This is a genomic window from Bifidobacterium sp. ESL1118 (assembly GCF_058505595.1).
Map to the genome: position 1 here is coordinate 402,190 of NZ_CP196371.1, position 57,671 is coordinate 459,860.

The 57,671-nt window shown below is 55.8% G+C and carries 42 protein-coding genes, 2 tRNA genes, 1 pseudogene and 1 riboswitch (2 of these 46 only partly in view); of the genes and pseudogenes, 41 read left to right on the forward strand and 4 right to left on the reverse strand.

The features are described from left to right. The 24 genes and pseudogenes from atpD to ACSYSS_RS01700 form a co-directional block, all read left to right on the forward strand. Positions 1-787: the 3' portion of a F0F1 ATP synthase subunit beta gene (atpD, locus tag ACSYSS_RS01585; protein ID WP_491703776.1), read on the forward strand. Its footprint begins 698 nt before the window's first position; only the last 787 of its 1,485 coding nucleotides appear in the window; the start codon falls outside the window, past its left edge; it ends in the stop codon at positions 785-787. A 1-nt stretch (position 788) separates the two neighbouring features. Then, the gene (locus ACSYSS_RS01590) at positions 789-1,067 is read left to right on the forward strand and encodes a F0F1 ATP synthase subunit epsilon (protein ID WP_491704317.1); all 279 of its coding nucleotides are present in this window, start codon (positions 789-791) and stop codon (positions 1,065-1,067) included. 134 nt (positions 1,068-1,201) lie between these two features. Continuing rightward, positions 1,202-2,266, forward strand: a complete 1,065-nt coding sequence (locus ACSYSS_RS01595; protein ID WP_491703777.1) for a LacI family DNA-binding transcriptional regulator — start codon at positions 1,202-1,204, stop codon at positions 2,264-2,266. Positions 2,267-2,606: 340 nt separating this feature from the next. Continuing rightward, a complete protein-coding gene (locus ACSYSS_RS01600; protein WP_491703778.1) occupies positions 2,607-3,935 on the forward strand; it encodes an MFS transporter in 1,329 nt (442 codons plus the stop codon). Positions 3,936-4,084: 149 nt separating this feature from the next. Continuing rightward, on the forward strand, positions 4,085-5,641 hold the full coding sequence (locus ACSYSS_RS01605) for a glycoside hydrolase family 32 protein (RefSeq protein WP_491703779.1): 1,557 nt from the start codon (positions 4,085-4,087) through the stop codon (positions 5,639-5,641). 142 nt (positions 5,642-5,783) lie between these two features. Then, complete coding sequence (locus ACSYSS_RS01610) at positions 5,784-6,680, forward strand: endonuclease (RefSeq protein WP_491703780.1); 897 nt, start codon at positions 5,784-5,786, stop codon at positions 6,678-6,680. 562 nt (positions 6,681-7,242) lie between these two features. Further along, on the forward strand, positions 7,243-7,842 hold the full coding sequence (locus ACSYSS_RS01615; RefSeq protein WP_491704318.1) for an amino acid ABC transporter permease: 600 nt from the start codon (positions 7,243-7,245) through the stop codon (positions 7,840-7,842). Next, positions 7,829-8,503 (forward strand): amino acid ABC transporter permease, encoded by a 675-nt coding sequence (locus ACSYSS_RS01620; RefSeq protein ID WP_491703781.1) that lies wholly within the window; start codon positions 7,829-7,831, stop codon positions 8,501-8,503. Before ACSYSS_RS01615 ends, ACSYSS_RS01620 begins: the two co-directional genes overlap by 14 nt. Beyond that, complete coding sequence (locus ACSYSS_RS01625) at positions 8,496-9,350, forward strand: amino acid ABC transporter ATP-binding protein (protein ID WP_491703782.1); 855 nt, start codon at positions 8,496-8,498, stop codon at positions 9,348-9,350. The genes ACSYSS_RS01620 and ACSYSS_RS01625 overlap by 8 nt, the downstream gene beginning before the upstream one ends. A gap of 162 nt (positions 9,351-9,512) precedes the next feature. Beyond that, positions 9,513-10,421, forward strand: coding sequence for a cysteine ABC transporter substrate-binding protein (locus ACSYSS_RS01630; protein WP_491704319.1), 909 nt, complete (start codon positions 9,513-9,515; stop codon positions 10,419-10,421). Positions 10,422-10,628: 207 nt separating this feature from the next. Continuing rightward, positions 10,629-11,621: an FKBP-type peptidyl-prolyl cis-trans isomerase gene (locus ACSYSS_RS01635; protein WP_491703783.1), complete on the forward strand. Its 993-nt coding sequence runs from the start codon at positions 10,629-10,631 to the stop codon at positions 11,619-11,621. Positions 11,622-11,955: 334 nt separating this feature from the next. Beyond that, the gene (locus tag ACSYSS_RS01640; RefSeq protein ID WP_491703784.1) at positions 11,956-12,774 is read left to right on the forward strand and encodes a fumarylacetoacetate hydrolase family protein; all 819 of its coding nucleotides are present in this window, start codon (positions 11,956-11,958) and stop codon (positions 12,772-12,774) included. Between the two features lies 1 nt (position 12,775). Next, a complete protein-coding gene (locus ACSYSS_RS01645) occupies positions 12,776-13,489 on the forward strand; it encodes a pyroglutamyl-peptidase I (RefSeq protein WP_491703785.1) in 714 nt (237 codons plus the stop codon). Positions 13,490-13,645: 156 nt separating this feature from the next. Continuing rightward, the gene (locus tag ACSYSS_RS01650) at positions 13,646-15,115 is read left to right on the forward strand and encodes a coiled-coil domain-containing protein (RefSeq protein WP_491703786.1); all 1,470 of its coding nucleotides are present in this window, start codon (positions 13,646-13,648) and stop codon (positions 15,113-15,115) included. Positions 15,116-15,276: 161 nt separating this feature from the next. Further along, positions 15,277-16,617 (forward strand): C1 family peptidase, encoded by a 1,341-nt coding sequence (locus ACSYSS_RS01655; protein ID WP_491703787.1) that lies wholly within the window; start codon positions 15,277-15,279, stop codon positions 16,615-16,617. A gap of 292 nt (positions 16,618-16,909) precedes the next feature. Next, on the forward strand, positions 16,910-18,040 hold the full coding sequence (locus ACSYSS_RS01660; protein ID WP_491704320.1) for a 3-deoxy-7-phosphoheptulonate synthase: 1,131 nt from the start codon (positions 16,910-16,912) through the stop codon (positions 18,038-18,040). Between the two features lie 236 nt (positions 18,041-18,276). Next, positions 18,277-19,398, forward strand: a complete 1,122-nt coding sequence (locus ACSYSS_RS01665) for a 3-deoxy-7-phosphoheptulonate synthase (RefSeq protein WP_491704321.1) — start codon at positions 18,277-18,279, stop codon at positions 19,396-19,398. 170 nt (positions 19,399-19,568) lie between these two features. Next, the gene (mtnN, locus tag ACSYSS_RS01670; RefSeq protein ID WP_491703788.1) at positions 19,569-20,258 is read left to right on the forward strand and encodes a 5'-methylthioadenosine/S-adenosylhomocysteine nucleosidase; all 690 of its coding nucleotides are present in this window, start codon (positions 19,569-19,571) and stop codon (positions 20,256-20,258) included. A 125-nt stretch (positions 20,259-20,383) separates the two neighbouring features. Continuing rightward, complete coding sequence (locus ACSYSS_RS01675; RefSeq protein WP_491704322.1) at positions 20,384-21,601, forward strand: phosphate ABC transporter substrate-binding protein PstS; 1,218 nt, start codon at positions 20,384-20,386, stop codon at positions 21,599-21,601. Next, positions 21,601-22,650: pseudogene (pstC, locus tag ACSYSS_RS01680) on the forward strand (phosphate ABC transporter permease subunit PstC); the annotation flags it as partial. The gene ACSYSS_RS01675 and the pseudogene pstC, both read left to right, overlap by 1 nt. Positions 22,651-22,809: 159 nt before the next feature. Continuing rightward, positions 22,810-23,850: a phosphate ABC transporter permease PstA gene (gene pstA, locus ACSYSS_RS01685; protein WP_491704323.1), complete on the forward strand. Its 1,041-nt coding sequence runs from the start codon at positions 22,810-22,812 to the stop codon at positions 23,848-23,850. Positions 23,851-23,857: 7 nt separating this feature from the next. Next, positions 23,858-24,637 carry a phosphate ABC transporter ATP-binding protein PstB gene (gene pstB / locus ACSYSS_RS01690; protein WP_491703789.1) on the forward strand — a complete coding sequence of 260 codons (780 nt, stop codon included), beginning with the start codon at positions 23,858-23,860 and terminating at the stop codon, positions 24,635-24,637. Positions 24,638-24,937: 300 nt separating this feature from the next. Next, positions 24,938-25,702, forward strand: coding sequence for a ribonuclease PH (rph, locus tag ACSYSS_RS01695; RefSeq protein WP_491703790.1), 765 nt, complete (start codon positions 24,938-24,940; stop codon positions 25,700-25,702). Positions 25,703-25,918: 216 nt separating this feature from the next. Continuing rightward, on the forward strand, positions 25,919-26,713 hold the full coding sequence (locus ACSYSS_RS01700; protein ID WP_491703791.1) for a non-canonical purine NTP pyrophosphatase: 795 nt from the start codon (positions 25,919-25,921) through the stop codon (positions 26,711-26,713). A 12-nt stretch (positions 26,714-26,725) separates the two neighbouring features. On the opposite strand, the gene ACSYSS_RS01705 is transcribed toward ACSYSS_RS01700, so the two are convergent. Continuing rightward, complete coding sequence (locus ACSYSS_RS01705; RefSeq protein ID WP_491703792.1) at positions 26,726-27,724, reverse strand: AEC family transporter; 999 nt, start codon at positions 27,722-27,724, stop codon at positions 26,726-26,728. Positions 27,725-27,930: 206 nt separating this feature from the next. Between ACSYSS_RS01705 and ACSYSS_RS01710 the strand changes: the two genes are divergently transcribed. Further along, positions 27,931-28,011, forward strand: a tRNA-Leu gene (locus tag ACSYSS_RS01710). 215 nt (positions 28,012-28,226) lie between these two features. Here the strand turns inward: ACSYSS_RS01710 and ACSYSS_RS01715 are convergent. Next, a tRNA-Thr gene (locus ACSYSS_RS01715) sits at positions 28,227-28,299 on the reverse strand. 263 nt (positions 28,300-28,562) lie between these two features. Here ACSYSS_RS01715 and ACSYSS_RS01720 point away from each other — a divergent pair. The 8 genes from ACSYSS_RS01720 to ACSYSS_RS01755 all read left to right on the forward strand — a co-directional run bounded on the left by ACSYSS_RS01720 (position 28,563) and on the right by ACSYSS_RS01755 (position 42,999). Beyond that, positions 28,563-29,765, forward strand: coding sequence for a mannose-1-phosphate guanylyltransferase (locus ACSYSS_RS01720; RefSeq protein ID WP_491703793.1), 1,203 nt, complete (start codon positions 28,563-28,565; stop codon positions 29,763-29,765). 311 nt (positions 29,766-30,076) lie between these two features. Next, entirely contained in the window at positions 30,077-31,771 is a 1,695-nt protein-coding gene (gene pgi, locus ACSYSS_RS01725) for a glucose-6-phosphate isomerase (RefSeq protein ID WP_491703794.1), read from the forward strand. A 359-nt stretch (positions 31,772-32,130) separates the two neighbouring features. Continuing rightward, positions 32,131-32,287, forward strand: a riboswitch (M-box (ykoK) riboswitch). A 446-nt stretch (positions 32,288-32,733) separates the two neighbouring features. After that, the gene (locus ACSYSS_RS01730) at positions 32,734-34,602 is read left to right on the forward strand and encodes an ABC transporter permease (protein WP_491704167.1); all 1,869 of its coding nucleotides are present in this window, start codon (positions 32,734-32,736) and stop codon (positions 34,600-34,602) included. A gap of 161 nt (positions 34,603-34,763) precedes the next feature. After that, the gene (locus ACSYSS_RS01735) at positions 34,764-36,419 is read left to right on the forward strand and encodes an ABC transporter ATP-binding protein (protein ID WP_491703795.1); all 1,656 of its coding nucleotides are present in this window, start codon (positions 34,764-34,766) and stop codon (positions 36,417-36,419) included. Between the two features lie 519 nt (positions 36,420-36,938). After that, positions 36,939-37,304, forward strand: a complete 366-nt coding sequence (gene rplS, locus ACSYSS_RS01740) for a 50S ribosomal protein L19 (protein WP_491703796.1) — start codon at positions 36,939-36,941, stop codon at positions 37,302-37,304. 146 nt (positions 37,305-37,450) lie between these two features. Continuing rightward, complete coding sequence (locus tag ACSYSS_RS01745) at positions 37,451-38,719, forward strand: glutamate-cysteine ligase family protein (RefSeq protein ID WP_491704168.1); 1,269 nt, start codon at positions 37,451-37,453, stop codon at positions 38,717-38,719. A gap of 250 nt (positions 38,720-38,969) precedes the next feature. Beyond that, the gene (locus tag ACSYSS_RS01750; protein ID WP_491704169.1) at positions 38,970-40,802 is read left to right on the forward strand and encodes an ABC transporter ATP-binding protein; all 1,833 of its coding nucleotides are present in this window, start codon (positions 38,970-38,972) and stop codon (positions 40,800-40,802) included. Positions 40,803-40,881: 79 nt separating this feature from the next. Then, on the forward strand, positions 40,882-42,999 hold the full coding sequence (locus tag ACSYSS_RS01755) for an ABC transporter ATP-binding protein (RefSeq protein ID WP_491703797.1): 2,118 nt from the start codon (positions 40,882-40,884) through the stop codon (positions 42,997-42,999). A 90-nt stretch (positions 43,000-43,089) separates the two neighbouring features. Here the strand turns inward: ACSYSS_RS01755 and ACSYSS_RS01760 are convergent, their stop codons facing one another. Further along, positions 43,090-43,461, reverse strand: coding sequence for a hypothetical protein (locus ACSYSS_RS01760; protein WP_491703798.1), 372 nt, complete (start codon positions 43,459-43,461; stop codon positions 43,090-43,092). 66 nt (positions 43,462-43,527) lie between these two features. On the opposite strand from ACSYSS_RS01760, the gene ACSYSS_RS01765 reads away from it, so the two are divergent. The 3 genes from ACSYSS_RS01765 (at position 43,528) to ACSYSS_RS01775 (ending at position 46,309) form a co-directional block, all read left to right on the forward strand. Then, positions 43,528-43,731, forward strand: coding sequence for a hypothetical protein (locus ACSYSS_RS01765; RefSeq protein WP_491703799.1), 204 nt, complete (start codon positions 43,528-43,530; stop codon positions 43,729-43,731). A gap of 709 nt (positions 43,732-44,440) precedes the next feature. After that, on the forward strand, positions 44,441-45,451 hold the full coding sequence (locus ACSYSS_RS01770) for a dihydroxyacetone kinase subunit DhaK (protein WP_491703800.1): 1,011 nt from the start codon (positions 44,441-44,443) through the stop codon (positions 45,449-45,451). A 234-nt stretch (positions 45,452-45,685) separates the two neighbouring features. Continuing rightward, on the forward strand, positions 45,686-46,309 hold the full coding sequence (locus ACSYSS_RS01775; protein WP_491703801.1) for a dihydroxyacetone kinase family protein: 624 nt from the start codon (positions 45,686-45,688) through the stop codon (positions 46,307-46,309). Positions 46,310-46,459: 150 nt separating this feature from the next. Here the strand turns inward: ACSYSS_RS01775 and ACSYSS_RS01780 are convergent, their stop codons facing one another. Then, complete coding sequence (locus ACSYSS_RS01780) at positions 46,460-46,699, reverse strand: metal-sensitive transcriptional regulator (protein ID WP_491704170.1); 240 nt, start codon at positions 46,697-46,699, stop codon at positions 46,460-46,462. Between the two features lie 433 nt (positions 46,700-47,132). Here ACSYSS_RS01780 and ACSYSS_RS01785 point away from each other — a divergent pair, with 433 nt between their 5' ends. The 5 genes from ACSYSS_RS01785 to ACSYSS_RS01805 form a co-directional block, all read left to right on the forward strand. Next, a complete protein-coding gene (locus ACSYSS_RS01785) occupies positions 47,133-47,522 on the forward strand; it encodes a cupredoxin domain-containing protein (RefSeq protein ID WP_491703802.1) in 390 nt (129 codons plus the stop codon). Between the two features lie 235 nt (positions 47,523-47,757). Continuing rightward, positions 47,758-50,478: an HAD-IC family P-type ATPase gene (locus ACSYSS_RS01790; protein WP_491703803.1), complete on the forward strand. Its 2,721-nt coding sequence runs from the start codon at positions 47,758-47,760 to the stop codon at positions 50,476-50,478. Between the two features lie 836 nt (positions 50,479-51,314). Continuing rightward, positions 51,315-53,315: an isopeptide-forming domain-containing fimbrial protein gene (locus ACSYSS_RS01795; protein ID WP_491703804.1), complete on the forward strand. Its 2,001-nt coding sequence runs from the start codon at positions 51,315-51,317 to the stop codon at positions 53,313-53,315. A gap of 212 nt (positions 53,316-53,527) precedes the next feature. After that, a complete protein-coding gene (locus ACSYSS_RS01800; protein WP_491703805.1) occupies positions 53,528-54,646 on the forward strand; it encodes a class C sortase in 1,119 nt (372 codons plus the stop codon). Positions 54,647-55,091: 445 nt separating this feature from the next. After that, a protein-coding gene (locus tag ACSYSS_RS01805; protein ID WP_491703806.1) for an InlB B-repeat-containing protein crosses the window boundary here: on the forward strand, positions 55,092-57,671 show its 5' portion. 1,131 nt of this gene lie beyond the right edge of the window; only the first 2,580 of its 3,711 coding nucleotides appear in the window; it begins with the start codon at positions 55,092-55,094; the stop codon falls past the right edge of the window.

Consider the following 57,671-nt stretch of genomic DNA (forward strand, 5'->3'; position numbering starts at 1 on the left):
CTTCGGGCAGATGGATGAACCGCCGGGAACCCGTCTTCGTGTGCCGCTGACGGCACTGACGATGGCCGAGTACTTCCGTGACGTGGAGAATCAGGATGTGTTGCTCTTCATCGACAACATCTTCCGCTTCACCCAGGCTGGTTCCGAGGTCTCCACGTTGCTGGGCCGTATGCCTTCGGCAGTGGGCTACCAGCCGAACCTGGCCGATGAGATGGGTGCCTTGCAGGAGCGCATCACATCCACGCGCGGCCACTCCATCACCTCCTTGCAGGCCGTGTATGTGCCGGCGGACGATTACACTGACCCTGCTCCCGCCACGACGTTCGCTCATTTGGACGCCACCACCGAGCTTTCTCGTGATATTGCGTCCCAAGGCATTTACCCGGCCGTCGATCCGCTATCCTCCACGTCACGAATCTTGGATCCGCGCTACGTGGGTCAGGATCATTACGAGGTTGCCAATCAAGTCAAGGCCATTTTGCAGCGTAACAAGGAGCTGCAGGACATCATCGCATTGATCGGCATCGACGAGCTCGGTGAGGAAGACAAGACCACCGTCAACCGTGCCCGCAAGATCGAGCAGTTCTTGGGCCAGAACTTCTACGTTGCGCAGAAGTTCACCGGCAGGCCAGGCTCCTACGTGCCGGCCGACGAGACCATCGAAGCCTTCAAGCGCATCTGTGAGGGCAAGTACGATGAGGTCCCCGAGCAGGCATTCAGCGGCATCGGCGGCATCGATGATCTGGAGCATAAGTGGCACGACATGCAGAAGGAATACGGTGAGTGACATGGCCGGATCCTCAATTCATGTCAACATTGTGTCAGCTGACCGCCCGCTATGGAGTGGCGAGGCCGCCAAGGTCACCGTTCCTGCCGCCGGTGGGCAGATGGGCATCATGCCCAACCATGAACCCATTCTTACGGTCATTGAGGATGGTCCGGTGTCGGCACTTGATATGGACGGGAAACGTCATACGTTTAATGTATCCGACGGTTTCATCTCGTTTGACTCCAACGTGTTGACCGTTGCGGCTCAGGAGGGCAAGGCTCCGGAATCGGCTGAGTGATACGGGGTCGAAGACCATTGCGCCAAGGCATCCACTGTTCAAGGTGGGTGCCTTTTGTCGTTTTGCAGCGAGGCCCCATGCCGTGGTGTCGTCTTGGGGCCATTCAATCGCGCATATCGACTATTCTCAGCAGTATGACTACCATCAGGGAAGTGGCAAAACGCGCAGGGACATCGGTGACTTCAGTGTCCCTCTCGCTCAATCATCACGAGGCGGGGCATGTCAAACCTGAAATCGCCCATAGAATTCGTCGGATAGCCCGGGAGATGGGCTATCGTCCCAATCCTCTTGCCAGCTCCCTTCGCACCAGCCGCACGAAGACCATTGGATTTGTCAGTGAGGAGATTGCCACTACACCCTATGCCGGTGAGATCGTACTGGGGGCGCAGGATGCGGCCAGTGAGCTGGGGTATATGCTTTTGTTGGTCAACACTGATGGCAAGGCCAGCGAACAGCAGGAAATCGATGCTCTGAAGCGATATGGTGTTGACGGATATCTGTACGCCAAGATGTACAACCGCGTCACCCAGCGGCCGTCATCCCTTCAAGGTGTGCCCACTGTCATCGTCGATGCCTCCGATGCCACTGGCGAGACGCCTAGCATTTCGCCCGATGAGGTGTCCATCGGCTATGATGCCACGACTCTACTCATCAAGGCCGGCTGTAAACGCATTGCGTATATCGGCTGCTCCGAGAATCTTCGGGCGGAGCCGCTCCGTGCGCAGGGCTATGAGCAGGCGTTGAGAGAGTACGGGCTGCCGGTGGACCCGAAGCTGCGTATTGCGGTCGGTAACAATGGACCGGCCCTTGAAGCTGTTTATCGGCTATTTCAAACCGCGCACCCCGATGCATGTTTCTGTTTCAACGATGCCAGAACGTGCTACGTGTATGCCTGTGCCATCAAACTGGGGCTGCACGTCGGAAGGTACATCTCGGTGGTTGGGGTCGACAACCACCGCGTTGTGGTGGAGACGCTTTCTCCGAAGCTGACCACGGTGGCGTTGCCCCATTATGAGATGGGGTACTGGGGCGCACGCAAGTTGGTCAGTCAGATTGAAGGCCGCGAGCCTGGTGTTCCCAGCAGCCTGGCCGGTCAGCAGAGCCTTCGAACGACGTTGCCCCCGCTCAATGGCTCAGCCGAAAGGACCTTGATTCACTGCAGGCTTATAGACAGGGAGTCTGTGCGTCAGGACTCCTGATTGAGGGTTGGATGTTCTGATGCCGTGTTGAGGTTTTCGTTGAGCGGTGTGTCTGCTGGCGTGCGGATTTGATGTTGTTCACGGTAAATTGTGTTATCTACATGGGTTCGTCGCAATGCATCTGAGCAAATAAGAGTGAGTTGATGAACAAACTAGAATAATATCGAATTATTGCATAATAATGGATGAAAATGCATGAATATCCGTGTTCGCCTTGACGAAAAACGTTTCCCGTTCTATATTGATACATGATGCAGCTCAGCGGTGAGGCAGTTTGCATCTGCAGCGGGGCAGTCCCCGCGGTCGGCGTGCAGCGGCGCCGAAACGAGAAAGGTGAATTATGGCAATCAACGCATCAAAAACGTACCGGAACCCCTCGTACCTCGAGAGTTCAACCGGTATCTTCATGTTCTTCTGTGCGTGGGGCATCTGGTGGTCTTTCTTCTCCCGATGGCTCACGGATCCTGTGCACGGTCTAGGTATGACCGGAGCTCAACAGGGCGAGATTTACTCTTTTAACTCTTTTGTAACGCTGTTTATCATGTTCTTCTATGGCGTTATTCAAGATAACCTTGGCATCAAGCGTCGTCTGGTCGTCGTGGTCTCCTGCATCGCAGCCTGCATCGGGCCCTTTGCGCAGTTCATCTATGGCCCGCTTCTTGCTGCCGGTGGCACCAAGCGTTTCGTAGGTATGCTGCTCGGCTCCGTCGTGCTTTCAGCAGGTTTTATGGCAGGCTGCTCGTTGTTCGAGGCGTTGACTGAACGCTACAGCCGTTTCTTCGGTTTTGAATATGGCCAGGCCCGCGCGTGGGGGTCCTTCGGCTACGCATGCGTGGCGCTTATCGCCGGTCCGCTGTTCAACATCAACATGTACATCAACTTCTGGCTTGGTTCTGCATTTGGTGTCGGCATGATTCTCATCTATGCGTTCTGGCGTCCAGCCGAGCAGAAGGAAGAGCTCAAGAAGGAGGCCGATCCCAACGCACCGCGGACCAACCCGACGGCCAAGGAAATGATTTCCGTGCTGGGCATGGGTTCCCTGTGGCTGCTGATCATCTTCATGTTCTTCACCAACACCTTCTACACCGTCTTCGACCAGCAGATGTTCCCCAACTACTTCACATCGTTGTTTGCCACTCCTGATCAGGGCAACCAATGGTACAGCATCCTCAACGCCACCGAGGTGTTCCTCGAATCAATCATGATGGGCGTGGTGCCTATCATCATGGATCACATCGGAGTTCGCAATTCATTGCTGCTTGGCGCTTTGGTCATGTGTGTGCGTATCGGGCTGTGTGGCGTGGCCACCAACCCGGTCATGATCTCCATCGTCAAGCTCTTCCACGCCATCGAGACGCCGTTGTTCAGCTTGCCGGCATTCCGCTACTTCACCCTGCATTTCAATACGAAACTTTCTGCGACCCTGTATATGGTCGGTTTCCAGATAGCCTCCACGCTGGGGCAGAGCTTCATGTCCGTTCCGTTGGGCAAGCTTCATGATCAGATCGGACCCCAGAAGACGTTCTTCGTCATCTCTGCCATCGTGCTGTGCGCTCTTATCTACGGCTTCTTCATCATCAAGAAGGACAACCAGCAGGTGGATGGCGATCCATTCATACGTGTCAAGGACCGTAAGAAGATCGATGCCGGTGCAGGTGCCGGTGACTAGTCTGACCAGATTTTCGGCTGAATCCCAGGCCGGTTTAGGGCCAGTGCCACTGTAAGTTGGCTCAAAAGAACGCAAACAGGCATGAATCCGTTCCTTTGGGCCAACTAATTAGCTAATATGATGGAATATCCACACAATTCACGAGAAAGATGTCAAAGATGAGTAATTCGAATCCCGTATACACTCCTATTCGCGACGAGGACGTTGAACTTGCCAAGGCTGAAGCCAGTGTTGAAGAGCTTGCATTGGAACGCAACGACAGATGGTACCCCAAGTTTCACATAGCCTCCAACGGCGGATGGATCAATGACCCCAACGGCCTGTGCTATTACAAGGGGCGTTGGCACGTCTACTACCAGCTTCATCCCTATGGCACCCAATGGGGTCCGATGCATTGGGGGCATGTCTCCAGCACCGACATGGTGACTTGGCGGCGCGACCCGATTGCCATGGCTCCTAGTCTTGAACAGGAAAAAGACGGCGTGTTCTCCGGTTCGGCTGTGATCGATGACGACGGCAAACTCAAGTTCTATTACACCGGGCACCGTTGGAACAACGGCAAGAACGATAAAGACGGACAGTGGCAGGTTCAGATGCTTGCCGAGGCGGAAGACGACGATGCCACCAAGCTCAACAAGCTGGGTATGGTTGTGGACTGCCCACGAGACAAGGTGGATTCGCACTTCCGTGATCCCAAAGTGTGGAAGCAAGACGGTGTGTGGACCATGATTCATGGTGTCTCAACAGCCGACCAAAAGGGTCAGATTTGGATTTACACCTCTGAAAACATGACTGATTGGACATTTTCGAACGTGTTGTATGAGAGCCCCGATCCGAATGTGTTCATGTTGGAGTGCCCCGACTTCTTCCCGCTCAAGGACAACAACGGCAACGAGAAGTGGGTTATCTGCTTCTCCGCACAGGGTGCGCGTCCCAACGGATATATGAACCGCAACAAGGACAATGCCGGCTACATGATCGGTACCTGGAAGCCTGGCGAGGCATTCAAGCCGGAGACTGAGTTCCGTCTTTGGGATTGTGGCGCCAACTATTATGCCCCGCAGTCCTTCGAGGTGGATGGCAGGCGCATCATGTACGGCTGGATGAGCCCGTTCGAGGGCAACGCACCGATGCAGTCCGACGGTTGGTGCGGCCAGATGACGTTGCCGCGCGAGGTGTTTCTTGGCGATGACGGGGACGTGCATACCGTTCCGGTGCCTGAGGTCGAACGGCTGCGCATCAACACCTTCGAGCATGTGCCTCGTACCATTGAGACCAATGAAGAGGCATTGGTGGATGAGGATAAGGAAGCCGCCGAAATCGAGCTTGACATCGATCTCAAACATTCCACCGCCGAACGTGCCGGGCTCAAGGTGCATGCCACGCCTGACGGATCGTACACCTACGTCGCTTTTGACGCCCAGGCAGGAACCGTGGTGATCGATCGTCAGGCAGCCGCCCGTGGCGATCGTGGGTATCGTGCAGCCCGTCTTTCGAAAGAGGAGCTGGATGCCGATGAGCTCAAGCTGAGAGTCTTCGTTGACCGTGGTTCCCTCGAAGTGTATGTCAATGACGGCCATTATGTGCTCAGTTCCTACAGCTATCCATCGGACGGTCCGCGTGCCATCAAGCTAACCAGTGAGTCCGGTGTGCTGTCGGTCAAACGACTGACCGTTCACGACATCAAGTCCATCGGCTTGGAGTGATGGTTCCGGCATCGCAGAATTGGCACTGCTGAAGCAGATCCTTCGAATGCGCGCAGTCCTAGGCAAAACTGCACCGTACGTAGTGCAGGTCTGCCTAGGACTGCGTTGTTATAGTGTTGGTGTCACGCTAGAGTATGTGTTTGTGCGAATTATTGTTGCGGATTGCAGTGCAGAGTATTCTGGCCGGCTCAATGCCTACCTACCGATGGCAAAGCGAGTGCTGCTGGTCAAGGCTGACAACAGTTTTCTTATATTTTCCGAGCTCGGCTCATACAAACCGCTGAACTGGATGGCAGCTCCCTGTACGATTCGTGAGATTGATGGCAAGAGCGCCGAAAATGGCGCAGACGTTGATGACGCCGGCGCAGTTGAAGAATCCGCTGGGCATTGTTCGGCTTCAACTGTGAGTAGTGATGAGAATCTTGGGGTTTCGGCAGACCAAGAAGACGCAGTCGGTAGCGCAGCCACTGTCGATGGCGTATCGGTTGGTGCATGGGCCGAGTCCGATGGCCTCAAGGATGATGCTTGCCAAGGCGAGGGCAATCAGCCTGCACAAACAGTGTTCCGGGTGGCGTCTGATAAATCAGATGATATTCTAGAAGTGACGGTTGCCAAGGTCTATTTTGATCAGACGTTTGATTTAGGCGAGGATCCAGGTCTTGTCAAGGACGGTGTGGAGGATCATCTTCAGCGCTACTTGGCTGAGCAGATCGAGCGCATAGGCAAGGGGGCCACGTTGGTTCGTCGTGAGTATCCGACTCCCGTGGGGCCGGTCGATATCATGGCCAAGGATGCATCGGGCCAGCATGTAGCCATCGAAATCAAACGGCACGGCGGCATTGACGGTGTGGAGCAGCTTACGCGGTACTGCAAGTTGCTCAATAGGGATCCGCTGGTGGCTCCGGTCCGAGGCATTTTCGCGGCCCAGACCATCACTCCCCAAGCCAAAGTGCTGGCACAATCGAGAGGTTTTGAATGCCTGATTTTGGATTATGGCGATATGAAAGGCACCGAAGACGGTGCTTTGCGTCTTTTCTAGGTGTACACCGGAAAATCGTACAGAGAAAGACAATATGGGGGCATTGCATTTTCCGCATTTCTGTTTTCAGTGTCCTAAAAAATCAATAAAAGTCCCCTCTCAGTGAAAATTGTATGGTGTTTGGCCGAATTGCTATTGCCCGTAATGCAAGAGTGTGTATACTGACGTCTATGATGACCACAGAATTTGCATTAGGCGCCCAAAGCGCACTGTTGCGTTGTTTGGTTTCTGCTTGTCGTTGCTGTCGTTGAATGCCAATCCATTGACAATGATAGTTGGGTATTCACTTTCGATATAGCAAGACCCCGTTTTATTCATGCAACCGCATGTATTCTGGGGGAACGGTTTGTGGCAGGTCGTTATTTCGCTCATTGCACCAACTTGCGGTTCCTGTGTTGGTCTTCGAGTGCTGTAAGTAGTTATGATGGCTTTCGCCATGGGTTCATGAGTGTGGTTTTGCAGATCAAGGACCGTGAACGATGACTGAAAAAGAGGGGAGGAGTGTGGTTTGAACTGGACGTTTATTAGCCAGAATGCGCATTTCTTCGTCAGTGCCGCGTATATGACGGTGTTCATCTCGTTCTTTGGCGTGGTCTTTTCCATATTGCTTGGCCTGGTATGCGCTTCAATTGAGCTTTCTCGCACACCTGTCCTCAATCCCATCGTTCAGGTCTATGTGGAGCTTTCTCGAAACACGCCGCTCTTGGTGCAGCTCTACTTTCTCTATTTTGGCCTGCCCAAGCTGGGTGTTACGTGGAGCGCCGAAACCTGCGCCATCGTGGGACTCACCTTCTTAGGCGGCTCCTACATGTCGGAGGCCATGCGTGCGGGCTTCCAGGCAGTGCCCACGGTGCAGCGTGAGAGTGCCAAGGTGTTGGGCCTGACGACGCTGCAGACGCTTACGCATGTGATACTGCCACAGGCTTTGAGCAGCGCCATTCCAGGTATTGTGGCCAACGTGATCTTCCTTGTCAAGGAGTCGTCGGTGGTTTCGGCCATTGCGCTCGCGGATGTGATGTACGTGACCAAGGACCTTATCGGCGTCTCGTATAACACCTATGAGTCGTTGCTGCTGCTGATCATCACCTATCTCGTCATTTTGTTGCCGATCTCCATTATCGGCACAGTGCTGGAGAGGAGGTTCGACTATGCAAGGCGTTGATATTCTCTTCCAGCCGGGTGTGTTCCCACGGCTGTTCCAAGGCTTGTGGGTCACGGTTTGGATTGCGGGTGTTTCGGTGGTTCTCTCCGTGCCGGTGGGCCTGTTGGTCGGTTGGCTGATGACGGTTCGTAGCCGTTTGGTGCGTGCCGTCATGCGCGTATATCTTGATTTCATCCGTATTATGCCTCAACTGGCGTTGCTGTTTATTGCGTTCTATGGATTTGCTCGTGCGTTCGACTGGAATCTCGATGCCACGGGTGCTTGCGTGCTGGTATTCGTATTGTGGGGCGGGGCCGAGCTGGGTGATTTGGTGCGTGGCGCCTTGGAATCCATACCGGTGGTGCAGAGTGAAACGGCGTATGTGCTAGGGCTGAGCTCTTGGCAAACCTTCACGCGCATCATCCTTCCGCAGGCGCTGCAGCGTATGCTTCCCGCGAGCGTCAACCTCGCCACGCGCATCATCAAGACCACGTCACTGGCGGCCTTGCTTGGTGTGGTCGAAGTCATCAAAGTTGGTCAGCAGATCATCGATGCGAACCGATTTGCATACCCACAGGCCACCTTGTGGATCTATGGGGTCATCTTCTTCATGTATTTCTTTATCTGCTGGCCACTTTCGTTGCTGGCACGCTATATGGAAAGGCGGTGGGCTCATGAGTGAGCAAGCGGATAGCCATGCGGTGATTGAGGTCAAACATCTTGTCAAACAGTATGAGGGCTCCGATGAGCCGGTGTTGAACGATATTTCCTTCGTCGTGCCCCATGGCAAGGTATTCGTTGTGCTTGGACCATCCGGTTCCGGCAAATCAACGTTGTTGCGTACCATTGCAGGTTTGGAGTCCATCCAAGGTGGCTCGATTGAACTTGATGGGAACACCATAGCGACCGGAACCCCTTTGAATGCCAGCCGGCACGGTGGGGGTAAGTCCTCGTCGCATCAGTCAGCAGGGTTGGCCGTTGGAGACTCCTCCCGTACAGCTCGATTGCGTTCAAGTATCGGAATGGTGTTTCAGAGCTATGACCTGTTTCCCAATAAAACCGTGCTTGGCAATATCACCATGGCTCCCGTTCTGGTGCAGAAACGCAGCAAGGCCGAAGCCAAGAAGGAGGCGTTGGAGTTGCTGGAGCGTGTGGGGCTGGCCGATCGCAAGGATGCCTGGCCCAGCGAACTTTCCGGCGGACAACGTCAACGTGTGGCGATTTGCCGGGCATTGATCATGCACCCACACATCATGCTGTTTGACGAAGTCACGGCGGCCCTTGATCCGGAAATGGTGCGTGAAGTGCTCCAAGTCATCCTTGAGCTTGCCGATCAAGGGCTCACCATGATGATTGTGACCCACGAAATGTCGTTTGCGCGTGCCATAGCGGACCATATCGTGCTGCTTGACAGCGGTGCTCTGGTCGAAGAGTCCGACGATCCCGAGGAGTTCTTCACGCACCCCTCTTCACAGCGTGCCCGACAATTCCTCAACACGCTCACCTACGAGCGTAAGCGGGATGCGTAATCGCATGATTTGGCTGGTTCAGCTTGCTGGTGCGGTTGTCTGAGCTGATGGTTCGCTCGATAGTCGATGCGATTCGATCAATAACTAGATTTCCCGGCAATTCCGGGGTGGTGCCTTCGGGCATTGTGTATGGATGAATATCAATCAATGAAAAGAGGGATGATGGCTGCAAAATTCGTAAGCCGTATCGTAAAGGCAACTGCGAGCATCGGGGCCGCTGCCGCGATGATGGTTTCAGTTGCGGCCTGTGGACCTTCGGGAAGTACACCGAGTGATGGCAATTCCGGAAACACTGCCTCTTCGGGTGCAGGCTCCTCAACGTCCGCTCGCTCGATTGTCGAAATCAAGAAGTCAGGAAAACTCAAGGTCGCTGTCTTCTCCGACAAGGCACCGTTTGGCTATACCGACAAGGACGGCAAGTATCAGGGCTACGATATTTACTTTGCGCAGCGTTTGGCGAAAGACCTTGGAGTGGAGCCGCAATACACGCCCGTTGATCCAGCCGCACGTGTGGACGTGCTTTCGAGCAACAAAGTCGACATCACGCTGGCCAATTTCACCGTCACGCCTGAGCGGGCACAGAAGGTCGATTTCGCCAAGCCCTATATGAAGGTGTATCTCGGCATTGTCTCTCCTGATTCCGCTCCGATTAAGAACGTGAGCGAGCTGAAGAGCAAGTCATTGATCATTGCGAAAGGCACCACCGCCGAACCGTATTTTGAGAAAAACTATCCGGATATCAAGCTTCAGAAGTACGACCAATATGCAGATGCCTACAACGCCCTCCTCGATCATCGCGGGGATGCCATGAGCACCGACAACACTGAGGTGCTTGCTTGGGCCAAGGCCAACAAGGGGTTCACTGTCGGCGTCACGAAACTGGGTGACGAAGCCACCATCGCTCCGGCTGTCAAGAAGGGCAATAAGGAGTTGCTTGACTTCATCAACACCGAGATCGTCAAACTCGGCAAGGAGCAGTTCTTCCACAAGGACTATACCCAGACTCTGGCCCCGGTCTACGGTTCCACTTCCAACCCTGACGACATCGTCATTGAGGGTGGTAAGGGCTGATATGGCAATCGGTTATGCCCACTATCGATTCCCCTATCGATTCGTACAAAATGCCCGGATCGGTAGGGGAATTTTATGATGGATCCATTGTGTTGATTGTTCCGTGTGGAATGTCGGTGCTTCGGCCAAGGTTGGTGGAGTCTGGTTCGGTTTTTGCTGATTTTCGCCGAAACAGCAAAATCAGCCGAGGCCGGTACAGTGGTGTCCATGCATGCTTTACATACAACCAAACATCTTGTCGCTTCTGCCTTGGCCCTGCTCTGTGCGGCAAGTCTGACATTGACCGCGGCGGCTTGCGGTAACGGCAAATCAGATACTTCTTCAAAAAAGTCATCATCTGCAACATCCCAAGCCGATGCCACTGATGGCATCGGCACTCAGATGGCCGGTGTGAGCGCCACCGGCGACCCCGGCAAGAAGCCGAAGGTTACCTTCCATGTTCCAATGAAGGTGATCAACAATTCATACGCTGTCCTGCAGAAGGGCAACGGCGCAAAGATTCAGACGGGTCAGCGTCTGTGTGTGCAAAGTGTGGCGCTCAATGCCAAAGACGGTTCCGAACTCATGAGCTCCTGGGAGAAGAACATCCCTGACTGCTCTCTGGTGATGAACAAGCAGAAGATCAATGCGACATATTACAACGTGCTCATCAACCAGAAGGTCAACTCAACCGTGGCGTTTGGCGTCAATGACAAAAATTCGGCAGGCACCTCCTACGTCATGGCGATCACGGTGATTTCCGCCACTGAAAACCGTGCGCATGGCCAGAAGGTGAAGGATGTCCCTGGCAATCTGCCCAAAGTGACGCTTGACTCCAAAGGCAAGCCGTCGATTGACTTGGGCAATTATCAGCCTGATGGCAAGCTGGTGGTGCAGCCGCTCATCATAGGCAAAGGCCAGAAGGTGGCGCAGAGCGACACAATTGATGCGCATTATACCGGTTGGGTGCGCGGCAAGGATGGCAAACCCTCCCAGTTCGACTCCTCTTGGGACAGGGGCGAGTCTTCCGTGTTCTCTCTGCAGCAGGTGGTCTCCGGCTGGACGAAAGGTTTGGCGGGGCAAACCGTAGGCTCTCAGGTGCTGTTGGTCATCCCGCCCGATGAGGGGTATGGCAATAAGGCGCAGAAGGGCATCCCGGCAAACTCAACCTTGTACTTTGTAGTCGACATCCTCGACGACCAGGGGCAGACGCAGAGCTGATGCCCTTCAAGGCACTACCGCGGTTATCCACAGATAGGTGTTGCGCTGGACGCTCAAGGCCGCTCGGCCAAGCCTACGCCAGCGCAACACCTATCTGTGGATAACCGCTTTCTGCATGGATGGGGCTCTTTTGACGAGCTTGAGTCGGGCTCGGCCAAGCTTACGCCAGCGTAACACCTCCATGTGGATAACCGCTCTGTGCGGGGATGGGACTCTTTTGCAGAGTGAGGGCAAAGATTTCTTGACGTGGTTGGTATTAGCGTTCTTGGGCCATTCGGCTCAATAAGGGTGGCGTTTACTACCGCGATACTTTGCAGGATGTAGACTTGCAGGTATGAGAATTGCACGTTTTTCACATAACGGAACGCCTCAGTATGCCTTCGTTCAAACGGATCAATCCAGCGGCATGGACTATCTAGTCGCTTTGGATGGATATCCCTTTGGCGCCCAGGCCGCCAAGCCCACCGGCGAACGCTTTGAACTGGATGGTGAGGGCATTCGTCTGCTTGCTCCGGTGATTCCGTCCAAGGTCTACGGCTTGGCCAAAAACTACGAGGCCCATGCGCAGTTCATGCATGCCAATGGGCAAAGCAGCGTGGCTCATGCACCTGCAGAGATGGAGATCTTCATGAAGCCCAGCACGTCGGTGATAGGTCCGGACGACCCCATCGTCATGCCGAGCTTCAGCAACGATATGAATTATGAACCTGAAGTGGCCGTGGTGATGGGCAGGATGGCAAAAAACGTGTCGCAGACCGAGGCCATGGACTATGTGCTGGGCTTCACATGCGTCAATGATGTGACGTTGCGTGATCTGCAAGGTGCAGACCCGATGTGGACCCGTGCCAAAGGGTTCGATACTTCTTGCCCGCTTGGCCCGTGGATTGCCACGGAGCTCAAATGGCAGGATGCCCGTATATCCTTCCAACTCAACGGGGAGGAGGTGCCTCAGGCCAGTGGCACCACGGCGAATCTCATCCATTCCATTCCCGAGCAGATTGCGCGGATTTCGAGCTTTGCCACGTTGCTGCCTGGCGATGTCATCATGACCGGCACCCCTAACGCATCGGGCAGCCTGCATCCTCTTGATGAGGCTCAGGTCACCATTGAGGGGATTGGTTCGTTGCGCAATGTAGTGGTTAAGGGGCATTGAGATGGAACATGTGAATGTTGTGGTTTCCGGGTTCGATTCGCAAGAGGGGTCCGAGGGCAATCCCTCACACATGGTGGTCGATCAGCTGGGTGAAGAGGGGGCCCAGGCGCTTGCCGGCCACGATGATGACACATTTCGTGACGTTCAGGTGAGCATGACGTCTGTGATGCTTCCCATCAGCATCGAGAAGGCTTGGCCAACCCTTGAGTCGGCGCTTGATGCGGGCGCTCCCAATGTGGTTGTTGCCACCGGGTTCAACAGCTCTGCCCGCGGCATACTGCTGGAACGCTGCGCCGTCAACCTGATTGATACCTTACGCAATGTAGGGCGAAGCAGCGAGCCTTCACGAATATTCCTTGAGACGGGCGATCGCGTGGAGCATGGCCCCATCAATGCTGATGGGCCGGCTGCATTCTGGACCCGTTTGCCGCTCAGGGCCATTCTTGACGACTTCGGACGAGACGAGATTCCGGCGGCATTGAGCTCCGATGCCGGAACCTATGTCAGCAATTCCGTGTTCTACAACCTTATGCAGTGGGCTGCCGGCCATCACCGTGTTATCGCCGGTTTCGTGAGCCTGCCCTCCATTGTGGATGCCTCTCACGCACGGCACGGGCTCAGCATAACCCAGCAGGTGTGCGCCTTGAACGATGTGGTATGCGAGGCTGTGAGATATTATTTCGATCCCTCATCGTCGGACATCCTCATCGATTGAACCTATGAGCGTAATGGGCAGGTCTTTCTCTGAGATTTGCATGAATTCAGACATGCTCAGGGTTTTCCCTGGTGTTATGAATTAAGATGGATACAGATATTGTTTATTGTGTCTTAAGCCTTGGGTTTGAGCTGATTTCGGATGGAAGGAACGGATATGGTGGATCGGTTTCCGGTCGTGCTTCGCGGGTACGACAAGGATGCAGTGGATTCGGCGCTCGCGGAGAATCAAAAGACCTTGGAACGCCTGCGTGCTCAGATAAGCACCAGTGATGAGTCCATTCTGCGCCTCCAGGCTCGCCTTCAAGAGGAAAAGAACAACGTCAAAAAAGCCTCGAAGGGTGGAAACTCATTTGCTTCCTTGGGCGCGAATGCGCAGCAGATGTTGGCATCCGCGGAGCAGACCAGTGCCGAGTTGGTCAACAGGGCCAAGCAGGACGCTGCGAGCACCCGTGCCGCAGCCCAGTCTCAGGCTCAGACATTGATCAACAATTCAAAGCTTGATGTTCAGCGCGTGCTCGACGAGGCCAATGCCAAGGCCGCCACCATCCTCGCCAAGGCCCAGACCGAGTCCGTTTCCGCCTCTCAGAGGGCTAAGCAAGAGGCCGAACAGCAGCGCGATGAGGTCAACAAATATGTTGCTCAGCAGCGTGATAGCTTGGAGATTGAGCTCAATAACACCCGTGAGGAGCATACCAAGCGTCTGGCGTCCGAGCGCGCCAAGCAGGAGCGTGAGATCGCCGACATGAAGGCAAAGGCCACACAGGAGATCGCCGATTCCCGCAAGGCCGCCAATGATGAGATCGCCAAGCTCAAAAACGAGTCAAGCGAGCAGATTGCGACGGCGTTGGCTGATGCCAACAAGAAGCTTTCGGATGTGCGTGAACAGGTTTCCAATATGACGTCCTCTGCTCAGCGTAAGGCAGCGGAAATCATAGACGAGGCCAAAAACAAGGCACAGTCCGTCACTGACGCCGCTGATGTTAGTGCCACGCAGACCAAGGCTCAGGTTACGGCGGAAGTGGAGCAGATTCGTGCCGATATCGCCGCCCAGCAGGAAGAAGCCACCACAAAGGTCAATGAGTTGCTGGGCAAGCTTGAAGAGCAGCGTGCATCGGCCAAGAAGGAGAGCGATGATCTGATCTCCAAGGCCAAGGACGTTCGTGACGATGCCGATGCCTATGCAGTCAGCAAGCGTAAGGAAGCCGATGACCAGGCTTCGCAGATTCTTGACAATGCCGGTAAGGAGGCTCACAAGAAGCTTGAGGAACGGCGTGCCGCAGCCAAGGATGAGCTCGACGCACTCGATGCCCGAATCGCTCAGATGCAGGAGCGGGAGGCGAACATCACCCGCCGTGTCAGCGAGCTGAAGGCCATGTTCTCCAATGCATTCTCGGGTTTCGGATTCGACAATGACGATGCTGGTGGCAATGAGGATGACCCGGATGGGATTTCGGTCGTCAACTCCGTTGACAGTGGCGATGAGGATGCACAGACTTCCGACGACACTGATAGTGAGGCAAACGCCCAGCCTGTGGATCGCAAGGCAGCACCGTCCGCTGACGGCGTGCAGGACGAATCTGAACAATCCGCAGAGGCTGAAGGCCCCGACCAAACCCAACAGTGAGTTAAGTTGGGTATCGTTGCAGATTTTGCTGGTACAACGCTGACGGATTATATGCGGCCGAAAACGTGGATTCGTGAATCGTAATCCGATGCGTGCATGCTGGCATATGATCATGCCGGCTGCAACACAACAGCAGACACAGAATATCGAAAAGGAGCAGAATGTCTGAGATTGCACCATTGAGTCAAGAAAAATTGGAGAGCATGCGTGAGGACTTCGACAAGTCAACCGCCAATCGGCTGGCCATGAACGCCGTCACCACTGTAGGCATCAATGACGTGGCCCGTAACTACGACCGTGCTCGCAGGCTGCAGCGCCGTTTCTCCGTCACCGTCGACAACGGAGAGGTGACGAACCAGAACCAGTCAGGTCGGTGCTGGTTGTTCAGCTCGCTCAACGTCTCGCGCTACGAGGCCAAGAAGTCCATGAACCTCGATCAGTTCGAGCTTTCTCAGGCCTACGCCATGTATTATGACAAACTGGAACGCGTAAACTATTTCATGCGCGACATGGCCGCTCTGATTCGTGCCGGTGAGCCCAGGGACTCCCGTCTGGTCAAGCATATGCTTGACGACGTGATGGGCGACGGCGGCCAGTGGACCATGGCTATGAACGTCTACAAGAAGTATGGGGCCGTCCCCAAGGATCTCTTCCCCGAGACTGCTTCATCCAAATCCAGCAAGGCCATGAACACTCAATTGCGCCACATGCTGCACACTGCGGTGGCCCACATGTACGCGGACCCGAGCCGCATCGACCAAATCATCGATGAGACCGTCGATGCCGGTCATCGCATGCTCACCATCCATTTGGGCGAGCCGCCGAAGAGCTTCGATTGGGAGTGGACAGACAGAGACGGCAACTTCCACCGTGACGGCAACATCACCCCGGTTGAATTCTGGAAGAAGTATGTGAACAACGGCAACGACCTTGAGGACTACGTGTCGCTGGTGGACGATCCCCGCTCCGAGCATCCGAAGGGCAAGAAGATCGGCATCGAGCACTTGGGCAACGTGGCCGGCGGCGACCCCACCGAATATCTCAATGTGCCCAATCAGTTCATGAAGGATTGCGCTCGCAGGATTCTTTCCGAAAAGAACATGCCGGTGTGGTTCGGTGCCGATTGCGGCCCCATGATGGACCGCGCGGGCGGCGCTTGGGCCACGGACCTCTTCGAATACGACAAGGTGTACGGTGTTGACTTCGATATGGACAAGGAGCAGCGTGTGCGCTTCGGGGACTCGGCTATGAACCACGCCATGGCCTTTGTCGGCGTGGATGTGGCTGATGATGGAACGACCACCAATCGCTGGCGTGTGGAGAACTCCTGGGGAGACAAGGTGGCGGACAAGGGCTACTTCACCATGAGCGATGACTGGTTCAGCGAGTATGTGTACGAAATCGCCGTGCCGAAGTCGATGCTGCCGGCCGAGTATCTGGCCGCCCTCGACGAGCCCGCCATCATGCTGCCAGCGTGGGACCCGATGGGTGCCTTGGCCTGATTGGCGGATGTGGGATTCGCTCACTTCTGTGAATCTTGATGGCGACGTGGATTGAACGGCGTGTGATGGTGCCGCTCGTTCCGCGTCGCTTCGGTTATCTTGGCTGTGTCTATGGCAAATCGCATTGCGGTGTTCCACTTCGTGTCGTTGACGATGATAGAGAAGCATATGCGCATATGGTAACGATGCAATAAAATCATATATAGTGGGCATCGCAACAGGTATCGTCATTATTGCAGATGTCCCTGAATCGGAGCAACGAAGAAGAGACGTGCAGAAAGTGAGTTCGGCTATGAAGGGACCTGGTAGTGCGGAGGACGCACAACGATTCGGGGAACGGGCGGTCTACCCCGAAACCGTTGATGTCAACATCAGGCAGCTCGATCCCATTCCGGCTCCCCGCGTGTTCCTTCAGGAGCTTCCGATGAACGCGGAGCAGAGTCGGTTCGTCTTGGACTCACGCCAGGAGGTGCGCAATGTGCTTCACGGGCGCGACGACCGTCTGCTTGTCATCGTCGGCCCTTGTTCCATCCATGATCCCAAGGCTGCCCACGAGTATGCGGGCAAGCTTGCCGACGTGAGCCGTGAGTTGAGTGACCGTCTGCTCATCGTCATGCGTACGTATTTCGAAAAACCACGTACCACCCTGGGGTGGAAGGGGCTCATTAATGATCCGGACCTCGACGGTGAGTTCAATATCCGTAAGGGCATGTTCATGGCGCGCCAGGTCTTGCTTGACGTACTTTCTCTGGGGCTGCCGACTGCGATGGAATGGCTGGACCCCATCACCCCGCAGTATTTGTGCGATTTGGTGAGTTGGGGTGCCATCGGTGCCCGCAACACTGAGAGCCAGGTCCATCGTGAGCTGGCCAGCGGCATGTCCATGCCGATTGGCTTCAAGAATGCCACCGATGGGTCGGTGAAGGCCGCTGCGGACTCTTGTTACGCCGTTTCGAGCGAGCATCACTTCCTTTCGATTAACCTCGACGGCAGGGTGATCTCCGCCGAAACCAGAGGTAATCCCGATTGCCATATCGTGTTGCGTGGTTCGTCCAGCGGGCCCAATTATGATGCTGAATCGGTTCGCTCGGCGTTGGAGACATTGCATGAATCGAAAGTGGTTGGTCCCAGTGAGCATGGGCTGCTGATCGATGCCGCACATGGCAACTGTGGTAAGAACGAAGTTCGCGAGGCCTTGGTGGTCGAAGATATCGCAAGGCGTCTGGCAGCTGGGGAGCAGGGCATTTTCGGTGTGATGATGGAAAGCTTCCTCAAAGGTGGCCACCAGTCACCGGCGCCCTTGGATCAGCTGGTGTACGGACGCTCCATCACCGATGCCTGCATAGCTTGGGACCGAACGGAAGGGCTGCTGCATACCCTGGCGGACGCGGTGAGTGCCCGGCGTGTGCTCGATAGGGACTGATGGCAATGTGTTGGTGTTGGGTGCGCTATGGGTGCATGCGTTTTGCGGAGTAGGCCAGTGGAGCGCCACTTGAAGTGCAGGCTAACAGAACACGAACAATGCATGGTGAGGATGAAATGAACACTACTTCGGATTCTACAGGGAATGACGGTACGTCGGCTGACCAAAGCGTAGATACGTCGGCTGGTACCGAAGATCGAAGCCCAAGCGCATTCGAGCGTGAGATAAATCGTGGCATGGACCCTTCGACCGCTGCCACGCCATTGCCGCGTTGGGAGGATCAGGTGGGTATCAGCCGCATCGTCAACCGGCGTGTTTTTGAGCTTGAGCCGTTGCCCACTCCCGCCGAAGTGCTTGGCCAATTGCCTCTTGACGAAGAGGCGCAAAACTTGGTGGCCTCTTCGCGTGACGAGGTTCGCGCTTGCCTCTACGGCCAGGACGAGCGTCTGCTGGTCATCGTGGGCCCCTGCTCCGTACATGACCCAAAGGCGGCTCTCGACTACGCCAATCGTCTGGCTGCTCTCAAGGCGGAGCTCAGTGATCAGTTGCTCATCGTCATGCGTGTCTATTTTGAAAAGCCGCGTACCACGGTGGGTTGGAAGGGGCTCATCAACGACCCCGACATCGATGGCAGTCATCATATCGTCAAGGGGTTGCTGCTGGCCCGCCGCACGTTGCTCGATGTGCTTGGCTCGGGCCTTCCCGCAGCCACTGAGTTTTTGGAGCCCACCAGTCCGCAATATATTTCCGACGCTGTGAGTTGGGGTGCCATCGGCGCGCGAAACACCGGCTCTCAGGTGCATCGTCAGTTGGCCAGCGGCATGTCGATGCCCATCGGTTTCAAGAACGCCACGGATGGGTCGGTGAAGATAGCCATCGATAGTTGCTTCACGGCGGCCCAGGAGCAGACGTTCTTCGGCATTGACCATGAGGGGCGGGCCAGCGCGGTGCGCACGCTCGGCAATCCTGACTGTCACGTTGTCCTTCGGGGTTCTTCCAGCGGCCCAAACTATGATGCGGCATCGGTGGCGGCGGCCATGAATGCCGTCCGCAGTGAACTTCCAGCAGACGGTGCTGCCGCCCACGGCCTTATCGTCGATTGTTCACATGGCAATTCAGGCAAGGACGAGGTTCGCCAGGCCGCCGTCGTCCGTAAGATGGCGGAACGTATCGCCGCCGGTGAAAGCGGTATTACCGGCATCATGATGGAGAGCAACATCAAAGGCGGCAACCAGCCCGCCGCGCCGCTTGCCAAGCTGGAGTATGGCAAGTCCATCACAGATCGCTGCATCTCGTGGCCTGAAACGGAACGGCTCTTGCGCGAGCTCGCTCAGGCCGTGGCTGCCCGCCGCTGGTGATTCATCGTACGACTGTGGTGAGTTCACTCCATCGATGCTGCCCCTCGTCTGATTTAAACAATCTGGTCCAACGTGACGTTTTGATGCACCAAAGCGTCGCTTCGGGTCAGGTTTTTGCGGTAGAGTGGCTCCATTACTAATGAGAAAACGAGAAATCGGAAGGAACCTATATGAAGACCATCGTTATCATCGGAGCCATGGACGAGGAAGTGGAGCTTATTGCCAAGTCTTTGAGCAATGTGGAGCACAATCGCAAGGCCAGCTTGGACATCAATTGCGGCACCGTTGCCTCACGCGCTGGTGAGCAGATTCGTGTGGCCGCTACGGTGGGGGGTATGGGCCTGGTCAATGCCGCAGCCACCACCCAATGCCTCATCGACGAATACCAACCTGATGCCGTCATCTTTTCGGGCATTGCCGGCAGTCTCAATAAATCCCTGCATATCAATGATGTTGTGCTCGGCGGCACCTTGTGCTATTTGGATACCGACATGCGCCTGATCGATCAGTGGAAGCCTAAGACCGATGAGTTCCACAGTGACAAACATTTGCTTGATGTGGCCGGTGCCGCGCTGGACGACGCCGGGGTCAGGCATATCGTCGGCACCATTGCTTCAGGCAACTATTTTGTCGGTCCTGAGCAGACGGATGCGGTGAGCCGTCAGACCCATGCCGATGCCGTTGAGATGGAGGGCGCCGCCGTGGCCCATGTGGCCGCACGCAACGATGTACCGGCCTTGGTGATTCGTGCGCTCTCCGACAACGCCGATAAAGAATATGAAGAGTTCAGGGATTTTGATATCTCTGAATATGCCAACACCGCCGCGCGTCTTGCTGTCGACATCGTGACCCGGCTCTGATTTCCCGACCTCGTTTCATTCTGGTTCCGGCGTGTCGCGCGGTGCGGCTTGACGTTGGGTTCCGACCAAAACGGTTGCAATGGCATTGGGCCATGTTTTCTGCGATAATAAAGGCAATGAGCAAGATGCACAAGTCTGTGTTGTCCAAGTTCCTCGCCGGTGTTTCATGTCTGGCGTTGATAGGCGCGTTGGCAGCGTGCGGCGATAATGTTGATTCCTCCACCAGCTCGGGAATCTCACGGTCCGCGCGTTCATCTGGTTCCAATGAATATTACGGATCTGGCGCGTCCTCCCAGCAGGGCGCGGTCGATGCTTGGATCTCAACATATCAGAAGAAAAACCGGAATGTGAAAATCGCCTACAATCCCACGGGGTCAGGCGCTGGTGTCACTACATTCCTTACAGGCGCCACCGCTTGGGCGGCCACTGATGCACCGTTAAGCGACGATCAGGTGGAACAGTCCAGATCCGTGTGCGCTTCAGGCCAGGCGTTTGAAGTGCCCGTCTACGTTTCGCCGATTGCCCTTGTGTTCAATCTACGTGGCGTGCTGGGTAAAACCGCTTCGGTCGATGAGACGCATCTGAATATGGACGCGTCCACTGTCGCCAAGATTTTCGACGGGAAAATCACCAAGTGGGATGATGAGGCCATCAAGGCGCTCAACCCCCTCATCAACTTGCCAAACGTACCGATCACGGTGGTCCGTCGTTCTGACAGATCGGGCACCACGCAGACGTTCACCTCGTATCTCAAGGCAGCGGCGCCTTCGGACTGGTCGTATGAACCTCAGGAGAACTGGCCGAACGACGTAGGGCAGGCGGCAAAGGGCACTGATGGGGTGATCACCACCGTTTCCCAGGCCGACGGCACAATAGGCTATGTCGATGCGGCGAAAAGCGGGAATTTTGGCACGGTCGCGCTCAAATCAGGAAGGGGATATACGCTGCCTGATGCCGGGGCCGCCTCGAAGGTGGTGGATGCCTCGCCGCTTCGGAAGGTGGCAAAATCCAGCAATAGGGTTGTAGTGAACGTGGATTATGCCACCACGCAAGGCAACACCTACCCGTTGGCGCTCGTTTCCTATGCCGTGGCTTGCCCGGTCTACAAAGACAAGGCCACCGGCGAGTTCGCCAAGGCTTGGTTGGGGTATATATCGAGCAGTGAAGGTCAGAAAGTCGCACAAGACAATACAGGGTCTGCGCCCTTGGGTGCCAAGCTCAGTAGCCGGGTTGCCCGCGCCGTGGCCAAGATAGGTGAGAAGTGGCTGCGGGTGGGTTTGCAATATAAGTTAGGCAATATGAAGGGTGAGGGGTGTGGAATGATACAGAGAAAGCAACACTGATGACGACGCAAGAAGGGGTTGCGCTCACAATTGTAAAATCAATTGACAACGTTGGTGACGGTTCCACCCAAGCGCCTGCAGGCACTTCCAAGCCGAGTCCTGCAGAGCCTGCCAATCCGGTTGCGACGAAGGCTGAGGCTCACGCAGGCGACAGGGTGTTTCGCTTCTTGGCATATGCCGCGGGCATGGCTATTCTCATAGTCCTAGGCGCGGTGCTCTTGTTTCTATTGGCTCGTGCATGGCCTATCTTTGCCGCGGACAGTACACGTGCATCCGCCACATTCAAGGCTTTGAGCGGTGGCCAGGCTTCCGGGTTCTGGCAGTACGTGGGTCCGTTGCTGTTTGGCACGATTGTCATCTCGGCCCTTGCCTTGGCCATCGCCTTTTTCGTGTCCATCGGCGTTGCACTCTTCATCGTGTTCTATGCGCCGAAACGGTTGGCAAGGTTGCTCAACACCATGGTCGATTTGCTTGCTGCCATTCCCTCCGTGGTGTATGGCCTATGGGGTAGTACGGTACTGGTGCCCGCTTCATACGGATTCTGGAAGTGGCTTGCCGACCATTTTAGCTGGATACCGTTGTTCGCGGGTCCTGCCGCCGCCCCTCCGCGCACCGCTGCCACCGTTGCCTTGGTGCTTGCCATCATGATCATGCCCATCATTGCCTCGATGACCCGCGACCTATTCGCCGGAGCTCCGGCTTTGACGTACGAAGCGGCGCTCGCGCTGGGGGCCACCAAATGGGAGACCATACGCATGGCCGTGCTTCCGGCGGCAAAATCGGGCATGGTCTCCGCCTCCATGCTGGCCCTCGGCCGCGCATTCGGCGAGACCATGGCCGTCATGATGATCCTCTCGCCTGGGCTCACCTATTCCTGGCACTTGCTTCAGGCTTCGAAAAGCCAGACCATCGCCGCCAACATCGCCTCTCAGTTTCCAGAGGCCAGCGGGCTAGGGGTCTCCGCGCTCATAGCCACTGGCTTGGTGCTCTTCCTGGTGACGTTTGTGGTCAATGCCTTGGCGCGTGCGATCACCGGTGGCAGTGTTGCGAATCACAGGGGCAAGCTCTGGCATGGCATCAGTAGAGCGGTTGGCGCTGTTGTTGGGGGTGCGTCTAGGGGATTGGGCAAGCGGCCGGAAGGTGCCGATACAGCCAGCAAGGAAACCCACATGCCCATGGAGCATTCGGACGGACGTGCTCATTTGCGCCTGAATCGGGAGATAGGTGAGGGCAATGCAGCAAGTCCAGCCTCTTCCTCCGGCACTGATGTTCATGTCGCCGGCGTCAGCGTAAACACCGAAATAGACTTCGTTCGTTTCCGACCCTCCGCGAACCTTCTTCGCTGGCGCAAGTCCAAGAACTATGCCATGACGGCGCTGATTGTGCTCGTGTTCGCCCTGGCCATGGTGCCGCTCGTCTCATTGCTATGGACAACCTTTGAGCATGGTATGGGTCGGCTCAACTGGAATTTCCTCACCTACAACATGTCAGGTGTCATTGGTGGCAGGCCTACGCCTTCGGGCGGCTATGGCGGAGTGGAACATGCCATCATCGGCACGCTTGAGGTGACGCTAGGGTCTGTGGCCATCAGTGTTCCGCTTGGCCTCATGTGCGCGGTGTACCTCACCGAATATGCTCGCGGTGGCAAGCTGGCTCAGGCGGTGACCATGATGGTGGGTGTCATGAGCGGTGTGCCGTCCATCGTTGCCGGGCTGTTTGCCTATTCGTTGTTCATGCTCGTCTTCGGCCCGGGAAGCCTCAGTGGTTTCGAGGGGTCCGTGGCGCTTTCGCTGCTCATGATTCCCACTGTGGTCAATTCCAGCGTGGAGATGCTTTGCGCTGTGCCGATGGATTTGCGCGAGGCATCCTATGCGCTCGGTGTCACCAAGCAGCGAACCATCACCCGGATTGTGTTGCGCACCGCGCTGCCGGGCATCATATCCGGCGTCTTGCTCGCCATTGCCCGCGTCATTGGCGAGACAGCGCCATTGCTCATGACTGCAGGCTTCATCTCATCCACAAATTGGAATCTGTTCAGCGGCCAGATGACCACATTGCCGGTCTACGTGTACCAGGAGTACCAAAAGCTTTCCGTGACGTGTACGGCTGCCGCCGGTCCTGCCTGCGTGGCCGATATTCCGGTGCAGAGGGCGTGGGCGGCGGCGTTGGTGTTGATTGTGTTGGTGTTGCTGCTCAATGTTGCGGGTCGCGCGGTGCAGAAGATGTTCACGCCGAAGGTTGGGAAGTGAAAAGATTATGGGTCAGGGTATAGAAATCAAGAATTTGAATGTGTTCTATGGCGGTTTTCACGCCGTCCAGGATGTGAATGTCTCCATAGAGCCCAACAAGGTGACTGCGTTCATCGGCCCTTCCGGCTGTGGCAAGACGACGGTGCTACGCACCATCAACCGCATGCACGAGCTCACGCCGGGCGCCCACGTCACAGGGCAGGTGCTGCTCGACGGTCGGGATCTGTACGGCAAAGGCGTTGATCCTGTGGCCGTACGCCGAGACGTGGGCATGGTGTTCCAGAAGGCGAACCCGTTTCCCACCATGTCCATTCGAGACAACGTGCTCGCGGGGATCCACCTCAATAATCGGCACCTTTCCAAGGCCAACGCGGACGAGCTTGTGGAATGGGCGCTGCGTGGCGCGAACTTGTGGACCGAGGTGAAGGATCGTTTGGATGTGCCAGGCACCGGTCTTTCCGGGGGCCAGCAGCAGAGACTGTGCATCGCTCGCGCCGTGGCGGTGCATCCGCAGGTGTTGCTCATGGACGAGCCTTGCTCCGCGCTTGACCCCATTTCGACCCTGGCGGTGGAGAGCCTTATCGAGTCGCTGAAGAAGGACTACACCATCGTCATCGTCACCCACAACATGCAGCAGGCGGCCCGAGTGGCCGACTATACCGCATTCTTCAATCTTCGGGCTCCGGGCAAACCGGGCCACTTGGAGTATTTCGCCGATACGACGACCATGTTCGAACATCCGCAGAACGAAACCGCCGCCCGTTACATCTCAGGCCGTTTCGGCTGAGGCCGTGCGTGGTTTTCATCCGTTAGCGGCCCAAAAAACAGATTCGCAGCGTATTGTGTTATTTTGGGTCGCAAGTATATCTACAGACGCCCCAAAATAACATTGTTGCCTCCATTTTCGTTATTTTGGGCCGCAGAGAGCAATGAAGTCGGGCACAATAACAAGTTGCTGGCGAGAGATTCATCTCGATATGGCACCAACCTTGCAAAGGTCCGCAACGGATTCCCTAAGCTTGCGGCAGCCGGGTCCATGGCCCGGCATCCTTCATGGTTGATGGGTGCTGCTGGTAGATTGGGGCTTATGGCTCAAATTAAAGATTTACTTGGGAATGATACCGTTGTTCGCCCGGACGGACGAAAGGTGGACGAGCTTCGGCCCGTCACCATCACCCGGCATTTCACAGACGCTCCGGAAGGCTCGGTGCTGATTACCTGTGGCAATACGCGCGTGATGTGTACCGCCACGTTCACTGCCGGCGTGCCGCGTTGGCGCCGTGATTCCGGTCTTGGCTGGGTCACCGCCGAATATGCCATGCTGCCACGTGCCACTTCGGAGCGCACCGCCCGCGAATCGGTGAAGGGGAAGGTCAGTGGCCGATCCCAGGAAATCAGCCGATTGGTGGGGCGTTGCCTGCGCGGTGTGTGCAATATGAAGGCGCTTGGGGAGAACCAGGTGCAGATTGACTGTGACGTGCTGCAGGCCGACGGCGGCACTCGCACCGCCTCCGTCACTGGTGCATATGTGGCGCTGGTGGACGCCCTCAATTGGGCCGAGGCCCATAAGCTGATCAAATCAGCCGACCGCGTGCTGGACGATCAAATCTCGGCGGTCTCGGTGGGCGTGATCAACGGTACGCCCATGCTCGACCTGCCTTACATCGAAGACAGTCAGGCCATGACCGACATGAATGTGGCCATGACCGGTTCCGGGAAATTCATTGAGATTCAGGGCACCGCCGAGCACCGTCCCTTTACCCGCGAGGAGTTGGGCGTGCTGCTCGACCTAGCCACAAAGGGCAACAAGGAGCTCCAGGCCGCGCAAAAGGCTTCGCTCGCCCAAAATTGACCCGCTTATGGAGAGAATGAGGTCTGCCCAAGACTGACCCGTTTGCGGGAAAGGTGGCGTAAAGCGTCGCTTTGGCTCAGATGATGTCGGTTAGTTGGCTCAAAGGAACGGTAATCCCCATATTTCCGTTCCTTTGAGCCAACTTAGAACCCGGAAACCATAGGTGTGGGAATCGTACTTGATGCAGTAGTGTTGAAACGTTGCTGGAGGTCTGTTATGAAACTGGTTGTAGCCACGCACAATGAGGGCAAGTTGCCCGAGATCATGACTATTCTGCGTGATGCATTGGGGCAGAAGGCGGAAGTGCTTGAGTTGATCTCTGCTGGTTCGCTTGGACTGCCTGATCCGGTGGAAACCGGTGTTACGTTCGAGGAGAATGCACTGTTGAAGGCCCGTGACGCTGCGGTTCGCACTGGCTTGCCGGCAGTCGCCGACGACAGTGGGCTCATTGTGGATGTGCTCGGCTGCGCTCCGGGCATTCTTTCCGCGCGCTGGTCGGGTGTGCACGGCGACGACAAAGCCAATGTGCGCTTGCTGCTCGCTCAGCTCGGCGATATTCCTGACGGCAAGCGCTCGGCTCGTTTCTGCTGTGCGGCCGCTTTGGTGGTCCCAACTGCTGGCTCTGTTGACGATGCCGGTCTTGATGCCGGTTCAGTTTCAGACTCCGATGCTGCACAAGCTGATTTACGCCAAACGGTGCGCATCGGTGAAATGATTGGTAGCATCGTGCGCGCCCCACGTGGCTCCAACGGGTTTGGTTATGACCCAATTTTCGTCCCTGACGATCAACCTAGTGCCAACGCGGATATGGATGCTGCCTCTGGACCGGGTGTGGCTTGCGAAGCTGCGGATGCCGATAGGGATGGTGGAGATGCAAACGTCGTAGCCGGCTCGGATTCACGCGCATTGACCAGCGCCGAGATGAGTGCGGGGCAGAAGAACGCCATTTCCCATCGCCGCAAGGCCTTTACGGCCTTGGCCCCTGTCATTGGAGCATTGCTCAATAGCTGATATAACCTGATATCACATGTGAATGAGTGTGTGAACGCCCACCATCACGAACGTGCTGATGATTGCGGTCAGGGAAAGGCTGAACCCTGCCAGACGTGCGTTGCCGAGCACCTTATCGGTGAACATGGTCGAGAAGATGGCGATGGGCGCAAAGCAGCAGAGGACCACGCTTTCGCGTATCATGGGGCTGAATGGTAGCAGGAACCAAGCGGCCAGTGCCGCCACAATCGAGCAGGGGAGTCTCCAACCGAGCACTTTGAGCACGCTGATGACATCGTGCCGGTTGCCTGGCAGCTCGGTGAGCATGCCCACCATGAGCATGGAGCAGAAGGCGTTTGCCCCCGAAAAGGGCTGGGCCACCTGTGCCACCCAGTGTGGTAGGTGCAGGCCAGCCACCATGAGAACAACCATCACAAGGTAGGTGTCGAATGAGGGCGACGAGAGAAAGCCGCGCGCCACATTGCGTCCCAGTGCCCGTCTGCGCAGCCGTTTGGCATCCTTGTCGGTGGGCTTGGTGCCTCTAAGCGCGGCATTGCCTTCCTGCTGCTGCTCAAGTGTTTTTCCCGGCTCGATGTGTAGGAGCTGGCCGGTGAGCACGTTGGTTCCTGCGGCCACCATCACGTTGTTGCCCATGTCGAACATGGCTGCAGCGATGAGACCCTTCGGTCCGATAAGTGCCTGCACCATGGGAAAACAGAAGCAGCCCACGTTGAATCCGGTGGAGTTGAGCATTGTGAATGCGCGGTCTGCCACAGGCGTGTGACGGCTTGTGGCGTAGATCGCCAGTGGCGGCACCACTGTAATAGCCAGTGAGAAGGCCGAAATCCACAACAGGCTCGGTCTATGCTCCGTGGTGGCGAATGAATAGATGATGGCTCCGGGCAGCACGAGGTCGAATTCCGCGGTTTGCAGCACACGGTAATCTTTTGGTCCGAATATGCCGGCCCGTTTGAAAAGATAGCCTGCGACGAGGATGAGCATCAGCGTCATCGGTGTGAGTAATGTGTTCATCGTCGACCTTCTCCTTTGTCCGTATATATATTACGGTACTGAGGACGATGCTGCCTGCGATATGTCATTTGTTGTGTTCGACGATAATTCGAAAATCGCGTCTATAAGAAACAGGCATCGAGTGCCGTCTGTTGCCTGGTTGCGAAGATTTCCGGGTTTTTGGGTTTTGCTCGACTTCCGCACTGGCTGATAGATTAGTGACGAACGCGCGCATGGCGGAATTGGTAGACGCGCAGGATTTAGGTTCCTGTGACTATGTCGTGAGGGTTCGAGTCCCTTTGCGCGCACCGTTGGGACAATCTGAGTACATGTTGCAACACAGTGGAGGCCGCTACTCCTGAATGCCTTCACACATAGTTGTAGGTTGTTTGGATTGTCATCGTCAATCATCGAGAATCATGCTGGATAATCAAGATCTGCGTTCAAACAGCGCTCGAAACAATAGTAGGATAAAACCATTCGAACATGTTCGAGGCAATGGGTCTGAACTTGCATGGAAGGGAGCCGCTTGACAGAATCGAACTGTCGACCTTCTCATTACGAGTGAGACGCTCTACCAACTGAGCTAAAGCGGCGTGGCCCGAGCAGCATACGCCACTCGCGCACAGGAGTCCAATTATACTAGTGGCCTATGATTTTTCCAAACTGACGTGTCATCGTCACCGATCATCGGCATATGCATACAGCGGTGCTTGAGTGTTTCGTAAGCCAACAGACGGCAGATTCCAAGACATTCTCACCTGTTTTGACAACGGTACGCGAGACAATATCACCATACACTAGGTAGCGGGTTGGCGCGTTGAAAGAAACGTTGAAGGCAGTGGAAGGTGCGTTCGGTATGACAGATAACGTTGAGGAAACCAAGGCCATGCAAGGTTTCGAGGATTTTTACGCCATCATTCCGGCAGGGGGCATCGGCACCAGGCTCTGGCCTCTGAGCCGGGAAGATAAGCCGAAGTTCCTGTATGATTTGCTGGGCAGCGGCCGCACGCTTCTTCAATCCACCTTTGACAGGCTTGAGGCGCTCACCGGCGTCTCTCACGTGGCTGTGAGTACCGGCTGGCGTCATGCCCAAGCCGTGCGTTCCCAGCTTCCAACGTTGAACGACAGTAATATGTTCGTGGAACCCGTTCCGAGGGATTCCACCGCGGCCATCGCACTGGCTACGGCGGTGCTGGCCCGGCGTCACGGCCGGAGCATCGTGGTCGGTTCGTTCGCCGCTGACCATGTGATTCGTGACGAGGACAGTTTCCGCGATTCCGTGCAGCAGGCCGTGGCTGCCGCTCGTGCCGGCTACGTCACCACCATCGGTATTGCCGCTTCGCGCCCCTCCACGGCGTTCGGCTATATTTGTCAGGGGCGTTCCCTGGCGGACCAGGTTCCTGGCGCCCCGCGTGCCCGTCTGGTTGAAAGTTTTGTGGAGAAGCCTGACTCGTCCACGGCTCAGGCATATCTTGCCACAGGTAAATACCGCTGGAATGCCGGCATGTTCGTCATGCGTGCCGATGTGTTGCTGGACTGCCTCAAAGAATACAAGCCTGCTATGTACAATGCCATCTCGCACATTGCCGATGCCTACGAGCAGGCAGATGCGCAGTCAGACGTGCAGGGTGGTCGCTCAGGCAACGGTGATGGTTCCGCTGTGGACGAGGCCATGGTCAAATACTGGCCGGGCTTGGAGAAGATAGCTGTTGATTATGCCATTGCCGAGCCGCTCAGCGCCGTGGGCGGCGTCGCTGTGGTTCCTGGGGATTTTGGGTGGGACGACATCGGCGATTTCAATTCCGTGGCTGCGTTGCTACCCAGCTCTGGCTCGGGCAACATGAAGATATTGGGCGATGGTGATTTGGTGGAAAGCCTTGACTGCGCCGGTGACGTGGTGGTGCCTGCGGCAGGGCGCACCGTCGCGTTGCTGGGCGTGAACGACATGGTTGTGGTCGACACTGATGATGCTTTGCTTATTGCTCCGCGAGCCCGGTCGCAGGAGGTTAAGAGCATGGTCTCGTATTTGCAGCAGGAAGATCGTTCCGACATCCTCTAGCGTGTTCGTTGCCTCACTTCTGTTTGCCAGCTCGCTGGATGTTTGGTGCGGATTGGTCTGTACTTGTTGTTCGTTTCGTCCGATGGATGTGCGTTATCGGATGTTTGGCGCGACTGGGTTGTGTCTTCGTGCGTTTCGTCCACTCGACGGACTGGTTGTGATGGTGCTGATGCTGGAGCGCGGCAGGCGGTGTGGTCATTGTGCGGTTGTGTCTACTTTTGTGAGTAAATTGTTAATTGTAATAGGCGCTGTCATGGATGGTGCAGGTTAATGCCGCTACTCCTCATTGCGCCGTGAAGAAAGGATTCCAAATGGCCATTAATCCGCCTATCGATGCAACGCAGACACCTGAGTGGGCTGCTCTGCAGAAGCATTACCTCGACATGCAAAACGAGGGTGTGAGCCTCAAAAAGTGGTTTAAAGAAGACCCCGATCGTGTCGGAAAACTGAGTTTTGACGCGGCGGATCTTCACTTTGATTTGTCCAAGGACCTCATCAAGCCCGAGACGTTGAAGCTTTTTGCGAACCTTGCCAAGGCGGTCAAACTGGACGAGCGTACCAAGCAGATGTACTCAGGCGAGCACATCAACGTCACCGAGGACCGTGCCGTGCTTCATACCGCACTCCGCCGCCCTGCAAGCGACGAGGGCAAGCTTATCGTCGACGGCCAGGATGTGGTCAAGGACGTTCGCGCCACGCTTGAAAAGATCTACAACTTCGCCCGCAAGGTGCGCAGCGGCGAATGGCGCGGTGTGACCGGCAAGAAGATCGAGACCGTGGTCAACATCGGCATCGGCGGCTCCGACCTGGGCCCGGTCATGGTCTATGAGGCCTTGAAGCCCTACGCGGATGCGGGAATTTCCGCACGCTACGTCTCCAACATTGATCCCAATGACATCTCCGAGAAGCTCAAGGGACTCGACCCCGAGACCACCATGTTCATCGTCGTCTCCAAGACCTTCACCACGTTGGAGACCCTGACCAACGCCCGCGAGGCCCGTACCTGGCTGCTGAACGGTCTCAAGGCCTCCGGTGCCATCGACGGCAGCGATGAAAAGCGTGCCGAGGCCATCCGCAAGCACTTCGTGGCAGTCTCCACGAACTTGAAAGGCGTGGAGGAGTTCGGCATCGACCCCGAGAACGCCTTCGGCTTCTGGAACTGGGTCGGCGGCCGCTATTCCGTCGATTCCGCCGTCGGCACTTCGCTGGCCGTCGTCTTCGGCCCCGAGCGCTTCGAGGAGTTCCTCGCCGGCTTCCACGCCATCGACGAGTACTTCGCCAACACTCCGTTCGAGGAGAATGTGGTTGAACTCATGGGCATGCTCAATGTGTGGTACCGCAACTTCTTCAAGGCCGCCTCGCACGCCGTGCTGCCATACAACCAGTATTTGCACCGTTTCCCGGCCTATCTGCAGCAGCTCACCATGGAGTCCAACGGCAAGTCCGTGCGCTGGGACGGCAGCCCCGTCACCACCGAAACCGGCGAGATCTTCTGGGGTGAGCCTGGAACCAACGGTCAGCACGCCTTCTACCAGCTGATCCACCAAGGCACGCAGATCATCCCCGCCGACTTCATCGCCTTCGTGAACACCCCGAACCCCGCAAAGGACGGCGACCAGGATGTGCACGAGCTCTTCCTGGGCAACTTCCTGGCGCAGACCAAGGCGCTCGCGTTCGGCAAGACCGCCGACGAGGTGCGTGCCGAGGGCACGCCTGAGGCCATCGTTCCCGCTCGCATCTTCACCGGCAACCGTCCGACCACCTCGATCTTCGGCGACGAGCTGAACCCGAAGACGCTGGGTGAACTCATTGCGCTCTACGAGCACATTGTCTTCACTGAGGGCACCGTCTGGGGCATCGACTCCTTCGATCAGTGGGGCGTTGAGCTCGGCAAGCAGCTGGCACGCCAGATCACCCCTGCCATCTCGCAGGATGACGAGGCACTGGCCAAGCAGGACGCATCCACCCAGTCGCTCATTCGCTACTACCGCGCTCATCGCAGGTAAATAGCAGGCAGGTAGCGTAGTAGCGAACGATAATCGAGAGATTCTGATCCGCTGAGGTTGGGATTTCGATATTTCAGGCTTGGATTCACTGTTTGACCAGTGAATCCAAGCCTGTTTTCGTTCCGTGAGCACTTTTCCAGAGCCTTCTATGAAGCCTGAATTTTAAAACTGCGGAATTCTGCCATTTATGATTTCTGCTCTACCTCAGATAAGTCGGAAAAGTGCTCACTGAACGAAAGCCGATGGTGAATGAGGGTGGATTCACCCACAATGTGCGGTTTAGGGCTCGCCATTTGGGCTTTTAATGCGAAATTATCTGGAATTGCCGGCTTGACATATGCACTGTGTGCGGTTATCTTTATTCACGTCGGTAGGTGAAGCTGCCGTCGGGATATGGATTGCTGCCGCAAAATGGTGGAGACACCGTGCGCAGGCCAACAGTCGTGGTCGTGAAGGCTGCGAATAGTGCAATAGCAACGCCCGGCGAGGCCGAAGCTCGTACGGCTGGATGGTGGTGCATCCATTGAAGACATTGAAGAAGCGCCTCTTTACGTCGTTACTGCATACCGATGATGGATGTTGTATATATATGCGCACTGCGCACTGACTGAAGGAGGTGGTGGTCATGGCAAGTGATCTTCCTAGTAGTCGCAGCGATGCCTGCTATTTGACCACGCATGCTCTCTTCGGTTGCAGTCGCTGAAGACGTGCTTTCAGGCTGCCTAAAGCGTATTGATTTTGGGCTTCCATAGTGGGCAATGGTAATGCAGTTTACGGCAACATGACAGTGCTGCGACGTAACGGCGCATATGTGCGTTGGCGAGGGCAGGCATCGCTACGACTTCCTCAAGTTCATTTCAATGCAATGTATTTGAACAGATGTTGTTTGAATGGTATAGGGAAGTACAATGGTTACATTTTTCACATCGATTATGCCGTCTCGCGGTTTTCTAGGCCGGTTCATGGTTCCGGATTCGCACGATGGCCACGATGAATCGAAGGCCAAGCCGGCGGTGCGGGTTCTTTCCGACTGCGTCGTCGTCGCCGTTCTGCTCGCCTTGTTCGGGGTCTTGGCCTATCTGCTGCCGGCAGTCAAGGCTCCTATTGGTCCGGGGGGCATCCCGTCCACGGTTTCCACGGATTTACGCAACCTGCCGTATTATACGCTGCGTTCCGTGCTGCGCATGGCCATCGCCCTGTTCTTTTCGTTGGTGTTCACGTTCGTCTATGGACTTGCCGCGGCTCGGAGTCGCCGGCTGGGCAAGGTGCTCATTCCACTGCTCGACATCCTGCAGTCGGTGCCGATCCTAGGATTCCTCTCGGCCACAGTCACCATTTGGCTGGCACTGTTTCCAGGTTCCATGCTCGGCGTGGAGGCTGCTTCCATCTTTGCCATCTTCACCTCGCAGGCCTGGAACATGACGTTTTCCTTTTATCGTTCGCTCACCAGCGAGCCAAAGGAACTTGTTGAAGCTGCAGAGAATCTGCGTCTGAGTGCCTGGCAACGCTTCTGGAAGCTCGATGTGCCGGGTGCCATGATTCCGCTGCTGTGGAATTGCATGATGAGTGTAGGCGGCGGCTGGTTCTTCCTGACTGCCTCTGAGATGATTTCGGTGGGTAATCGCACCTATGCCTTGCCGGGCATCGGCAGCTTCGTAGAGCAGGCGGGTGCCGATGGCGATGCCGGCAAGATCGGCTGGGCAATCGTCGTCATGGTGGCTGTGGTGCTCCTCATCGATTTCCTCGTGTGGAAGCCGCTGACTGCATGGGCTGAAAAGTTCCGCATGACGCAGAGCGAGTCCACCGTGCCGAAGAAAAGCGCCGTGCTGACCCTCATTCGTCAATCGCATCTTGACGATGTGCTGGCTGCAGTGTTTCGTCCGATCGGCGATGTGTTGGGCATGCTCATGCATTTCCTTGGCCGGGGGATTGCGGCTGCTGCACACTCCGCAGCAAGCATGTTCGAGTCCCGAGACAATCGCGCCGACGAGGCCGATGACGCTCAAGAGAACGGTTACGCGGAGCAAGACGGTGAAACCGACGTGGCTGATGGCCGGCGTGGCAGAGCCTCTAAGTTGACACGACGCACTGTCGGCGATTTCGTGTTCTTCGGTATCATCGCCATAGCCGTGCTCGGTGGCGCTGTATACCTTCTGATTTCCATCGGCACCACAACCGGTTTCGGCGAGCTCTGGCATGCGTTTGGTTTGGGTGTTCTGACGTTCCTAAGGGTGGCTGTGCTGACGGCGGTCTGCTCTCTTATCTGGGTGCCGTTGGGCTCCATCATTGGCATGAACCCAAAGATTTCGGCGATTGTGCAGCCGCTGGTTCAGGTTCTGGCGAGCTTCCCTGCCAACTTCATCTTCCCGTTTGTGCTCATGCTGTTTTCGGCTTTGCACATTGGGTTGAACTTCGGTTCCATGCTGCTGATGGCCTTGGGCACCCAGTGGTACATCCTGTTCAATGTCATCGCTGGAGCCAGCTCGATTCCCGATGATCTGAAGGAAATGTCGAAGAGCATCGGGCTCAGCCGTTGGATGCGCTGGAAGACCTTGATTCTGCCAGCTGTATTTGGTTCGTGGGTCACGGGTGGAATCACGGCGGCCGGCGGTGCCTGGAACGCATCAATCGTTTCGGAGATCGTAAGGTACAACGGCCAGACGCTTGAGGCCAAGGGTTTGGGCGCCTACATCGCACAGGCGACCTCAAGGGGCGAAGGCATGAAAGTGCTGATCGGCGTGGTGGTGATGTCCATTTTCGTTGTGGCCTTCAACAGGCTGTTCTGGCATCCCATGGAGCGCTTGGCTAGCCGTCGCTTCGTGGTGGCATAGAGGTTCCCATGGGCTTTCGTCAATTTGGTTTACCGTAATTTTGCTTACCGCGGCGGTGTTTCGTTCGGCTGGCTTATTCAAGGCGTTCGTTGCTTTTCAATCTTCATCAACATCAATACATATTACGTATTTAACATTCAAGTCATAAGGAGCCAAGCATCATGGCTTTCACTCTCACCAAAGATTTGCATGACATTCGTTCAAAAGCCTCCACCAAGGCAACGGATCGTCCCATCATCGAAGCCCGCCATGTCTCGCGTAGCTTCGTTTCAGACAATGGCAGTCATTTGACCGTGTTAGATGATATTTCATTGGATTTGCACGAAGGAGAGGTTGTGGCGATTCTTGGCCGCTCCGGAGCCGGTAAGTCCACATTGCTCCGCGTTCTGGCAGGTCTGGTTGCGCCAACGAGCGGGACGGTTTCATACCGCGGTGTGCCGCTGAAAGGTGCGAACTCTGGGGTGGCGTTGGTATTCCAGACGTTCGCGCTTATGCCTTGGCTCGACGTGGAGGCCAACGTAGAGTTAGGCCTTCAGGCTCGGGGCGTGCCTCGTGAAGAGCGTCGACGCAAGGCCCTTAAGGCCATTGATTCCATTGGTCTCGACGGTTTTGAGTCGGCGTATCCCAAGGAGCTTTCAGGCGGTATGAAGCAACGCGTGGGCATCGCCCGCGCCTTGGTGCTGGAGCCGGATGCGTTGTTCATGGACGAGCCATTCAGCGCTCTTGACGTGCTTACCGCCGAGAACCTGCGCCAAGAGGTGCTCGGCCTCTGGAACGGCGGCAAAAGCGGCATCAAGTCGATTCTCATCGTCACCCATAATATCGAAGAGGCGGTGCAGATGGCTGACCGCGTGGTGGTGCTCGGCTCTCACCCCGGCCACATCATCGCCCAGGAACAAATTGATTTGCCGCGTCCAAGGGACAAACACAGTAAGGCCTTTGAAGCCGAAGTCGATAGATTGTATGTCATTCTCACTCGTCAGGGCTCCAGTGGCGAGGACGGTTCGGCACAGGGGGCTTCGGGTGGGGAAGTCGGTGCCGCTGAGCAGCAGGTTCCTACGGTTAACTCCGGCGCTGAGAGTGGCACTGATAGCGTCGATCGTGGTTCGGAACATTCGAATGGCCGCAGTCTCAAGGATGTTGATGGGCAGACGAATGATGGCAAAGGAAACGGCTCCGCTGCAAATGCTGCTCAAGCTGCAGACGGCAACAGCCCCTCCATTGGCGAAGAAGAGCCGGTCGGAAGCAATGATTCCGATTCCGCGCCGATGAATTCCGAGGATGATTTGGGGCCTGGTTCTGCCACGCAGGTGCGTGAGGATCAGACCCAACTGCCCGACGTTTCGCCAGGTGGGTTGAGAGGTCTCATTGATGTGATCTGCGAGTATCCGGATGGTGTGGACTTGGCGGATCTGGCCTCTGACTTGTCATTTGAAGTGGATGATTTGCTACCGCTCATCGATGCCGGTTCCTTGCTCGGTGTACTTCAAGTGCATGACGGTCATGCCACGGCCACCAAACAGGGTATGGATTGGCACGATGCCGGCATTTTGGAATCCAAGCCGTTGTTTGCTGACCTCGTCATGGCTCATGCCTCCCTCGTTCGTGCCATTGAACAGGCGCTGCGTCGTGCACCAGATGGTTCGCTGCATGGCGAGCTTTTTGTTGACCTGCTAAGAGCCAGGCTCACCGATGAAGAGGCGCGTCGTCAGTTTGATATAGCTGTGAACTGGGGTCGTTATGGTGAGCTCTTTGACTATGATGCCGATGACGATATGCTCACGCTCGACACCGGTGACGATGAGGGCTCAGACTGACCCAGAACGATTCAGACCGTTCCAGACTGACGCGGACCGGCCCAGGCTGATTCAGATTGACTCGGGCTGGGCCGAATCCTCACCAAAAACTCCCCCAGCCTCTGCCATCCAATGTGATTTCGTTCAGAGGGGATTTTTTTGCTTGCATTGAGAAGACTGAGATCAAAAATGGCGGAATCTCAACGCTTTGATTTTCGGTCTTCGAGAATTCTGCAGAAAAAGTCCCCTCTGAATAGAATATTTCTTCAAATTCCGCCGAATTCTTGCATAATTCTTCGAGTGTCGCAATCATCCATTAAAATGACGAATGGTTTATGCCGGAAACTGAGCCGCCGCATGGGTTCAGTTCCTGATGTTCAGCCATTCAGATGACTTATGCGTCTCTGTAATGGCGAATCGGCAGACTTCCGGGCAGGTTCTGGTCGGAATGGTTTGGGCGGATTGTTGTTGTCGTTGTTGGATGGCAACTGCGTCTGCCACGGATTTGTACGTCGTCATGCGGCGGCGACAGGTGAAACAATGGTTAACGCTATTGAGGCATTTGATGCCAAGCATATGAAGTCGAGCGAGAATATTCCGGACTTCCGTCCGGGAGACACCGTCGAGGTCAACGTCAAGATTCAGGAAGGCAACAATTCCCGTCTTCAGGCGTTCACCGGCGTGGTGATCGCCCGTCAGGGCGCTGGTGTCCGCGAGACGTTCGTGGTCCGCAAGGTCAGCTTCGGCTGCGGCGTGGAGCGTCGCTTCCCGCTGCATTCCCCGGTGATTGACTCCATCAAGGTGACTCGTCGCGGCCGCGTCCGCCGTGCGAAGCTTTACTATCTTCGCAAGCTGCGCGGTAAGGCAGCTCGTATCGTCGAGCGTCAGGATCACACTGCGGAGTGATGGCTCCTGCAACGTTATTTGCGAGGGGGGTTCGAACTGTCAAAGGTTCGAATCCCTTTTCCATGCTCTCAGCTTATTTCGTGTAATTGAGCATGGTTTCGGCATCTCTCTGCGCTGTGGTGAGATACCATGAACTCATGAGCAGCATGCAGCATATGAGCCGTGTCCATCCGGGTGCTCCGGTCAATCCAAAGCATGTGAAGAGCCTGGTCCAATTCTTCGAAAGCGGAGCGAAGGAACCTCGGCGTTGCAACGGTTACGGTGTGGAGATTGAACATCTGCCTGTTCGCAATGGCACGGACAGGGCAGTGACGTATGCCGAGACCCAGGGTGTGGAGAATTTGCTGGAAGGATTGCGCCCGTATTTCGATGAAGACAAGGAGTTCATCGAAGATGGACATTTGCTCGGCTTAGGGCGCGAGGGCATTGCAATTTCGCTTGAGCCGGGAGGCCAGGTCGAGACATCGATCGGTGTCCTTCACAATCCGCGCGAACTGCGTGGCATCTATGCTCAGTTTCGTACCCAGGTGGACCCGTTGCTCGACCGTCTGGGGTTTCGTCTTGTCAATTATGGGTATCAGCCTGTGAGCGGCTACGCAGGTATCGCCATCCATCCTAAGCGTCGGTATGCGGCCATGAACGAATACTTTGGCCGGGTCGGCCAGTATGGATGCAACATGATGCGCTGCTCGGCCTCCACCCAGGTGAGCATCGACTACACTGACGAGGCGGATGCCATCGCCAAGATGCGGGTCGGTACGGCGATTGGGCCGGTTCTGGCCTATCTGTTCCGAAATACCCCCTATTTTGAAGGCAAGCCAAGCCCGTACCCGCTGATGCGTCAGCGCATTTGGGACAACGTCGACCCCGAGCGCACCGGCATCACGCCCGGGCTCTATAACCCTGATTTTGGTTGGGAGGATTATGCTGCGGATGTGCTTGCCACCCCGCTGATGTTCGTCGATCTGACGCATACTCCCGAGGCTGCTGGGCTGAGCGAAGACGAGCAGGAGCGCGTCGCCTTCCGCGAGAACTCCGCGGAGGTCTACCCTGATCGTGAACTCAACGCCTATGAGGTCGGTCACATCCTTTCCACGCATTTCAATGATGCACGTCTGAAGAACTTCGTCGAGCTGCGCCCTTGGGATTCATTGCCGATTGAGCGGGCCGAGTGTCTGACTTCGGCGGTGGGCAAGTTGTTCTACAACGCCGCCAATTTCTCCAATTTGTGTGATTACTTCGACGGCATCACTGAAGACGACGTGCTGCAAGCCAAGGCCGCCCTTCAAACTCAAGGTGCCAGCGCCCATCCATATGGACATACCGTGGATTGGTGGCAGTCGAAACTGGGCATTGAAAGCACCATGTCGAACATCCCTGGAGACCCGGCTCACCCCGATGTGTTTCAGCTGTAGTTGTATCCGGCAGGTAATAGCATGATGCAAGTGCATCGGCTATGATGCTTTTCGTTGCTAGGCCTCGGGTTTGAGGCAGTGGAGCCCTGGAAATCGGCGTTGAATACGTCGTGGCAAGTAGTGCTGAGCGGATGCAAAATGAATTGTATGTCGGTATGTGAGGGATATGAAACAACATAACAGATATGAGGATGCTGCTGAAGGCCTTGAAGTGGGGGTCTCTCCAGAGCAGCGTCAGGTTGAGGACAGGATGCTTGACACCATCCTCGGTTCGCAGGACGACCGTGGCAGGCTGGCCAAGGAAGATCGCCCCAAGCACAAAATCCGTACCATGATGCACAGTCTGCGTGAGTACAGGAAGTCCACCATCGCCACGCCCTTGTTCGTGGTGGTTGAGGCCATTCTGGAGATTCTGATTCCCACGATTATGGCCTCTCTCATCGATCAGGGGGTCTCGGGCGGCTCCATGCCCGCCATTTGGAAGTTTGGGATTATCCTCGTGCTCTGTGCGTTGGTTTCGCTCGGTGCCGGCTACATGTCGGGCAGGGAGGGCGCGGTCGCATCCTCCGGTTTCGCCAAGAACCTGCGTCATGACCTTTTCGAGAAGGTGCAGTCTTTCAGCTTCACCAACATCGACAAGTTCTCCACGGGTTCCATCATCACACGTCTCACCACGGATGTTACGAACCTGCAGAACGCCTTCCAGATGATCATTCGCGTCGGCGTGCGTGCCCCGCTCATGGTCATTGTGGCCTGGGTGTTCGCCTTCCGCATCAGCCATTCCATTTCCATGGTCTTCTTGGTCATCGTGCCGATTTTGGGCGTTACATTGACCGCACTTGCGTTGTCCGTCAATCCCGTCTTCGAGCGTGTGTTCCATACATATGACCGTCTCAACAACGTGGTGGACGAGAACCTGCAGGGCATGCGCGTGGTCAAGTCCTACAACCGCGAGGGCTTCGAGACCCGCAAGTTCAGTCGCATCTCCCAGCGCATCTACGAGTACTTCTGCAAGGCCGAGCACGTCATGGCCTTCAACTGGCCGATTCTCAACACCTGCATCTACGGTGCCATGCTCATCATCTCCTGGATGGGAGCCAAGCAGATCGTGGCCTCCGGCAACAACGCCGCGTTCGGCCTGACCACCGGAGACCTGACGGCGTTGGTCACATACGCCATGCAGATTCTCATGGCCCTGAATATGGTCTCCATGATCATCGTCATGGTCGTCATCTCGCAGGCCTCAGCCGAACGTGTCTGCCAGATTCTCGACGAGGTGAGCGATGTGCAGGATCCGGACAATCCGGTGATGAAGGTCGCCGATGGTTCCATCGAGTTCAAGGACGTCACCTTCCGTTACTCGGCCGGTTCGCCCAAGCCTGTGCTTGACGGCATCAACCTGAAGATTGACGCGGGCAAGACCATTGGTGTGGTCGGTGGTACCGGCTCGGCCAAGTCCAGCCTGGTCCAGCTCATTCCGCGCCTCTACGATGTGAGTTCGGGCTCGCTGAAGGTCGGGGGGCGTGACGTGCGCGAGTACGACCTTGCCACCTTGCGCGACGCTGTGGCCATGGTGCTGCAGAAGAACGTGCTCTTTACCGGCACCATTGCCGAGAACATCCGCTGGGGCAATCCGGATGCCAGCGATGAGGACGTTCGCCGTGTCTGCCGGCTCGCCCAGGCCGACGAGTTCATCCAGGAGATGCCCGATAAGTACGACACCTACATCGAGGAGGGCGGCTCCAATGTCTCCGGTGGTCAGAGGCAGCGCCTGTGCATTGCGCGTGCGTTGCTCAAGAAGCCGAAGATATTGATCCTCGACGATTCCACCAGTGCGGTGGACACCAAAACGGATCAGCTTATCCGTCACGCCTTCAATACCGAGATTCCCGACACCACAAAGATCATCATCGCCCAGCGAGTGGCCTCAGTTGAGGAGTCGGACGAGATTATCGTCATGGACGGTGGCCGTATCCTTGATCGTGGCACACATGAGGAGCTGCTCAAGACGTGTGAGGCATACCGTTCGATCTATGAATCCCAGACCAAGAACAAGGCCGAAGGGGGTGCAGACGATGAGTGAAGCGCGTCGGGCATCCAAAACGCAGCAAACGCAACAATCGCAAGCGGTGCAGGCAAAGAAGAGTATGCAAGGTAAACAAATGAAATCACAGGCGGCGGGCAAGGCGGCTGTAAAGGGTGGCAGGGCTCCGGGCGCGAAGTCCGACCTGCCACAGGTCGAGCGTGCCCCCAAAGGCACTATGAAGCGGCTCATCGGCTACATCATGAAATACAAAGGCCGAGTCACGGTCATCATCATCGGTATTCTGGTGTGCGCGGTCACGCAGTCCCTACCCTCATTCGTACTGCAGCCTCTTATCGACAACTGCATCATCCCCAATGTCGGCGCCGCCCATCCCAACTGGCGGCCGCTCATCGACATGACACTCACCGTGGGTGCCATCTACTTCGTGGGCATGTGCTGCTCGTTCATGTGGAACTACATGGTGGTCGGCGTGGAGCAGGGTGTTCTGAAAACCATCCGCGACCAGATGTTCGCCCACCAGCAGCTTCTGCCGATCCGTTACTTCGACACCCACGAACACGGCGACATGATGAGCCGCTACACCAACGATACGGATACATTGCGCCAGGCCATCTCCCAGTCGCTCCCGCAGATTCTCATCAGCGGTGCATCCGTGGTTGCGGCTTTGGTGGCCATGCTCTGGATCTCCGTGCCGCTGACCATCTTCACCGTGGTGTTCGTGGTCGTCATGATGCTGGTGGTGCGCATCATCATCCAGCGCTCCGGCCTCTACTTCGTCAAGCAGCAGGAGACCATCGGCGACGTGAACGCCTTCGTGGAGGAGAGCGTCAACGGTCAGAAGGTCATCAAGGTCTTCAACCACGAGGGCGCCACCGAGGCCAGGTTTGACCAGAAGAACCAGGAGCTCTTCCATGCCTCCGCAGAGGCGAACACCTATGCCAACGTCACCATGCCCGTCATCGGCAACATGGGCAATCTGCTCTACGTGCTGCTCGCCATCATCGGCGGCGTCGCAGGGCTTGCTGGCTGGTATAATTTCGGCATCTCGGGTGCTGGCAAGATCACGCTTGGCGCCATCGTCTCGTTCCTCACACTCTCCAAAGCGCTGATTAACCCGGTCAGCCAGATCTCCTCGCAGTTCAACATGATCATGATGGCGCTCGCCGGTGCCTCCCGCATCTTCAAGCTTATCGATGAACCGGTGGAGAGCGACAACGGATCGGTCAGACTCGTCAATGTCGAGCTAGGCAAGGACGGTCGCACCATGCGCGAGGTGAGCGCAGGTGAGATGGAGTCCACAAAGCGGGGTGGCTCCAGCGCTGACGATGGCACTGATGCACCTACAGATGTCACCTATCGCTGGGCGTGGAAGCGTGCCGCGGACGATGACGGCAGCCGGTCCCTCAAGGCCGCAGAGAAGCTCAAAGGATCAGCCCGTGAGGTGGCTATGAAGGCTCATGAGAGGGCCGTCACTTCACCCGATGGTCGTTATACGCTGTTGCGTGGTGACGTACGGTTCACCAATGTCACTTTCGGCTACAATCCGAACAAGACCGTGCTGCACGACATCACATGGTTCGCCAAGCCGGGTCAGAAAATGGCGCTCGTTGGTGCCACCGGTGCCGGCAAGACCACCATCACCAACCTCATCAACCGTTTCTACGACATTCAGGAGGGTCAGATTCTCTACGATGGCATTGATGTGAAGAACATCAGGAAGGCCGATCTGCGCCGTTCGCTGGGCATCGTGCTCCAGGATGTGAACCTCTTCACCGGCACGGTGCTCGACAACATTCGCTACGGTCGCCTCGACGCCACCGACGAGGAATGCATCGCCGCCGCCAAACTCACCAATGCCGACGGCTTCATCCGGATGCTTCCCGAAGGCTACAACACCGTGCTCCAGGGGGATGGTAGCGGGCTTTCGCAAGGTCAGCGCCAGTTGATTTCCATCGCTCGTGCCGCCGTGGCCGATCCGCCTGCCATGATTCTAGACGAGGCCACCAGCTCCATCGACACCCGTACCGAGGAAGTGGTGCAGGAAGGCATGGACGCATTGATGAAGGGTCGTACGGTCTTCGTCATCGCTCACCGCCTCTCCACGGTTCGCAACTCGGATGTCATCATGGTGCTTGACCACGGCCACATCATCGAGCGTGGCACCCACGACGAACTCATTGCGCAAAAAGGTGAGTACTACCAGCTCTACACTGGCAAGCTGGAGTTGGAGTAGGCTCAGCTGAGAGTAACCATTTATCCCATTTTTACATGAGCCTAGCAACCATTTATCCTTTTTCCTCAGATTTTCGGGGATAAATGGTTGCTAGGCTACACAAAAATGGGATTCATGGTTACTAGGCGAGTGGTCCGGTTTGGGGGGGATTCCCGCGGTCAGCAGTGCATTGATGACTGGTTGCCGGTGCATCACGTCGACGTAATCAAATCGAATAATCTGATCGATGCCGTCTTCGTATAGCGCCCGTTCGCGCATAATGTCGCGGTGCACGGACTGCTTGATGGTTCTGTTGTGCGTCATTTTCGGATCCACGTATTTTTGCATGCCGTCGTATTCAACTACAACGGTCTTGCCGTTGGATGTGGTGAACTCGAAATCGGTTCTGAACGTATGGCCGGGAGTGTATGGGTTCGGATGTTCGACCTGTAGCTGCGGTACAGGGAACCCGGACTCCAGCATGACCGCTCTGCATGTCGATTCGCCCCTGATTCACTTGCTGGGTCGCAGAATCTGAGGAGTCTGAGTATGGTGGTTCGCCTGTCTGCGGGGATGAATGGTGGAGTCGATTTCCGGATTTCCTGCTTGGTTGTTGCCCCTGTTCTCAAAGCGGAGTCGAACATGGGGAGCACGTCGCGGAACTCATATCGTATTGCGCAGTCGATGAGGGTTCTCGCCGCCGAGGTGACGTTGATGCCCCGGTATGTGGTTGTGGGTATGGATTGCATCTGAATGTACCGAAGTCGCCTATGTCGATGTAGGTTTCGGCCGTATGTCGTTGCGATGTAGATCTGACCGTTGTGATGGAGTGTATGTCGGTATGAAAAGCCGTATATCGCTGCTGCACTTAGGGCTGCGAAAGTCCAGTAGGGGTAGGTGATTGCCAGGGCTGCACAGACGCGGTTTGAACGTTGCGAAGCGTTGAGATCATTCCAGATTTGAGGTTCCTCGTAGACGCCGCAGTAAGGCTCGATGAGTTTGCCGCTGTTGTAGCGACGCCGTAGCAGTTTGGTCTCTGCGCTTGATGAGGCGATGATGCAGCGATGTTCGGCGTGGGCTTGGCGGAAGCAAGGCGGAGGCTGTCGTGGGTGCATGTGATTGGCTGTCATAAGATTGATGGTAGCTAGCGAAATCTGAAAAGAACGAACTGGCTGGCAAATGTGGAAAACAGTCGGCTCTGTCGGTGTGTTGCGCGGGATTAGCAGCTATTTGTCCCATTTTTGGTCAGTCTGACAGCTATTTATCCCTAAAAATCGTAAAAGTGTCATAAATGGATGCTGGATTGGTTTGGAATGGGATAAATGGTTACCGCTTCATGGATCTTCCGTGCTATTCGTCCGCGTTGTTATGATGGGCTTGTGCGTTTGGTGAGGTAGGAAGTCAATGGAGCCACATCGGCAGTGCCCTGCCTTGCTTTGCGCCCGAGGAAAGGTGTGGATCCATGAAGAAGATCATCAACAAGCCCGAGGATTATGTCAAGGAAACGCTGGAGGGGCTTTATATTGCCCATCCGGATCTGATCACGCACGTCGGCGATGATGTGCACTGCCTGGTGACCGCCAACAAGAAGCCGGGCAAGGTCGCTCTGGTCACGGGTGGTGGCTCCGGCCATCTGCCGCTCTTCCTGGGCTATGTGGGCAAGGGCATGCTCGACGGTTGCGGCGTGGGCGACGTGTTCCAGAGTCCCAGCCCCGACCAGATCCTCGCCATCACCAAGGAGGTCGACTCCGGCGCAGGCGTGCTCTACATCTACGGCAACTACACCGGCGACATCTTCAATTTCGACATGGCCGCCGAGCAGGCCGACTTCGAGGAAAACATCCATACCGAGACGCTGGTGGCGGCCGATGATGTGGCTTCCGGTCCAGCGGTCAAACCCGGCGAGAAGACCACCCGCCGCGGTGTTGCCGGCATCATCTTCATCTACAAATGCGCAGGCGCGGCGGCGGACGCCATGCTCGGCATCGATGAGGTCAAACGTGTGGCCCAGAAGGCCGCGGCCAATGTGCGTACGATGGGTGTGGCGCTCTCCTCGCTCACTGTGCCGCGCGTGGGCAAGCCGAGCTTTGAGATCGCCGACGACGAGATGGAGATCGGCATGGGCATCCACGGCGAGCCCGGCATCCGCCGTGGCAAGCTGGAGCCTGCGGACAAGATCGTGGAGGAGATGCTCGGCAAGATCGTCCCTGACCTGCCGTACGAACGTGGCGACGAGGTTGCGGTGATGGTCAATGGCCTGGGCTCCACTCCGCTCGACGAGCAATACATTGTCACCCGCGCCATCAACCAGTATCTCGGAGCCAAGGGCATCAACGTCTACCGTTACTATGTGGGCAACTACGCCACCGCCATCGACATGGCCGGTGTCTCCATCTCCCTGCTCAAGCTTGACGACGAACTCAAGAAGTACCTGGACGCGCCTGCCCGGACCCCGTTCTTCGTCCAGCAGTAGATCGGGAACGCGCATTGACGCGACCTGGAAATCTGCCTGGGTGGTTTGAGTGCGTGATCGACTTGTCGAAGGTGCGTAAGGGGATCTCGGAATAGGCGATGCCTCATGCGGTGTGTTTCGCCGAATGCATCGTGGTATGCCCGTTTCCTGTTCGGGCTTAGTGGCGTTGGCAGGTAAGCGCGGCATATGAAAATCGTGGAATAACAGTCGTGGAATAACAGTGAAAGAGGAACAATGACCAGTAGAGAATTAATCATCGAGTTTCTGCATCAGGCCAGCAACATCATGACCGAGCAGAAGGATTACCTCATCAAGATTGACGGTGTGGTGGGAGACAGCGATTTGGGGCTCACCATGTCGGATGGGTTTACCGCAGCGTATGAGTGCGCGCGAGATTCCGACGAGCCCGACCTCGGCAAACTGCTGTACGCCGCAGGTAAGACGATGAGCTCGAAGGTACCGTCGACCATGGGTACGCTCATGGCATCCGGCCTGATGCAGGCGGCCAAGGATCTGCGCGGCAAGACGGAGTTCGAAGATGCCGATTGGGGCACGCTGTTCGCATCCTATGAGGCCGGTGTGGTGCGCCTGGGCAAGGCCAAGCTTGGCGACAAGACCTTCCTCGACGGTTTTGACCCTGGTGTCAAGGCGTTGCAGACGGCGATTGCCGCTGGTGACTCGCTGCATGATGCTGCGGGCAAGGCGGCGAAGGCTGCAGACGAGGGGAGCAAGGCCACGGTCGGCATGCTGGCCAAGTTCGGCAAGGCCGCCGCCCACGGCGAGGCTTCGCGCGCCATCGAAGATCCAGGTGCCAAGGTGGCCTCGTTCGTTTTCAAGGCGTTCGCTCAAGCAGTGTAGTTCGGTAATCATTTATCCCGTTTCCGCAGGAGGGCGGTAATCATTTATCCCGGAAATCTCGGGGAATCGTCACAAATGGTTACTGCGATATGCGAAAATGGGATAAATGGTTACTGCGGTTGTGTGGGCTGGGTTGAGTTGACCCGCAGGTCACGATTTCACTAGTCTGGTAATGGCGGCCACGGCCTCGTCCATCTTTTCGTCGGCCACTGGGCCGCCCATGGCTGCCGCTCGCGTCACGCAACTGTTGAGGTGGTCTTCGAGCAGCAGCAGTGCCACCGATTTCAACGCGGAATTCGAAGCGGAGATCTGTGTGAGGATGTCGATGCAATAGGTGTCGGTCTCAATCATCTTGGTGATGGCGCGCACCTGCCCTTCGATGCGTCGCATGCGCGTCACCAATTTCTTTTTGTCACCCGCGTATCCGTAGTGTGTGTGGATGTTGCTTTCCTGAACTCCGCAATTTGTGGAACCGGCATTGCCCCCATTCCCGTTGGTATCGTTGCAACTGGCGTTTTTTTCGTTGTCGTTAGCGTTGTTGATTTTCTCATTGTTGTTACTATTGCAGCAGTTTCCGGCGTGGCCACTGTCTCCGTTGGTACCGCAGCTTGTATGGGGTGTGGCAGTTTTCTCTTGATGTGGTGTCGTGTCTGTTTGCCGTATTGTCATCGTTTCTCCTTTTGTCATGTGTGCTTTGTCTCCAGCTTCGATTGGCGGTTCCTCTATCGGTAAACATGCAATTAGTATACCCCTAGGGGGTATACTGTAACCGTAATCTGTAGCTGACAGCTAATGAAATACGGTTAATGAACTGAGGGTGCGTATGAACGGTATGTTTACGGCGGATGTTGCAGTGGTTGTTGTAGCGCTTGCGGTGACCGCATTTGTGGTCTGGTATTTCTTCGCACCACGCAAGGTAGCCGAGGCAACGCGTAGTGGGAATGTGCAAACCGCTCACATCGTGGTCAAGGGAGGTTATACGCCTCAGGTGGTCGAAGTGCATGCTGGTTCGCCGGTGCAGCTTCAATTCGATCGTCAGGAAGACGGCGAATGCTCGTCTCACGTCGTTTTCAGCGACCTTGGCATCGACCAGACGTTGCCTCCCTACCAAACCACGACCGTTAGCTTCACGCCTAAACGTGCGGGTGATTTGCCATACGCCTGCGGCATGAATATGCTCCATGGCATGGTCAAGGTGCTTCCGGCGCAATGACTTTGAGAAAGAATGCTGACACAAATGGTCAGATCGATGGCGGGGAATGAGCGCTTACGTCAGCGGTCGTAGAGAGCCTGACCCAAGTGGTTGGTTTGCCGTTTGGATTTGACCGTTTGGGTCGGGGAACGAAAGAGTCTGATTCAGACGGTTGGTTTTACCCCGGGAATTGACCGTTTGGGTCAGGGGATGAAAGAGGCAGGCGCGAATGTCTGTAGACAAAGGAAGAGAAGATATGACTGATGCCGCAAAAGTCGAGTCAGCTCACACCGACCACGATGCCGATGCCGGTTACGCTGCCGCTGCCAGTGCGGGTGCCGGCCCCGACCACGATGCCGATGATGACGACGCTGTGCGTAGGCGCGAGATAAGTACGCTTAAGCGCCGGCTCATCGTGGCTGCCGTGCTCACCATCCCGGTTTTCTTCTTTGCCATGTTCCATATGTGGCTCGGCTGGCTGCCAGCGGGGTTGGTCTCGTTCTTCACGAACCCATGGGTGCAGTTCGTTTTCATCACACCGGTCATGTTCTACGCGGGTTGGCCCATTCATCGCACTGGCTGGCTGGCACTTGTACATCGCAGCCCGGAGATGAACTCCTTGGTGGCGCTGGGTACGGCGGCATCATACGGCTACAGCGTAGTGGTCATGGCATTCCCGCAGATTCTTCCGCCAAGCGCTCGCGAGCCATATTTCGAGGCCGTCGGCACCATCATCACGTTGATGCTCGTAGGTCAGCTGCTCGAGGCCTACGCCCGTCTTGGCACAGGGGAGTCCATCAAGGCGCTGATTAAGTTGCGTCCAAAGACCGCTTGCGTGGTGCGGGACGGCAAAGAGCAGGAGATTCCTGCCGAACAGGTGGCTGTGGGAGACGTGGTGGTCATTCGCCCTGGTGAGCAGCTGCCGGTTGACGGCACAGTGATCCAGGGCAATTCAAGCATCGACGAGTCCATGATTACCGGTGAGTCCATGCCGGTCTCCAAGAAAGAAGGCAGCGAGGTCACCGGTGCCACCATCAATGGCAACGGCACGCTGCAATACCGCGCCACGAAGGTTGGCAGCGACACCATGCTGGCGCAGATCATCAAGTTGGTGCGCACGGCTCAGACTTCCAAGGCCCCGATCCAGAAGCTTGCAGACAAAATCGCCAGTTATTTTGTGCCGGCCGTCATCGTGATTGCGTTGTGGACGTTCGTGGTCTGGTGGCTGGTTGGCCCTGCTCCAAAAGGCCTGTACGCCCTAGTCTCCGCGGTCTCGGTGCTCGTCATCGCCTGCCCGTGCGCCTTGGGTATTGCCACGCCGCTTTCGGTCACCATTTCCACCGGCAAGGCGGCGCGCTACGGCGTACTGATACGCTCGGCTGAGGCGCTGGAAACCACGCGTAAGGTCGATACCGTGGTGCTTGACAAGACGGGCACCATCACCCGTGGCAAGCCTGAGCTTACGGATATTGCGTTGGTGAGTGCAACGGCCGGTGCAAATGGTTCAACACACAGTGCCGGTAATGCAGGTGACAGCATGCCTGAAACATCCCAAAATTCCGAGGACTCCACGGATTCTGAGGTCTCAGAAGGTTCCTCGTTGACACGTAATGCCGTGTTGCAGTTGGCTGCCGCCGTTGAGCGTGGTTCCGAGCATCCGTTGGCCCAAGCCGTGGTCGAGACGGCGAAGGCCGCAAAGTTGCGACTCCTCAAGGCGGAGAACTTCTCATCGACACCCGGTGGTGGTGTTGTGGCGAGTGTGGGTGGCCGCACCGTGGTTGTGGGCAATGTTGCATTGATGAAGGAGCAGGGAGTCCTCGGGTTTGTTGGCTCGCACTCGCATGATGTGCTGCCGGTTGATGTGTCCGTCGATGGAGCGCCTTCCCCCAATGGTCCGTCCAGCGTCGCCGATGCCTATGCCGCTGAGGGCAAGACGCCCGTGCTGGTGGCAATAGATGGCACCATAGCCGCCGTGCTCGCCATCGCCGATACCGTCAAGCCGGATTCCGCCAAAACGGTTGCCGCGCTTGAAGAGCGTGGACTCGACGTGGTCATGGTCACCGGGGACAACGAAACGACGGCGCAGGCCATGGCGGCCAAGGTCGGTATCACTCATGTGCTGGCGGGCGTGCGCCCGGAGCGTAAGGCCGCCGAAATCCAGCGTCTGCAGGCTGAGGGCCGCACTGTGGCAATGACGGGGGATGGCATCAACGATGCTCCGGCTTTGGCGCAGGCGGATGTAGGTTTCGCCATCGGCACAGGCACCGACGTGGCCATAGAGTCCAGCGATGTCACGTTGGTTTCCGGTTCCTTGACTGGCTTGGTCACTGCCGTGGATCTCTCACGCGCCGCCATGCGTAACATCAAGCAGAATCTCGGCTTTGCATTTGGCTACAATGCCATCGGCATTCCCATTGCCGCTGGCGTGCTGTATCCCTTCTTCCACGTCATGTTGAACCCGATGATAGCCGGAGCCGCCATGGCGTTCTCCTCGCTTTCGGTGGTCTTGAACGCCAACCGGCTGCGCAGTTTCGACCCGGCGACGGTCAAGCCGAAGCGCCTCAAATTCGAGCGGCATCATCGCACGGCCGCGGCCCCGCATGCAGCTCGGAATGCAGCAAGCGCTTCTGCTGATGAGGGTGTGCATCGCCCGGTAGAAACAAAAAATGAAGGGGATACGTCTCAAAACGGCTTCACCCAATATCAATCTGTTGGTTCGTCTTCCGGCGAACCGATGCATAACAAAACAGGAAACACCAACTCAACCGGTTCGGGTCAACAGCCCGACGTGAAAGGAACAACCATGGATATGAATATGAACAGCTCTGCAGACACCGTCAAAGATCCGGTCTGTGGCATGAGCATCGATCCGAACACCGCTTATTCTCATAAGGACTACAACGGTAAGACGTACTATTTCTGCAGTCAGAACTGCGCCAGCGCTTTCGCTGCCGATCCCACCAAGTACGCGGCTTAGGTTCGGTGCCACGGAGTACGTTACGCATGCTTTTGGCGGTAGCTGGGAACGGACAGCATCTTGAATCACATCTGATTGGTCCTCTTAGGTCTGACGGGGTATGGTCGAGATGCTGTTTAGCGTCTGTAGGCAGTTACCAGGTTCTTAATACCGTTCGTCAAATCATTGTATTGTGGCAAAAGGTTTGACGCTTATTTAATGTTCGCTTAGGTCGGTAGGAAGCATCCGTTCAGACGGTGTCTTCCACACCGTTGAATTCGTGAAACTAATCGATTAATCAGAGTAAATATAATAAAAATACAGTATATATTTTAGACAAATAAAAAAGAAGTAACTAGCTAAATGAATATTTATATGTGATTTCTATCACAATAATAGATGCTTAAAAGGAATATTTTCAATATCGACGAAAGAAAATCCGAAAAAATAAGACATATCATAAAAATATGATGGATTATATATGCAAATGAATTTCAATTTGTGAGTAAACCGTTCATTGAATCACGTTTTTGGCACTCAGGTGTGTCGTTTGATGTCTGAATGAAGCGGATCGGGAATTGGTTTTTGCCCAATAATTGGCTGAATAACTGGCTTAAACAAAGATGGGATGTCAGTTAACTACTTTTGGAATGTGATTTATGTATCTTCTGCTATGCTTAAAGCGTATCTGCTGTTCAACCGACAAATCGAAAGTAACGGAGGCGAATGCAAGGTTTGCGTGCGCGTTGTTCTTTGATATTGGCCAATTCAGTTGCAATGTGCGGCGGGCGTGTGTCTGTTTGCGCACTGTCATCCAATGAGGTTGTGGCAAAAGCTCTAGAGTAAAAGGAGAGATAATGCAGATTAAACATAATGTGTGGCGTGCTGCAACAGGATTGTTGCTGTCCGCTGCGACCTTGCTGGCAGGAGGAGCGCTTACGGCTGTCTCCGCCAATGCGGCTGTTGGCGATCAGACGCGTATCAATGTTGCAGGCAATGGCACGATCACTATTAAGAAGTCGCAGCAAGGTCGTACGTTCACTGCGCTTCGTTTGGCCCAATATGATCAGGCGGCTTCTGAAACGACGGCTAACGGAGAGAGAATTTCTGGTATCTCCCTCAAGGGACTTGATACAGCGACTGACCCCAATGCCACTGCCATCAATACTGCCATGGTGGGTGCTATCAATGCCGCAGGTGGCCCTGATTTAACAGGTACAGAGTATGCGAATAATCCTATGCAGTGGATTGCAGGCAATTGGCTCGGGTATCCGCATACGGATACGAGCGCCACACCAAATGGTGATTCGTCGTCAAACATCAGTACAGGGGTGGCTGGAGAACATGATGGACAGCCTTATTCCGGCAAGCTTCGTGATTTTGTTTCTAAACTGCAGTCTACTAACGCAGATTTCAAGAGTTGGCTGAATGCCACGGGGAATGTGTCGGCTACGGCGGATACTGCTGAGAATCCGAGTGATCCGGATACTCCTTATGACGCGTCGCTCACCGTACCGACTGGTATGTATATCGTGGTTGAGACCGGTGGTGATACGAATTTGGACAAGGTTCCTCGTTCCATCCCGATTTTGATTGGCAGCACTTTTGCTGGTTCCTCTGCTCCTGACAGGTTCTTGCCTGATGCAAACGATGTTGAGGCTCCTCAGCTTGGCACTGCCGATGTGAAGACGAATGATGGTAACCCTACTAAGGGGCCGGACATCAACAAGGGTGTAGCGCTTGATCCAAGTAACCCTAATGATACAGTCGGCCAAGTGGCGAACCCTACAATCGGCAATAACTATGAGTTCGTCATCACGGGTTCCGTGCCACAGATTTCAGGCTATAGCCGTTACACGTACGAAATTGCCGATACGCCTACGAATGCTTTGGATTTGGATACAAGTACGGATCCAAAAGTCACAGTGGACGGTACTACTACTCCTCAGACGGTGAAGGTATATAAGAACGCTACTAGTGATGCTGCTCCTGCGGCGAATACCATTAATGTGTATGAAACCGTGGAGGCAAGTGGGCACGTCAGTAAGATTCGGTTTGTCTTTGATATGATCGGTTCGCATTACACGTTCGGCAAGACAATCACGATTACGTACAAGATGAAGCTGACGAGCCTGACCGATGCGCATAACGGTGCACAGCTGACTCATAGCACTGACAGCGACCCAAGCTGTGTGCCTAGCGCGGCCAATCATAATTGCGGTGACATGCCGGCTCCTGAACATAAGGTCAGTTTCGTTCCTCAGAATGTTCACCTGTTCAACAAGAAGTCTGGTACCACTACTGCGTTGAAGGGTGCTGCGTTCACTGTTTATAAGGATGGGCAAGCGGTGAAATTCACTGCGGATGCGGACAAGCCTGGTGCTTATCGTGTTGCTGATTCCGCTGCTAGGGCTGATGTCACAGAGATTCCGACAGTAACCAGTGCGTCAACAGGTAGCAGCGTGGGCGTGGGCGAAGTCCTTCTGGAGGGGCTGGATGCCAGTACATATACGATTAAGCAGGTAAAAGGTGCTCAAGGCATGTTGGGTGGTTTCCTGCCCAAGTTCAGTATCACCATCACCGGTGAGAGTACTTCCAATCCGCCGTACTATAGCTTGAAGACTGATGTCTGGGGCCTTACCAAGGAGCACACCCCGCGTGTGAGCTCGAGTACTGGGGATACCACCAAGATGGATACCGCGATGATTGATGTGTTCAACGTCGATTCGATAAGTGCCTTGCCTATGACCGGTGGCGCAGGGGCGATTCTCGTCGCGGTTCTGGCCCTGCTCTGCGGCGGTGTGGCAGTGAGCATCACAGTGGTGCGTAAGCGCGCACGTCTGGCTCAGACCAAGTGACCTGTGAGAATGTGGTTTGCGTTCTCCGTGCATCCTGCGATGACAGTGCGCAAACTGCAGTGCGGGCTGCTGTGTGAGCCTGTAGCAGTAATGATATGAATAAGTGGTGTCTGGTGTCGGGTTCTGCCCGGCAGCGGGCACCACTATGTATATGCGTTGTATTTGAATGCGGAGGGTATCCGTGTTCAACTGAATCCATTGGAGGGTGTGCGGTGGCTGGAAAGTATGGGCATGAGGGCCACGAGCTGAAACGCGGCAACGATGAAGATGACGCGGTTGTTGACATCCTCCAGGGCACGGTTGACCCCGTGGACGCTCCTGGCTCTGCCGTGGTTGTAGACGGTGTGCCTGTCTTCCAGACGTTCACTGAGTTGATGCAGCCGCTGAACCAATGGAAGGCTGTCGCAGTCCAGGTTGTGGTCGAGGTCATTCGCGACGTATTCATTCTTTTGGCTATCGTCTTGGCGTTGTGGACACCGGTCATGCATGCCTACAATGCGCGTGCCGAGGCCATCCGCTCGGATGACGCTACTCATGAGATAGCTAAATGGCCCAGAGGAAAGACGGTCGCTGCCTACAATGCGGCTGTGGAATACAACAAGCGTATTGCCGCCTCCGGCCAGACCGCATTGGGTGAGGTTCCCGATCCGTTCTCAAATGGTGGCCCGACCCAGAAGACGACATCTCAGAAGGATGCCGAGTATCAGTCCTTGCTGAAGGGGCCACATGGGGTTATGGGCACTATCCGCATCCCAAAGATTTCGCTGAAGCTGCCGATTTATCATGGCACGTCCAAGGAAGTTCTGAATGATGGTTCGGGCCATCTCTATGGCACGAGTCTGCCTGTGGGCGGCAAGTCCACGAACACGGTGCTCACCGGTCATCGTGGCTTGCCGGATGCCTTGCTGTTCACCCGTATCGATGAGCTGAAGAAGGGTGATATCTTCTACGTGGATACGCTGGGGCGCACCATGGGCTACCGTGTGCAGTCCATCCACATCATCGAGCCCGAGGACGTGCACCTGTACAAAGTGGTGAAGGGCAAAGACCTGGTCACGTTGATGACCTGCACTCCCTACGGCGTGAACACCCAGCGTCTGGTCATCACGGCCAAACGTGGCAAAATTCCTCAGGAGATTCCAAAGTTCAATGGCAACCATGATGCCTTGCTCTATGCGTTGCTTGCGGCATCGGCAGTGCTGTTGGTGGGTATTGCGTTGCTGCTGCTTGGACGGTACAAATCGCTTATTCCGCCGCCCTGGCATAGTGATGGTGCTGTTTCCCGCAACCATTTCGGTGGCTCCGAGCATGGTGGTTGGTTCCTGGCGTAGTGCATGTCTGCTTGAAGATGGAGCTGGCATTCTGTTGCGCCATTCACGGTTTGCCAGTGCGTTGGTTGGTTCGTGGTCTGTAGCAAGACAATGTCGTTTAAATGCTGAATATGGTATGAACGATGAAGGAACGTCAAAATTTTAATTTGCATAAAACGTTTGAACTATCTTGGATTTTAGTTTGAATTGGTCTCAATTGGCTGAAATGTATTAAAAATTTGTTGCAAAACAATCGATAAAAGAGCCAATATTTATTAAGACAAGTGTATGGCGTGTTGCCTAAAAACACTGAAAATAGCATTTTCCTAACTATATTATGTCATATTTTCAGTCAGCTGAGTTGAATATGTATAATTCTTCTCGTGATGAAATGAGATGTAAATCATAAAAGTACAGCATATGTTATATGTTTTATATATCAGTTTAAAAAACGAGGTGTGAAACTATGCACGCAAAGAGATTCTGGAGGCTGGCAGTCGGTGTTGTTTCGATTGCGGCGATGGTAATGTCGCCTGCCGTTGCGCAGGCTGATCCTGCACAGGGCCAAGTCGATGACAGTCAAACGCAGCAGCAGACGGTCACGGGTCAGGATCCCGCGGACGGTAAGGGTGATGCAAACCAAGGCGATGCTCATACAGGCGACGGCAATAAGACAGACGGTAACGCTTCGAGTGGCACGCAGAACGGTGCCGAGAACGGGCAGGACGGGCAAAACGATCAGCAGGGCGACGACGCAGCCAAGTCCACTGATGGTACGCAGGGCAATGACGATTCCTCTAAGTCAGCTTCAACTGATGCGCCGGCTCTTCCTGAGCCGCAAGGCGAAGTTGATCACAAGCCGGCGCTGGCTCGTATGCTCGCCTATAATTCCAAGGTAGACACTTGGACCGATGAGGTGCGTGCTGACTTTGTGGTTCGCGTGGCCCATGGTGATGTGGATCCCAACGCAGTGCCGCTCGCCACGGCCAGCGGGAACACAGGTCGCGACGCAGCTGGCAAGACCGGTCTGCTGTTCTATTACTCTTGGAACCTGCACGACGATAGCAGTGAGTCCTTCAGCCGTGCGGCGTACATGAACACGCTGGGCACCGCCTCCGATTCGCAGGCGGCCAAGCAGGTCGCCGCTGAGCAGTGGGCCAAGAACGTGGATTGCTACTACACCATCCACAGCGTCACTACTTCGGCGAGCGGCAAATACGATTATCTTTCCGTCTCCCTTGAGGGCGATGTGGATTATCCGGACTTCAGCGGCAATGGCGGCGAGTATCAGCTAGGCGGTGCGCCTCATCAGCAGAAGATCTATGCGGTGGTCGGCCAAGGCATCAATGAGGTCAACGCCTGCAGGGGTCTCGGTTTCTGCACTGTGGGCACCCGCAAGTCGCTCTTCGATCCTGCTTATGCCACGAACATGGCTGCCGGTTACGACATCAACGGTTACAACCCTTGGTGCAAGCCTGGCGAGAAGAACAACTCTGCCAAATGCTCCGGCCCTGTGGCCCATGTGGGCTACGATAACACCGCTAAGCTTTGGAGTGGCGGTCAGGCCAACTGGGGCATGGAGACCACCAACGGTTTCAATTCCTCAGCAGCCCAGGCTCCTGCAGGCACTGCTCCGGCCAAGTCCTTCTTCGCTGCGTGGGGCAATCCCGGCTACGAAGAAAAGTCCAACCCTTGCGGGCGCACGTCTACGTTCTACTATGAGTGGCTCGGTCTGAGGGATGGCAAGTGGGTGCCTGTAACGGGTATCAACACCAAGGCATTGGCTTCCAATGGCCAGAAGCCGCAAACCACGGGCGACGCCAACGATGTGTCCTACAATGCACCGCTCGAAAGCAACCCTGACCGAACGATCATGGGCGACGGCGATGCTCAGAACGCCGATGGTTCCATCGACTTCGCCAAGGCGAAGCAGGAGCAGGGTCTCGACGGCTACTTCAAGCTCGTCAGCTGGCCCACTTCCACGGATAGGAACGGCAACATCAACGGCTGCATCGCGGACAGCAATGCTTCCAACACCATGCGCAAGGTCTATAACCCGCTGTATGGCAACGAAAACGGCATCAGTGAATACATGGCTGCCAACGATCCTTCCAAGGTCGATGAGCTTATGGCTGAAGGTTGGACGCTCGACACGGCGTTTGAGGGTTACAACTTCAACGAGTCTGCTCCTTCCGACGCCAAGGCAGTCCCCTTCAAGGTCGATTCTCGCCACACCAAGGCGACTGGTCTCGCTGCGAGCGACCATAAGCCTCAGATGGTGAAGATGCTGGCCTACAACAACAAGGTTGACACTTGGAACGATGAGCTTCGCGCCGACTTCGTGATGCGCGTGGCCCACGGCGACGTGAACCCCAACTGCATCGGCCCCGTGGGCGGTGCCCAGCCTGGCTACGATGTCAGGAATCCGGGGAATTATGGCCGTGATGCCATAGGTGAGTGTGGTCTGCAGATGTTCTACAACTACACCGACGGAACCATGCGCTCCGCTTCCTATGTCAACACCCTCGGCAGTGACAATCTGGGTGAAAACAGCAGCATCAATATGAAGGATGCTTCGTATTGGTGGGCTCGTAACGAGGATGCCATGTATACGATTCGTGGCATCTCCGCTGATGACAGTGGAAAGTTCGATTACATCACCATCTCCATGGAAGGCGATACGAATTACAACGACTCCGGTGCCCAGAGGAACACCCTCAATGGTGTCGGGAAGACGCTCCACATCTACGCTGTGGTCAACAGTCCTTTCGATGGTGTCGACCCTGTACGTGTGGATGACTTCTTGTTTAATCCTGACACCAACCCTGTGGGCGATAGCCACGACAAGGATGCCAAGGAGGCGCTTAAGCGTATCAATGGTGTGAATGCCAACTATTGGAATGATCTTACCCAGGATAAGTATCCTATTCGGCTTTATTCAGGTGTGGCGTGCGATTCCAAGAACACTGCCGATAAATGCAGTGGCCCTCTTGCGGCTGTTGGTTGGGATAATGCCACTACTCTTGGCAACGCCCATCCGAGCGAG

What these genes read in the sequence shown, in the direction of transcription:
- ACSYSS_RS01625 (WP_491703782.1), top strand. Translation starts at nt 8,496, where the DNA reads ATGAGTGAGCAAGCGGATAGCCATGCGGTGATTGAGGTCAAACATCTT.
- ACSYSS_RS01700 (WP_491703791.1), top strand. Translation starts at nt 25,919, where the DNA reads ATGAAACTGGTTGTAGCCACGCACAATGAGGGCAAGTTGCCCGAGATC.
- ACSYSS_RS01655 (WP_491703787.1), top strand. Translation starts at nt 15,277, where the DNA reads ATGTCTGAGATTGCACCATTGAGTCAAGAAAAATTGGAGAGCATGCGT.
- ACSYSS_RS01720 (WP_491703793.1), top strand. Translation starts at nt 28,563, where the DNA reads ATGACAGATAACGTTGAGGAAACCAAGGCCATGCAAGGTTTCGAGGAT.
- ACSYSS_RS01735 (WP_491703795.1), top strand. Translation starts at nt 34,764, where the DNA reads ATGGCTTTCACTCTCACCAAAGATTTGCATGACATTCGTTCAAAAGCC.
- ACSYSS_RS01760 (WP_491703798.1), bottom strand. Translation starts at nt 43,461, where the DNA reads ATGCTGGAGTCCGGGTTCCCTGTACCGCAGCTACAGGTCGAACATCCG.
- ACSYSS_RS01590 (WP_491704317.1), top strand. Translation starts at nt 789, where the DNA reads ATGGCCGGATCCTCAATTCATGTCAACATTGTGTCAGCTGACCGCCCG.
- ACSYSS_RS01750 (WP_491704169.1), top strand. Translation starts at nt 38,970, where the DNA reads ATGCTTGACACCATCCTCGGTTCGCAGGACGACCGTGGCAGGCTGGCC.
- ACSYSS_RS01645 (WP_491703785.1), top strand. Translation starts at nt 12,776, where the DNA reads ATGGAACATGTGAATGTTGTGGTTTCCGGGTTCGATTCGCAAGAGGGG.
- ACSYSS_RS01615 (WP_491704318.1), top strand. Translation starts at nt 7,243, where the DNA reads ATGACGGTGTTCATCTCGTTCTTTGGCGTGGTCTTTTCCATATTGCTT.
- ACSYSS_RS01790 (WP_491703803.1), top strand. Translation starts at nt 47,758, where the DNA reads ATGACTGATGCCGCAAAAGTCGAGTCAGCTCACACCGACCACGATGCC.
- ACSYSS_RS01755 (WP_491703797.1), top strand. Translation starts at nt 40,882, where the DNA reads ATGAAATCACAGGCGGCGGGCAAGGCGGCTGTAAAGGGTGGCAGGGCT.
- ACSYSS_RS01765 (WP_491703799.1), top strand. Translation starts at nt 43,528, where the DNA reads ATGGTGGTTCGCCTGTCTGCGGGGATGAATGGTGGAGTCGATTTCCGG.
- ACSYSS_RS01605 (WP_491703779.1), top strand. Translation starts at nt 4,085, where the DNA reads ATGTCAAAGATGAGTAATTCGAATCCCGTATACACTCCTATTCGCGAC.
- ACSYSS_RS01705 (WP_491703792.1), bottom strand. Translation starts at nt 27,724, where the DNA reads ATGAACACATTACTCACACCGATGACGCTGATGCTCATCCTCGTCGCA.
- pstB (WP_491703789.1), top strand. Translation starts at nt 23,858, where the DNA reads ATGGGTCAGGGTATAGAAATCAAGAATTTGAATGTGTTCTATGGCGGT.
- rph (WP_491703790.1), top strand. Translation starts at nt 24,938, where the DNA reads ATGGCTCAAATTAAAGATTTACTTGGGAATGATACCGTTGTTCGCCCG.
- ACSYSS_RS01780 (WP_491704170.1), bottom strand. Translation starts at nt 46,699, where the DNA reads ATGCGACGCATCGAAGGGCAGGTGCGCGCCATCACCAAGATGATTGAG.
- ACSYSS_RS01795 (WP_491703804.1), top strand. Translation starts at nt 51,315, where the DNA reads ATGCAGATTAAACATAATGTGTGGCGTGCTGCAACAGGATTGTTGCTG.
- ACSYSS_RS01730 (WP_491704167.1), top strand. Translation starts at nt 32,734, where the DNA reads ATGGTTCCGGATTCGCACGATGGCCACGATGAATCGAAGGCCAAGCCG.
- pgi (WP_491703794.1), top strand. Translation starts at nt 30,077, where the DNA reads ATGGCCATTAATCCGCCTATCGATGCAACGCAGACACCTGAGTGGGCT.
- ACSYSS_RS01775 (WP_491703801.1), top strand. Translation starts at nt 45,686, where the DNA reads ATGACCAGTAGAGAATTAATCATCGAGTTTCTGCATCAGGCCAGCAAC.
- ACSYSS_RS01630 (WP_491704319.1), top strand. Translation starts at nt 9,513, where the DNA reads ATGGCTGCAAAATTCGTAAGCCGTATCGTAAAGGCAACTGCGAGCATC.
- ACSYSS_RS01785 (WP_491703802.1), top strand. Translation starts at nt 47,133, where the DNA reads ATGAACGGTATGTTTACGGCGGATGTTGCAGTGGTTGTTGTAGCGCTT.
- rplS (WP_491703796.1), top strand. Translation starts at nt 36,939, where the DNA reads ATGGTTAACGCTATTGAGGCATTTGATGCCAAGCATATGAAGTCGAGC.
- ACSYSS_RS01770 (WP_491703800.1), top strand. Translation starts at nt 44,441, where the DNA reads ATGAAGAAGATCATCAACAAGCCCGAGGATTATGTCAAGGAAACGCTG.
- ACSYSS_RS01660 (WP_491704320.1), top strand. Translation starts at nt 16,910, where the DNA reads ATGAAGGGACCTGGTAGTGCGGAGGACGCACAACGATTCGGGGAACGG.
- ACSYSS_RS01675 (WP_491704322.1), top strand. Translation starts at nt 20,384, where the DNA reads ATGCACAAGTCTGTGTTGTCCAAGTTCCTCGCCGGTGTTTCATGTCTG.
- ACSYSS_RS01640 (WP_491703784.1), top strand. Translation starts at nt 11,956, where the DNA reads ATGAGAATTGCACGTTTTTCACATAACGGAACGCCTCAGTATGCCTTC.
- ACSYSS_RS01620 (WP_491703781.1), top strand. Translation starts at nt 7,829, where the DNA reads ATGCAAGGCGTTGATATTCTCTTCCAGCCGGGTGTGTTCCCACGGCTG.
- ACSYSS_RS01635 (WP_491703783.1), top strand. Translation starts at nt 10,629, where the DNA reads ATGCATGCTTTACATACAACCAAACATCTTGTCGCTTCTGCCTTGGCC.
- ACSYSS_RS01595 (WP_491703777.1), top strand. Translation starts at nt 1,202, where the DNA reads ATGACTACCATCAGGGAAGTGGCAAAACGCGCAGGGACATCGGTGACT.
- ACSYSS_RS01745 (WP_491704168.1), top strand. Translation starts at nt 37,451, where the DNA reads ATGCAGCATATGAGCCGTGTCCATCCGGGTGCTCCGGTCAATCCAAAG.
- ACSYSS_RS01650 (WP_491703786.1), top strand. Translation starts at nt 13,646, where the DNA reads ATGGTGGATCGGTTTCCGGTCGTGCTTCGCGGGTACGACAAGGATGCA.
- mtnN (WP_491703788.1), top strand. Translation starts at nt 19,569, where the DNA reads ATGAAGACCATCGTTATCATCGGAGCCATGGACGAGGAAGTGGAGCTT.
- ACSYSS_RS01600 (WP_491703778.1), top strand. Translation starts at nt 2,607, where the DNA reads ATGGCAATCAACGCATCAAAAACGTACCGGAACCCCTCGTACCTCGAG.
- ACSYSS_RS01665 (WP_491704321.1), top strand. Translation starts at nt 18,277, where the DNA reads ATGGACCCTTCGACCGCTGCCACGCCATTGCCGCGTTGGGAGGATCAG.